53 protein-coding genes and 1 pseudogene (1 of these 54 only partly in view) are annotated in these 57207 nt (G+C 63.2%); 28 read left to right on the forward strand and 26 right to left on the reverse strand.

Translation table 11 applies throughout. From position 1 onward, the window contains the following. Positions 1–409 precede the first annotated feature (409 nt). Positions 410–1186, reverse strand: coding sequence for an enoyl-CoA hydratase (locus AWB83_RS31070; protein ID WP_087049459.1), 777 nt, complete (start codon positions 1184–1186; stop codon positions 410–412). 137 nt (positions 1187–1323) lie between these two features. On the opposite strand from AWB83_RS31070, the gene paaN reads away from it, so the two are divergent. The 4 genes from paaN (at position 1324) to paaK (ending at position 5812) form a co-directional block, all read left to right on the forward strand. Further along, positions 1324–3033 (forward strand): phenylacetic acid degradation protein PaaN, encoded by a 1710-nt coding sequence (gene paaN / locus AWB83_RS31075; protein WP_087049460.1) that lies wholly within the window; start codon positions 1324–1326, stop codon positions 3031–3033. A gap of 161 nt (positions 3034–3194) precedes the next feature. Then, complete coding sequence (paaG, locus tag AWB83_RS31080) at positions 3195–3986, forward strand: 2-(1,2-epoxy-1,2-dihydrophenyl)acetyl-CoA isomerase PaaG (RefSeq protein ID WP_087049461.1); 792 nt, start codon at positions 3195–3197, stop codon at positions 3984–3986. Positions 3987–4050: 64 nt separating this feature from the next. Further along, entirely contained in the window at positions 4051–4437 is a 387-nt protein-coding gene (gene paaI, locus AWB83_RS31085; RefSeq protein ID WP_244197949.1) for a hydroxyphenylacetyl-CoA thioesterase PaaI, read from the forward strand. 70 nt (positions 4438–4507) lie between these two features. Next, complete coding sequence (paaK, locus tag AWB83_RS31090; RefSeq protein ID WP_087049463.1) at positions 4508–5812, forward strand: phenylacetate--CoA ligase PaaK; 1305 nt, start codon at positions 4508–4510, stop codon at positions 5810–5812. Positions 5813–5890: 78 nt separating this feature from the next. On the opposite strand, the gene mltA is transcribed toward paaK, so the two are convergent. Continuing rightward, the gene (gene mltA, locus AWB83_RS31095; protein ID WP_087049464.1) at positions 5891–7054 is read right to left on the reverse strand and encodes an MltA domain-containing protein; all 1164 of its coding nucleotides are present in this window, start codon (positions 7052–7054) and stop codon (positions 5891–5893) included. Here mltA and AWB83_RS37900 point away from each other — a divergent pair. Continuing rightward, positions 7053–7202 carry a hypothetical protein gene (locus tag AWB83_RS37900; protein WP_167389184.1) on the forward strand — a complete coding sequence of 50 codons (150 nt, stop codon included), beginning with the start codon at positions 7053–7055 and terminating at the stop codon, positions 7200–7202. The two genes, mltA and AWB83_RS37900, sit on opposite strands and share 2 nt — an antisense overlap. Before the next feature lie 37 nt (positions 7203–7239). Here AWB83_RS37900 and apaG read toward each other — a convergent pair whose 3' ends face one another. Further along, a complete protein-coding gene (gene apaG / locus AWB83_RS31100; RefSeq protein WP_087049465.1) occupies positions 7240–7614 on the reverse strand; it encodes a Co2+/Mg2+ efflux facilitator ApaG/CorD in 375 nt (124 codons plus the stop codon). Between the two features lie 229 nt (positions 7615–7843). On the opposite strand from apaG, the gene rpe reads away from it, so the two are divergent. From rpe to AWB83_RS31140, 8 genes are all read left to right on the forward strand, one after another. Further along, a complete protein-coding gene (rpe, locus tag AWB83_RS31105; RefSeq protein ID WP_087049466.1) occupies positions 7844–8533 on the forward strand; it encodes a ribulose-phosphate 3-epimerase in 690 nt (229 codons plus the stop codon). After that, positions 8530–9270, forward strand: a complete 741-nt coding sequence (locus AWB83_RS31110) for a phosphoglycolate phosphatase (RefSeq protein ID WP_087049467.1) — start codon at positions 8530–8532, stop codon at positions 9268–9270. The genes rpe and AWB83_RS31110 overlap by 4 nt, the downstream gene beginning before the upstream one ends. A 392-nt stretch (positions 9271–9662) precedes the next feature. Further along, positions 9663–11159, forward strand: a complete 1497-nt coding sequence (trpE, locus tag AWB83_RS31115) for an anthranilate synthase component I (RefSeq protein ID WP_087049508.1) — start codon at positions 9663–9665, stop codon at positions 11157–11159. A 12-nt stretch (positions 11160–11171) separates the two neighbouring features. Continuing rightward, entirely contained in the window at positions 11172–11759 is a 588-nt protein-coding gene (locus AWB83_RS31120) for an aminodeoxychorismate/anthranilate synthase component II (RefSeq protein ID WP_087049468.1), read from the forward strand. Between the two features lie 4 nt (positions 11760–11763). Beyond that, entirely contained in the window at positions 11764–12798 is a 1035-nt protein-coding gene (gene trpD, locus AWB83_RS31125) for an anthranilate phosphoribosyltransferase (RefSeq protein WP_087049469.1), read from the forward strand. Positions 12799–12809: 11 nt separating this feature from the next. Beyond that, positions 12810–13595, forward strand: a complete 786-nt coding sequence (gene trpC, locus AWB83_RS31130) for an indole-3-glycerol phosphate synthase TrpC (RefSeq protein ID WP_087049509.1) — start codon at positions 12810–12812, stop codon at positions 13593–13595. A 21-nt stretch (positions 13596–13616) separates the two neighbouring features. Continuing rightward, positions 13617–14264: a CYTH domain-containing protein gene (locus AWB83_RS31135; RefSeq protein ID WP_087049470.1), complete on the forward strand. Its 648-nt coding sequence runs from the start codon at positions 13617–13619 to the stop codon at positions 14262–14264. Between the two features lie 14 nt (positions 14265–14278). Beyond that, the gene (locus tag AWB83_RS31140) at positions 14279–15058 is read left to right on the forward strand and encodes a uracil-DNA glycosylase (protein ID WP_087049510.1); all 780 of its coding nucleotides are present in this window, start codon (positions 14279–14281) and stop codon (positions 15056–15058) included. Positions 15059–15129: 71 nt separating this feature from the next. Here the strand turns inward: AWB83_RS31140 and AWB83_RS31145 are convergent, their stop codons facing one another. The 5 genes from AWB83_RS31145 to AWB83_RS31170 form a co-directional block, all read right to left on the reverse strand. Beyond that, the gene (locus AWB83_RS31145; RefSeq protein WP_087049471.1) at positions 15130–18768 is read right to left on the reverse strand and encodes a DUF8616 domain-containing protein; all 3639 of its coding nucleotides are present in this window, start codon (positions 18766–18768) and stop codon (positions 15130–15132) included. A 455-nt stretch (positions 18769–19223) separates the two neighbouring features. Beyond that, complete coding sequence (locus tag AWB83_RS31155; protein WP_087049511.1) at positions 19224–19820, reverse strand: FMN-dependent NADH-azoreductase; 597 nt, start codon at positions 19818–19820, stop codon at positions 19224–19226. Positions 19821–19965: 145 nt separating this feature from the next. Further along, positions 19966–21765, reverse strand: a complete 1800-nt coding sequence (locus AWB83_RS31160; RefSeq protein ID WP_087049512.1) for a M61 family metallopeptidase — start codon at positions 21763–21765, stop codon at positions 19966–19968. Positions 21766–21961: 196 nt separating this feature from the next. Beyond that, entirely contained in the window at positions 21962–22693 is a 732-nt protein-coding gene (locus tag AWB83_RS31165) for a DsbC family protein (RefSeq protein ID WP_087049473.1), read from the reverse strand. Between the two features lie 65 nt (positions 22694–22758). Continuing rightward, a complete protein-coding gene (locus tag AWB83_RS31170; RefSeq protein WP_087049474.1) occupies positions 22759–23931 on the reverse strand; it encodes a UbiH/UbiF family hydroxylase in 1173 nt (390 codons plus the stop codon). Positions 23932–24143: 212 nt separating this feature from the next. Here AWB83_RS31170 and ychF point away from each other — a divergent pair, with 212 nt between their 5' ends. Both ychF and AWB83_RS31180 read left to right on the forward strand, forming a co-directional pair. Then, the gene (ychF, locus tag AWB83_RS31175) at positions 24144–25238 is read left to right on the forward strand and encodes a redox-regulated ATPase YchF (protein ID WP_087049475.1); all 1095 of its coding nucleotides are present in this window, start codon (positions 24144–24146) and stop codon (positions 25236–25238) included. A gap of 161 nt (positions 25239–25399) precedes the next feature. Continuing rightward, a pseudogene (locus tag AWB83_RS31180) lies at positions 25400–25567 on the forward strand (DUF3761 domain-containing protein); the annotation flags it as partial. 60 nt (positions 25568–25627) lie between these two features. On the opposite strand, the gene AWB83_RS31185 reads toward AWB83_RS31180, so the two are convergent. The 9 genes from AWB83_RS31185 to AWB83_RS31225 all read right to left on the reverse strand — a co-directional run bounded on the left by AWB83_RS31185 (position 25628) and on the right by AWB83_RS31225 (position 34725). After that, positions 25628–26830, reverse strand: a complete 1203-nt coding sequence (locus AWB83_RS31185) for an MFS transporter (protein WP_087049477.1) — start codon at positions 26828–26830, stop codon at positions 25628–25630. Beyond that, positions 26830–28083 carry an ATP-grasp domain-containing protein gene (locus AWB83_RS31190; protein WP_087049478.1) on the reverse strand — a complete coding sequence of 418 codons (1254 nt, stop codon included), beginning with the start codon at positions 28081–28083 and terminating at the stop codon, positions 26830–26832. Before AWB83_RS31190 ends, AWB83_RS31185 begins: the two co-directional genes overlap by 1 nt. A 12-nt stretch (positions 28084–28095) precedes the next feature. Then, on the reverse strand, positions 28096–29448 hold the full coding sequence (locus AWB83_RS31195; protein WP_087049479.1) for an ATP-grasp domain-containing protein: 1353 nt from the start codon (positions 29446–29448) through the stop codon (positions 28096–28098). Beyond that, positions 29445–30839: an ATP-grasp domain-containing protein gene (locus AWB83_RS31200; protein WP_244197947.1), complete on the reverse strand. Its 1395-nt coding sequence runs from the start codon at positions 30837–30839 to the stop codon at positions 29445–29447. The genes AWB83_RS31195 and AWB83_RS31200 overlap by 4 nt, the downstream gene beginning before the upstream one ends. After that, entirely contained in the window at positions 30839–31765 is a 927-nt protein-coding gene (locus AWB83_RS31205) for a hypothetical protein (protein WP_244197948.1), read from the reverse strand. The genes AWB83_RS31200 and AWB83_RS31205 overlap by 1 nt, the downstream gene beginning before the upstream one ends. After that, a complete protein-coding gene (locus AWB83_RS31210) occupies positions 31686–31985 on the reverse strand; it encodes a 2Fe-2S iron-sulfur cluster-binding protein (RefSeq protein WP_087049480.1) in 300 nt (99 codons plus the stop codon). The genes AWB83_RS31205 and AWB83_RS31210 overlap by 80 nt, the downstream gene beginning before the upstream one ends. Positions 31986–32000: 15 nt before the next feature. Then, positions 32001–33215: an aminotransferase class V-fold PLP-dependent enzyme gene (locus tag AWB83_RS31215; protein WP_087049481.1), complete on the reverse strand. Its 1215-nt coding sequence runs from the start codon at positions 33213–33215 to the stop codon at positions 32001–32003. Positions 33216–33223: 8 nt separating this feature from the next. Further along, positions 33224–33694 (reverse strand): RidA family protein, encoded by a 471-nt coding sequence (locus tag AWB83_RS31220; protein WP_087049482.1) that lies wholly within the window; start codon positions 33692–33694, stop codon positions 33224–33226. A gap of 77 nt (positions 33695–33771) precedes the next feature. Further along, complete coding sequence (locus tag AWB83_RS31225; RefSeq protein ID WP_087049483.1) at positions 33772–34725, reverse strand: LysR substrate-binding domain-containing protein; 954 nt, start codon at positions 34723–34725, stop codon at positions 33772–33774. A 290-nt stretch (positions 34726–35015) separates the two neighbouring features. Here AWB83_RS31225 and ettA point away from each other — a divergent pair, with 290 nt between their 5' ends. After that, entirely contained in the window at positions 35016–36683 is a 1668-nt protein-coding gene (gene ettA, locus AWB83_RS31230) for an energy-dependent translational throttle protein EttA (RefSeq protein WP_087049484.1), read from the forward strand. Positions 36684–36839: 156 nt separating this feature from the next. After that, complete coding sequence (locus tag AWB83_RS31235; protein ID WP_087049485.1) at positions 36840–37967, forward strand: DUF748 domain-containing protein; 1128 nt, start codon at positions 36840–36842, stop codon at positions 37965–37967. A gap of 18 nt (positions 37968–37985) precedes the next feature. Here AWB83_RS31235 and AWB83_RS31240 read toward each other — a convergent pair whose 3' ends face one another. The 3 genes from AWB83_RS31240 to AWB83_RS31250 form a co-directional block, all read right to left on the reverse strand. Continuing rightward, on the reverse strand, positions 37986–38609 hold the full coding sequence (locus AWB83_RS31240) for an HAD family hydrolase (protein ID WP_087049486.1): 624 nt from the start codon (positions 38607–38609) through the stop codon (positions 37986–37988). Positions 38610–38628: 19 nt separating this feature from the next. Then, on the reverse strand, positions 38629–40458 hold the full coding sequence (locus AWB83_RS31245; protein ID WP_087049515.1) for an aminopeptidase P family protein: 1830 nt from the start codon (positions 40456–40458) through the stop codon (positions 38629–38631). 84 nt (positions 40459–40542) lie between these two features. Next, the gene (locus tag AWB83_RS31250) at positions 40543–40815 is read right to left on the reverse strand and encodes a hypothetical protein (RefSeq protein ID WP_087049487.1); all 273 of its coding nucleotides are present in this window, start codon (positions 40813–40815) and stop codon (positions 40543–40545) included. Between the two features lie 353 nt (positions 40816–41168). Here AWB83_RS31250 and hemA point away from each other — a divergent pair, with 353 nt between their 5' ends. The 6 genes from hemA (at position 41169) to AWB83_RS31280 (ending at position 46386) form a co-directional block, all read left to right on the forward strand. Next, on the forward strand, positions 41169–42464 hold the full coding sequence (gene hemA, locus AWB83_RS31255; protein ID WP_087049488.1) for a glutamyl-tRNA reductase: 1296 nt from the start codon (positions 41169–41171) through the stop codon (positions 42462–42464). A gap of 98 nt (positions 42465–42562) precedes the next feature. Next, positions 42563–43645 carry a peptide chain release factor 1 gene (gene prfA, locus AWB83_RS31260; protein WP_087049489.1) on the forward strand — a complete coding sequence of 361 codons (1083 nt, stop codon included), beginning with the start codon at positions 42563–42565 and terminating at the stop codon, positions 43643–43645. Then, on the forward strand, positions 43642–44478 hold the full coding sequence (gene prmC / locus AWB83_RS31265) for a peptide chain release factor N(5)-glutamine methyltransferase (RefSeq protein ID WP_087049490.1): 837 nt from the start codon (positions 43642–43644) through the stop codon (positions 44476–44478). The genes prfA and prmC overlap by 4 nt, the downstream gene beginning before the upstream one ends. Positions 44479–44567: 89 nt before the next feature. Further along, entirely contained in the window at positions 44568–44879 is a 312-nt protein-coding gene (grxD, locus tag AWB83_RS31270; RefSeq protein WP_087049491.1) for a Grx4 family monothiol glutaredoxin, read from the forward strand. A 12-nt stretch (positions 44880–44891) separates the two neighbouring features. Beyond that, a complete protein-coding gene (locus AWB83_RS31275; protein WP_087049492.1) occupies positions 44892–45491 on the forward strand; it encodes a UbiX family flavin prenyltransferase in 600 nt (199 codons plus the stop codon). A 109-nt stretch (positions 45492–45600) separates the two neighbouring features. Next, positions 45601–46386 carry a DODA-type extradiol aromatic ring-opening family dioxygenase gene (locus AWB83_RS31280; RefSeq protein WP_087049493.1) on the forward strand — a complete coding sequence of 262 codons (786 nt, stop codon included), beginning with the start codon at positions 45601–45603 and terminating at the stop codon, positions 46384–46386. An 84-nt stretch (positions 46387–46470) separates the two neighbouring features. On the opposite strand, the gene AWB83_RS31285 is transcribed toward AWB83_RS31280, so the two are convergent. Beyond that, positions 46471–48063 carry an APC family permease gene (locus AWB83_RS31285; RefSeq protein WP_087049494.1) on the reverse strand — a complete coding sequence of 531 codons (1593 nt, stop codon included), beginning with the start codon at positions 48061–48063 and terminating at the stop codon, positions 46471–46473. A gap of 453 nt (positions 48064–48516) precedes the next feature. On the opposite strand from AWB83_RS31285, the gene AWB83_RS31290 reads away from it, so the two are divergent. Beyond that, on the forward strand, positions 48517–48720 hold the full coding sequence (locus AWB83_RS31290) for a cold-shock protein (protein WP_007000074.1): 204 nt from the start codon (positions 48517–48519) through the stop codon (positions 48718–48720). Between the two features lie 80 nt (positions 48721–48800). Here AWB83_RS31290 and AWB83_RS31295 read toward each other — a convergent pair whose 3' ends face one another. Continuing rightward, on the reverse strand, positions 48801–50051 hold the full coding sequence (locus AWB83_RS31295; RefSeq protein ID WP_087049495.1) for an Hsp70 family protein: 1251 nt from the start codon (positions 50049–50051) through the stop codon (positions 48801–48803). A 213-nt stretch (positions 50052–50264) separates the two neighbouring features. Between AWB83_RS31295 and AWB83_RS31300 the strand changes: the two genes are divergently transcribed. Continuing rightward, complete coding sequence (locus AWB83_RS31300; protein ID WP_087049496.1) at positions 50265–51752, forward strand: MFS transporter; 1488 nt, start codon at positions 50265–50267, stop codon at positions 51750–51752. A gap of 14 nt (positions 51753–51766) precedes the next feature. Here AWB83_RS31300 and AWB83_RS31305 read toward each other — a convergent pair whose 3' ends face one another. Beyond that, positions 51767–52363, reverse strand: coding sequence for a nitroreductase family protein (locus tag AWB83_RS31305; RefSeq protein WP_087049497.1), 597 nt, complete (start codon positions 52361–52363; stop codon positions 51767–51769). Between the two features lie 147 nt (positions 52364–52510). Further along, the gene (locus AWB83_RS31310; RefSeq protein ID WP_087049498.1) at positions 52511–53794 is read right to left on the reverse strand and encodes an MFS transporter; all 1284 of its coding nucleotides are present in this window, start codon (positions 53792–53794) and stop codon (positions 52511–52513) included. Positions 53795–53887: 93 nt separating this feature from the next. Here AWB83_RS31310 and AWB83_RS31315 point away from each other — a divergent pair, with 93 nt between their 5' ends. Together AWB83_RS31315 and AWB83_RS31320 are read left to right on the forward strand one after the other, a co-directional pair. Then, the gene (locus AWB83_RS31315) at positions 53888–54571 is read left to right on the forward strand and encodes a TetR/AcrR family transcriptional regulator (protein WP_087049499.1); all 684 of its coding nucleotides are present in this window, start codon (positions 53888–53890) and stop codon (positions 54569–54571) included. Beyond that, complete coding sequence (locus tag AWB83_RS31320; RefSeq protein WP_087049500.1) at positions 54568–55122, forward strand: DUF1415 domain-containing protein; 555 nt, start codon at positions 54568–54570, stop codon at positions 55120–55122. The genes AWB83_RS31315 and AWB83_RS31320 overlap by 4 nt, the downstream gene beginning before the upstream one ends. Here AWB83_RS31320 and AWB83_RS31325 read toward each other — a convergent pair whose 3' ends face one another. Next, complete coding sequence (locus AWB83_RS31325; RefSeq protein WP_087049501.1) at positions 55123–55998, reverse strand: class I SAM-dependent methyltransferase; 876 nt, start codon at positions 55996–55998, stop codon at positions 55123–55125. Between the two features lie 379 nt (positions 55999–56377). On the opposite strand from AWB83_RS31325, the gene AWB83_RS31330 reads away from it, so the two are divergent. Then, positions 56378–56698: a DNA-binding protein gene (locus tag AWB83_RS31330; RefSeq protein WP_087049502.1), complete on the forward strand. Its 321-nt coding sequence runs from the start codon at positions 56378–56380 to the stop codon at positions 56696–56698. Positions 56699–56746: 48 nt separating this feature from the next. Here AWB83_RS31330 and AWB83_RS31335 read toward each other — a convergent pair whose 3' ends face one another. Continuing rightward, on the reverse strand, positions 56747–57207 hold the 3' portion of the coding sequence (locus AWB83_RS31335) for a FadR/GntR family transcriptional regulator (RefSeq protein WP_087049503.1). 238 nt of this gene lie beyond the right edge of the window; 461 of the gene's 699 nt are visible here — the last part of the coding sequence; its start codon lies off the right edge, out of view; it ends in the stop codon at positions 56747–56749.

The raw sequence follows: 57207 nt of genomic DNA on the forward strand, positions 1-57207 counted from the left end.
TCCGTCTTTCGACAGATAAACCTTCCTCTGATACTTCGTGTGAGACTCTTGATTACTTTTGCCATTGCCTCAGCCCCGAAAGACCGAAACCGCACTCGCCATCAAGCGCCCACACTTATCGGCTGTTAGTTTTTAAAGAGCACATCGCAAGACCGCTACCACCTTACCGCCGTCTTGCGTCGCTGCATCAGCAGCAGAGAAACGAGATTATGAAGAACGTTTCGGCTCGTGTCAACAAGAATTTCGAACTTTCTTTCTCGCTGACCGCGCTCAGAGCCCTCAATCATCCGCTCCAAGCGCCCCGCCCAAAACCCACCTTCTCCCGCTTCCTTCGCGTTCATCGAATCGCGAAGGAACGGAATTCTAGTGATCGCGATCGAGAAGCGCAAGCGTTTTCTCGGGCAACGCATCAACGATGCTTGAACACCGGTTTGCGCTTCTCGACAAACGCCGCCATACCTTCCTTCTGGTCCTCGGTGGCGAACAGCGAATGGAACAGGCGCCTCTCGAAATGCACGCCTTCCGAGAGCGTCGTTTCGTAGGCGCGATTGACCGCTTCCTTGGCCATCATCACAGCAGGCAAGGAGAAGCCGGCAATGATCGTCGCGGCCTCGATTGCCTCATCGAGAAGACGATCAGCTCCGACGACGCGCGATACCAGTCCCGCGCGCTCGGCCTCGCTCGCATCCATCATGCGCGCGGTGAGGCACATGTCCATCGCCTTGGCCTTCGACACGGCACGCGGCAGACGCTGTGTGCCGCCGGCGCCCGGGATCACGCCAAGCTTGATCTCCGGCTGACCGAACTTGGCGGTATCCGCGGCGATGATGATGTCGCACGTCATGGCGAGCTCACAGCCGCCGCCGAGCGCGAAACCGGCCACAGCCGCAATGATCGGCTTGCGGATCGACCGAATGGTTTCCCAATTGCGCGTGATGTAGTCGCCCTTGTACACGTCCATATAGGAATAGCCAGCCATCATGCCGATGTCCGCCCCCGCGGCGAACGCCTTTTCGCTGCCGGTCAGCACGATGGCGCCGACGTCCTCGTCGGCGTCGAACGACTTCAGCGCGGCGCCAAGCTCGTCCATCAGCGCGTCGTTCAGCGCGTTGAGCGCCTTCGGACGATGCAGCGTAATCATTCCGACGCGACCGCGCGTTTCGACCAGCAGATTCTCGTAAGCCATTCGCTCCTCCTTGCGATCCTCAGGTAAGCCCTAATGAAAACAGTTCGTCACAGCATCCCGATAATGCTACCATTACCAACCAACCGGTCGGTTAATTATTTAACCCGGCGCCCTCTCACGTTTCTCTTCTTGCAACCATGACACATCCGCTATTCACGAAGCACGAAGCGACGCTCGACAAAGCGCTCGCGGCCATCGAAACGCGCGGCTACTGGAGCCCGTTCGCCGAAATGCCGAGCCCCAAAGTGTACGGGGAAACGGCCAACGCCGACGGGGAGGCCGCGTTCAAAGCTCATCTAGGCAAGACGTTCGGCCTCGATCAACCCTCGACGGGCGAAACCGTCGGGAAAGAACGCTCGCCGTTCGGCATCGCGCTCGATATCCGCTACCCGAAGGCCGATCCCGACGCGCTCATCCAGGCCGCTTCCAAGGCGCAAGCCGGCTGGCGCGCCGCCGGACCGCGAGCTTGGGTCGGCGTGAGCCTCGAAATCCTGTCGCGGCTGAATCGCGCCAGCTTCGAGATCGCTTATAGCGTGATGCATACGACCGGGCAGGCCTTCATGATGGCCTTCCAGGCCGGCGGCCCGCACGCGCAGGACCGCGCGCTCGAAGCCGTCGTCTATGCGTGGGACCAGTTGCGCCGCATTCCGGCCGAAGCGCACTGGGAAAAGCCGCAAGGCAAGAATCCGCCGCTGGCCATGCAAAAGCGCTTCGCCATCGTCCCGCGCGGCACGGGCCTCGTGCTCGGCTGCTGCACTTTCCCGACCTGGAACGGCTATCCCGGCATGTTTGCCGATCTCGCGACCGGCAATACCGTCATCGTCAAACCGCATCCCGGCGCCATTCTGCCGCTTGCGATCACCGTACGCATCGCCCGCGAAGTGCTTCGTGAAGCGGGCTTCGATCCGAACGTCGTCACCCTGCTCGCCACCGATCCCAACGACGGCGCACTCGTCCAGGAACTGGCGGTGCGTCCGGAAATCAAGCTGATCGATTTCACCGGCAGCACGCAAAACGGCACCTGGCTCGAGCGCAACGCACGTCAGGCACAGGTCTACACGGAGAAGGCGGGCGTGAATCAGATCGTCATCGATTCCGTCGACGACCTGAAGGCCGCCGCGCGCAACATCGCCTTTTCGCTCGCCCTCTACTCGGGCCAGATGTGTACGGCGCCTCAGAACATCTACGTGCCGCGCGACGGAATCCGTACCGCCGATGGCCAACTGAGCTTCGACGATGTTGCGAAGGCGCTTGCTGGCGCCGTCGAGAAGGTGGCCTCCGATCCGGCGCGCGCCGTCGAACTCACGGGAGCGATCCAGAACGAGGGAGTCGTGGAACGCGTCGCCGAGGCGCGCAAGCTCGGTGACGTCCTGCTCGACAGCCAATCGCTCACTCACCCGGCGTTTCCCGAAGCTCGCGTACATACCCCGCTCATGCTCAGGCTCGACGCGCGCACCGACGAAGCCAAATTCACCCAGGAATGGTTCGGCCCGATTTCGTTCGTCGTCGCCACCGACTCGACCGCGCAATCGCTCGAACTCGCCGGCTCCATTGCGAACAAACACGGCGCGTTGACGCTCTCCCTCTACAGCACCGACGACAAAGTGATCGAAGCAGCGCACGAGGCAGCCATTCGCGGCGGCGTCGCGCTTTCGATCAATCTAACGGGTGGCGTGTTCGTCAACCAGACCGCGGCGTTCTCGGACTTCCACGGCACGGGCGCGAATCCGGCGGCCAATGCTGCGCTCTCGGACGCAGCCTTCGTCGCGAACCGCTTCCGCGTGGTCCAAAGCCGAGTCCATGTTGCTCCGAAGGCCGCGTCCGCGGAAGCTGGCCAGACGGCATAAGCCGATCCACACAAGAAGTGCGAAGGCCGAATCGCCGTGCAAACGGCTTATGCCATTCGGCCTAATGGAAAGCAGCGTGCCGCGCGGCTAGTATCGGGAATGTAAGGAAACCCGGTCAGCGACAGCCGCCGCGGCCCGGATTCCGCTACCCAGGAGATGCCATGCCCGAGAAGTCCGTGTTTTTTCATGTCGACGGCGAAACGCGCGTCGCGACATTGACGCTCAATCGCCCCGACAAGCTAAACAGCTTCACACGCGAGATGCACCGCGAGCTGGATCAGGCGCTCACCGAGATCGAGGCGAGCGGTGCGCGAGCGCTCGTCATCACGGGCGCCGGCCGCGGATTCTGCGCGGGCCAGGATCTGGCCGATCTCGATTTCACGCCCGGTTCGATGTCCGATCTCGGCGATCTGATCGACGCCCATTTCAACCCGCTGGTGCGCCGGCTTCAGGCATCGCAACTGCCGATCATCGCCGCCGTGAACGGCACGGCGGCGGGGGCCGGGGCCAATCTGGCGATGGCGTGCGATCTCGTCGTCGCGGCGCGCTCGGCGAGCTTCATCCAGGCATTCGTCAAGATCGGCCTCGTGCCGGATTCGGGCGGTACATGGCTGCTGCCGCGCCGCGTCGGCGAAGCGCGCGCGCTCGGCCTCGCGCTGACCGGCGAAAAACTCGGCGCCGAGAAAGCGGAAGCCTGGGGCATCGTATGGCGCGTGGTCGAAGACAGTGAACTGCTGCAAGCGGCAACGCAATTGGCCGCGCAGCTCGCGCAGCAGCCGGCGCGCGCCGTGGCCGCGATCAAGCAGGCGATCCGCGCGAGCGCCAACAAGACGTTCGACCAGCAACTCGACCTCGAACGCGATCTCCAGCGCGAGCTGGGAGTGTCGCCCGATTACATCGAGGGCGTCGCCGCGTTCAAGGAAAAGCGCGCGCCTCGCTTCGAAGGCCTGTGACTACAGAATCACTCGGGAGAGACCTGTGACGCCTCAAGAACTCGCGGAAGCGACTGCCAAGGCCATGTACGAAGCGGACGCGTGCACGCGCGCGCTCGGCATCGAGCTGATCGAAGTGCGGCCAGGCTATGCACGGCTGCAAATGGACGTGCGCCCGGACTTCCTCAACGGCCATGCGATCTGCCACGGCGGCCTGATGTTCACGCTGGCGGATTCGGCGTTCGCCTTCGCGTGCAATTCGTACAACATCAGCACGGTCGCGGCGGGCTGCTCGATTGAATTCCTGCGCTCCGTAAAAGGCGGCGATCGCCTGACCGCCGAGGCAATCGAGCAGACGTTGAGCGGCCGCACGGGCATCTACGACATCCGCGTGACGAATCGCGAGGGCGAGCCGGTGGCGATGTTCCGGGGCAAGTCGGCACAGATCAGAGGCACCGTGATTCCCGTCTGACGGAACGCGTTCATGAAGCGGACGCGGCATGCAAAGGCCGCGCCGCACAGTCAGCATCAAGGAGACAGCAATGACCACACCGCTGCCGCTCGAGCCGATCGAAAAGGCGAGCCGCGACGAACTCGTCGCGCTGCAGCTCGAGCGCCTCAAATGGACGCTCAAACACGCCTACGAGAATTCGCCGGTGTACCGCCGCAAGTTCGACGAAGCCGGCGCCCATCCGGATGAGCTCACTTCGCTCGCCGACCTCGCGCGCTTTCCCTTCACGACCAAGAAGGATCTACGCGACAACTATCCGTTCGGCATGTTCGCGGTGCCGCAGGAGCGGATCTCGCGCATCCACGCATCGTCCGGCACGACGGGCAAGCCGACCGTCGTCGGTTACACGACTCAGGATCTCGACAACTGGGCAAACCTCGTCGCGCGTTCGATCCGCGCGGCAGGCGCGCGGCGGGGCGACAAGGTCCACGTGAGCTACGGCTACGGGCTCTTCACGGGCGGCCTCGGCGCGCATTATGGCGCGGAGCGCGCGGGCCTCACGGTCATTCCTTTCGGCGGCGGCCAGACCGAGAAGCAGGTGCAACTGATTCAGGATTTCCGGCCCGACATCATCATGGTCACGCCAAGCTACATGCTGTCGATCGCGGACGAACTCGAGCGCCAGGGCGTCAATCCCGCGGACTGCTCGCTGCGCATCGGCATCTTCGGCGCGGAACCGTGGACGAACGACATGCGCCGCGCGATCGAGGCGCGCATGGGTATCGACGCCGTCGACATCTACGGACTGTCGGAAGTGATGGGCCCCGGCGTTGCGTCGGAATGCGCGGAGACGAAGGATGGGCCGACGATCTGGGAAGACCACTTCTATCCCGAGATCATCGATCCCGAAACGGGCGAAGTCCTGCCCGACGGCGAATTCGGCGAGCTCGTCTTCACTTCGCTCACGAAGGAGGCGTTGCCGATCATCCGTTATCGCACCCGCGATCTGACGCGCCTCCTGCCCGGCACCGCGCGCACGATGCGCCGCATGGAAAAGATCACCGGCCGCTCGGACGACATGATGATCGTTCGAGGCGTCAACGTCTTCCCGACGCAAATCGAAGAATTGCTCCTCAAGCGCCCCGTGCTCGCGCCGCACTATCAGATCGTGCTCACGAAGGAAGGCCCGCTCGACGTTCTCACCCTGAACGTCGAGCCGTGCCCGGAGTCCGCGCCCGATATTGCCGCGCTCGACAGCGCAAAGGCCGCGCTCGCGTATGACATCAAGGCGCTGATCGGCGTGAGCGCCGTGGTGAACGTCCTTGCGGTGAACGGCATCGAACGTTCGGTCGGCAAGGCGCGGCGCGTGATCGACCGGCGCAACATGACGTCCTGAACGAGACCGGCGCTTCAAAGGAAAAAGCTCGCGGACCGTATCGGCCGCGAGCTTTTCATAGTCGGGAGAGCTCGAGAATCAGGAATTCGGCAACAGCAACCACATCCGGCCGCCCTGCTTCATACGCCCTGCAAGGTCGCCCGCATCGTCGCCGAGACCCCAGAAGTAATCGGCGCGCACGCCGCCCTTGATCGCCGTGCCCGTATCTTGCGCGAAGACGAGGCGGTTCATCGGCTGATTGCTGAGCGGACGTGTCGTCTGCAGGAATACCGGTGTACCGAGCGGAATCGCCGACGGATCGACCGCGATCGAGCGTTCAGGCGTCAACGGCACTCCGAGCGCACCGACCGGCCCGTCACCGAGGCTCGCGATCGCCGGGTCGTTCGCAGGCATCTCGCGGAAGAAGACAAAGCGCGGATTCACGTCGAGCAGCGCGTCGACCCGCGCCGGATTCGCCTTCGCCCAAGCCTTGATGCCTTGCATGGTCGCCTGCGCGGGCGTGAGTTCGCCGCGATCGAGTAGTTCCTTGCCGATCGATCGATACGGCTGGTTGTTCGTGCCGCCGAAGCCGACGCGCATCACGCTGCCGTCCTCCATGATGACGCGTCCCGACCCCTGCACTTGCAGGAAGAACGCCTCGATCGGATCGTCGACCCATACGAGCTCGTTGCCGTTCAATACGCCCGAACGTTCGAGCTGCGCACGCGCGGGCAACGCCGATCCGGGCTTGTAGCGATACGGCCAGCGGTACAGCGCGTATTGATACGGCCCGTGGCGCGTACGCGAGCCGCGCAGAAGCGGCTCGTAATAGCCGGTCACGAGACCGTCGAGCGTGCCATCTGTGTTGGCGAGCTGAAACGGCGTGAAATAGGTTTCGAAGAAACTGCGCGCCGCCGACATGTCGAGGTCATCGAGACGCTGCGCTGCCGCGCATGCTCGCTGCCAATTGGCCTGCCGCGCGAGCCGGCTGCAGTTCTGGCGCAGTGCCGCCGCCGCGCCGATGAGCGAGTCGTCCTGCCATCCCGGCACCTGCTGCCAGCTCACCGCCGTCAGGCGCGACGCGGCGCGCTGTCCGGTGATGATCGGCGTGCCGGTGGGCGCGCTCGCGCCCGGTTTCGTATAACTGCCGCCGCCGCACGAGGCGAGCAGGACGGCGGTTGCAATCGATGCGGCCCAGGCCGCTGCCCGTGCGGCTGGCCGCACGAAACGCATACAATGCTCGTTCTTGATGGGAACCGCCATGTCTGATCTGTTCGACGAATATCCAATGCTTATTTTTGCGCTCGAGTCGCTCGTGGCGCTCGCGTTGCTGATCTTCATCGTCGTATGGACGGCATCGGGCAAGAAGAAGAACCAGAACCGCGCGAACGACCCGGCGAAACGGCGCTGACCGCCGCCGACTGCCACAAATTGCCGCGGGCTTCCGCTCAGTGGAGCGTGCGCGGCATATGCAACGCGAATTCCGCTATGGGCGCCTCGAAACGCTCGCCATCCTCGGCCACGCAGAAGTACTCGCCACGCATCGTCCCGACCGGCGTCGCAATCACCGCCCAGCTCGTGTATTCGAACTGTTCGCCCGGAGGCAAAAGCGGCTGGTGCCCGACGACGCCGAGCCCCTTCACTTCCTGCACGCGATTATTGCTGTCGGTGATGATCCAGTGGCGCGAAATCAGTTGCGCCGCGACCTGGCCGGTGTTGCGAATCGTCAGCGTGTACGCAAAAGCGTACTGGCGGCTATCCGGGTCGGATTGTTCCGGCAAATAGCGCGTTTCCACGGATACGCTGAATTCGTACTGGGCCATCGTAGTTCCAATTACAGATCGATTGGTCGCTGCGCCGCCGCCGGACACCGGCAAGGGCGCGCGTGCGGGCCGCTATTGGTCTGGCATTCTGCTTGATGCGCGCCGCGCCCGCAACACGATTGGCGCCCCGATGCCACATTCGCACGCGATGCCTAGGCCGTTCGAACGAAGGACTCGAACGAAAACGCGGGTTAAAATCACGGCTTTAGGCCGCTACCAGCATACGTCCATGGCGCAATTCCACATCGCTCCCAGCATCCTGTCCGCCGACTTCTCCCGCCTGGGCGAGGAAGTCCGCAACGTCGTCGCCGCTGGCGCCGACTGGATCCACTTCGACGTCATGGACAACCACTACGTGCCAAACCTGACGATCGGCCCGATGGTGTGCGAAGCCATCCGCCCGCACGTGAGCGTGCCGATCGACGTGCATCTGATGGTGCGCCCGGTCGACCGCATCGTGCCCGATTTTGCGAAAGCCGGCGCGAATGTGATCAGCTTCCACCCGGAAGGTTCGGATCACATCGACCGCACGCTCTCGCTGATCCGCGATCATGGCTGCAAGGCGGGCCTGGTGTTCAATCCGGCGACACCGCTCAATTACCTCGACTACGTGATGGACAAGCTCGATCTCGTGCTCATCATGTCGGTCAATCCTGGTTTCGGCGGTCAGTCGTTCATTCCCGAGGCTCTCGTCAAGCTGCGTGACGCGCGTGCGCGCATCGATGCATACCGCGAGCGCACGGGCCGCACGATCCATCTGGAAATCGACGGCGGCGTGAAGGTCGACAACATCGCGGAAATCGCGGCGGCCGGCGCGGACACATTCGTCGCGGGCTCGGCCATCTTCGGCAAGCACGACTACAAGCAGGTGATCGACGCGATGCGCGCGGAGCTGGCCAAATCGGGAGCGCAGGCATGAGCGAGATCGCGGCGGCTCAGCCGCCTTTCGTCAACCGCCCGATTCGCGCGGCCATCATCGATCTCGACGGCACGATGGTCGATACCGCGGACGATTTTGTCGCCGCGCTGAGCGCGATGCTCGCGCGCATCGGCCAGGAACAACCCGTCACGCGCGACGAAGTCACGGACTATGTCGGCAAGGGCTCTGAAAATCTGATTCGCAGCGTGCTCGCGGTGCGCCTGTCGCATTCGCAAGCCGTCGCGCAATTCGACGATGCCCTCGCGATCTATCAAAGCGAGTACGCGAAGATCAACGGCAAGCATTCGACGCTCTTCCCCGAAGTGAAGGAAGGCCTCGAAGCGATGCGCGAGCTCGGCATTCCGCTCGCCTGCGTGACCAACAAGCCGCATCGCTTCGCGGTCGAGCTGCTCGCGCACTTCGGCATCGCGGACTACTTCAAGGTGATTCTCGGCGGCGATTCGCTGCCCGCGAAAAAGCCCGATCCGCTGCCGATGCTCACGGCCTGCGAACGCCTGGACGTTTTGCCGCGCGAAGCCGTGGCGGTCGGCGATTCGGAGAACGATGCGCTCGCGGGCCGCGCCGCCGGCCTGGCGACGTTGACCGTTCCGTACGGCTACAACCACGGTAAACCTGTGCAATCGGTGAAATCCGATGGTATAGTTTCCTCGCTGCGCACCGCGGCCTTGGCGATCGCCGCAACGCTGGCGCCGCCCGATATCACCCTGACTGAATAAGTCCATCCATTCATGTTTCTCAACAGAAAACGGAGTCTGAGCAGCATCGACCGGGGAGCCTGGCCCTGGCGTCGCTGGTCGCGCTAACCTCGCCCGAGGTACGCTGGAGCCATGTCGCGTCGTGCTTCATCCGCTTCAGCATCCGTTTTTTGTTTCGCTGCGCATTCCTGCGCCGTTTCCGTCGAATCGTCGTACACCGAGCCTCGCTTAGGCACGCGTCGCATTGCTTCGCGCACGCCGCATGAGTGGGCTTCGAGCCGCCAGACCCGCTTCGCCATCGCGAAGCGGCCAGGCCGCCGTATGCGATCATCATGGGATACGACCATCCGCAGCGCCCCGCTTTTCCCGATGTCGCGCCACTCGAACGCGCGCGACACGCCAAGGATCGCAACATGACCGAACTCGAATTCCAATCGCTGGCGAACGAAGGCTATAACCGCATTCCGCTCATCGCCGAAGCCCTCGCCGACCTCGAAACGCCGCTCTCGCTCTATCTCAAGCTCGCGCAGACCGAGCGCAACGGCGCGAACTCGTTCCTGCTCGAATCCGTCGTGGGCGGCGAGCGCTTCGGGCGCTACTCGTTCATCGGCTTGCCGGCCCGCACGACCGTGACCGTGCGGAACGGCAAGTCGAATGTCCTGACCGATGGCAACGTCGTCGAAACGGACGAAGGCGATCCGCTCGCGTTCATCGAGAAATTTCAGAAGCGCTTCAAGGTCGCGATGCGTCCGGGCTTGCCGCGTTTCTGCGGCGGCCTTGCCGGGTACTTCGGCTATGACGCGGTGCGCTACATCGAAAAGAAGCTCGCGCACACCGCGCCGCCCGACGATCTCAACCTCCCCGACATCCAGTTGCTGCTGACGGAAGAAGTCGCGGTCATCGACAATCTCGCGGGCAAGCTCTATCTGATCGTCTACGCCGATCCGACCAGGCCCGAAGCGTATGCAAAGGCGAAACACCGGCTGCGCGAACTGCGCGCGCGTCTGCGCGTCACGGTCCAGCCGCCTGTCACGTCCGCCAGCGTGCGCACCGAGACGTTCCGCGAGTTCAAGAAGGATGATTATCTGAACGCCGTGCGCAAAGCGAAGGAGTACATCGCGGCCGGCGAGCTGATGCAGGTGCAGGTCGGCCAGCGCCTCATCAAGCCGTTCCGCGACAACCCGCTTTCGCTGTATCGCGCGCTGCGCTCGCTGAATCCGTCGCCGTACATGTACTACTACAACTTCGGCGGCGAAATGCACGTGGTCGGCGCATCGCCGGAAATTCTCGTGCGTCAGGAAAAGCGCGCGGAGGATCGCATCGTGACGATTCGCCCGCTCGCCGGCACCCGCCCGCGCGGCAACACGCCCGAGCGCGACGCGGAACTCGCCACCGAACTGCTGAACGATCCGAAGGAAATCGCCGAGCATGTGATGCTGATCGATCTCGCGCGCAACGACGTCGGCCGCATTGCCCAGACGGGCTCGGTTGCGGTGACGGACAAGATGATCATCGAGAAGTACTCGCACGTGCAGCACATCGTGAGCTCGGTCGAGGGCAAGCTCAAGGAAGGCATGAGCAACTTCGACGTGCTGCGCGCGACGTTCCCCGCCGGCACGCTGTCCGGCGCGCCCAAGGTTCGCGCGATGGAACTCATCGACGAGCTGGAACCGGTCAAGCGCGGCCTGTACGGCGGCGCGGTCGGTTATCTCTCGTTCAGCGGCGAGATGGATCTGGCCATCGCGATCCGCACCGGCCTCATCCACAAGGGCAATCTCTACGTTCAGGCAGCGGCGGGCGTCGTCGCCGATTCGGTGCCGGAATCCGAATGGCAAGAGACGGAGAACAAGGCGCGCGCCGTGCTGCGCGCCGCCGAGCAAGTGCAAGACGGCCTCGACAGCGACTTCTGAGGAGACAAGACCATGCTGCTGATGATCGACAACTACGATTCGTTCACCTATAACCTGGTCCAGTACTTCGGCGAGCTCGGCGAGGACGTGCACACGTATCGCAACGACGAAATCACGCTCGACGAGATCGCGAAGCTCAACCCGGAGCGCATCTGCCTCTCGCCGGGACCGAGCAATCCGCAACACGCCGGCATCACGCTCGACGTGCTGCGCGAATTCTCCGGCAAGCTGCCGATTCTCGGCGTGTGCCTCGGCCATCAGGCCATCGGCGAGGCGTTCGGCGGGCGTGTCGTGCGCGCGCAGACCATCATGCACGGCAAGGTGAGCCAGATCGAAACCGACTGTAAAGGCGTGTTTGCCGACCTGCCGAAACACTTCAACGTGACGCGCTATCACTCGCTCGCAATCGAACGCGAGTCTTTGCCCGACTGTCTCGAAGTGTCCGCGTGGACGCCGGACGGTGAAATCATGGGCGTGCGCCACAAGGAACTCGAAGTGGAAGGCGTGCAGTTCCATCCGGAATCGATTCTTTCCGAGCACGGCCACGCGCTGCTCGAAAACTTCGTGAAGCACACCTCGACGACCGGCAAGCGGGCCTGACAACATGACCATCACTGCACAAGAAGCGCTGCAGCGCACGATCGAGCACCGCGAAATCTTCCACGACGAAATGCTGCACCTGATGCGCCAGATCATGCGCGGCGAGATGTCGCCCGTCATGGCCGCCGCGATCATCACCGGCTTGCGCGTGAAGAAGGAAACCATCGGCGAGATCGCCGCCGCCGCGACCGTGATGCGCGAGTTCGCGAACCACGTCGAAGTCGAGGACAACTCGAATTTCGTCGATATCGTCGGCACGGGCGGCGACGGCTCGCACACTTTCAACATCTCCACCGCGTCTATGTTCGTGTCGGCGGCGGCGGGCGCCAAGGTCGCGAAGCACGGCAATCGCGGCGTGTCGAGCAAATCGGGCAGCGCGGACGTGCTCGAGGCGCTCGGCGTGAACATCGACCTGACACCGGAACAAGTGGCCGCCTCGATTGCCGAAACCGGCATGGGCTTCATGTTCGCGCCGAATCATCATCCGGCGATGAAGAACATTGCGCCCGTGCGCCGCGAGCTCGGCGTGCGGACCATCTTCAACATCCTCGGGCCGCTGACGAATCCGGCCGGTGCGCCGAATCAGCTTCAGGGTGTGTTCCATGAAGACCTCGTCGGCATTCAGGTTCGCGTGATGCAGCGTCTCGGCGCGAAGCACGTGCTCGTCGTGTACGGCAAGGATGGCATGGACGAAGTGTCGCTCGGCGCCGCGACCAAGGTCGGTGAGCTGAAGCACGGCGAAGTGACCGAGTACGAAATTCATCCCGAGGACTTCGGCCTCCAAATGGTGTCGAACCGTTCGCTGAAAGTTCAGGACGCGCAGGAATCGAAGGCGATGCTGCTCGGCGCGCTGAACAACAAATCGGGCGTCGCGCGCGAGATCGTCATAATGAATGCCGGCACCGCGCTCTATGCTGCGGATGTCGTCGATTCGATCGCCGCCGGCATGGAAGCCGCGCGCGAAGCGATCGAGAGCGGCGCGGCGCGCGAAAAGGTCGAAGCGCTCGTGAAGTTTACGCAGCAGTTTTCGAAGCAATGACGGAAGCCAACATGAGTGACATTCTGGATCGCATCATCGCGGTCAAGCGAGAGGAAATCCGCGCGGCCGAACAAAGCGCGCCGCTGGAAGAGCTCAGGCTTGAAGCGAGCTCGCGCGACCTGCGCGATTTCGTCGGCGCATTGCGCGCGAAGCACGCGGCGAATCAGGCGGCGGTCATCGCCGAAGTGAAGAAAGCGAGCCCGTCCAAGGGCGTGCTGCGCGAGCACTTCGTGCCCGCCGACATCGCCCGTTCGTACGAGCAAGGCGGCGCCGCGTGTCTTTCCGTGCTCACCGACGTGCAATTCTTCAAGGGCAGCGTCGCCTATCTGGAGGAAGCGCGGGCCGCGTGCAGCCTGCCTGTGCTGCGCAAGGACTTCATCATCGATCCGTATCAGATCATGGAAGCGCGCGCGATGGGCGCGGACTGCATCCTGCTGATCGCCGCCGCGCTCGAGCTCTCGCAGATGCAGGATCTCGAAGCGTACGCGCATTCGCTCGGGCTCGCGGTGCTGGTCGAAGTGCACGACGCCGACGAGCTGCGCGACGCGCTCACGCTCAAGACGCCGCTCATCGGCATCAACAACCGCAATCTGCGCACGTTCCAGACGACGATCGACACGACCATCGGCATGCTGGAAGCGGTGCCGGACGACCGCATCGTCGTGACGGAGTCCGGCATTCTGTCGCGCCTCGACGTCGACCGGCTGCGCGCGATGCGCGTGCACACCTTCCTCGTCGGCGAAGCGTTCATGCGCGCCGACGATCCCGGCGCGGAGCTGGCGCGCATGTTCTTTTAATTTCATCGACGGGACCGCACCTTGGGCATCGAACGTGAACTCAAGCTCGCGCTCGCGCCGTCGCAGCACGACGACGTGACGCGCTTCTTCGACGAACGCACCGGCGCGGGCAAGCCGATCGAGCTTGCCAACGTCTATTTCGATACGCCGGACTGCGCGCTCGCGAAGGCGAAGTCGGCGCTGCGCCTGCGCCGCACGCCGGCGCAATGGCTGCAGACTTACAAGACGCTCGGCAAATCGATAGCGGGTCTGAGCAACCGGCACGAGTGGGAATTGCCGGTCGCGGGCGAAGCGCTCGAAATCGGCGCGCTGCTCGCCGCCTGCGACAACGAAGCCGCGCGCGAAGCGCTGGAACGCGCCGCGCCGGATCTGATCGCGCTGTTCAAGACCGATGTCAGGCGCACCGTGTGGGACATCGAGCGCGAAGGCTCACAGATCGAAGTGGCGCTGGATCTCGGCGAAATCACCGCCGAAGTCGACGGCAAGACGCGTCGCGCCGAAATCAGCGAACTCGAACTGGAACTGAAGTCCGGCGAAGAAAGCGCGCTTTCGATGCTCGCCGCGGAGTTGCGCGGCGCGTTTCCCGAACTCGTTCCCGAGGACCTCAGCAAGGCTCAGCGCGGCTATCTCCTGCGCGAGCAGCCCGAAGGCAAGAACCGCGACGCCTGACCGCGAGCATGAGCATGAACCGACAGCCTTCCCTCTTCGCGGAGAACGAACCCGCGCCCGCCCCGGACTTCACGACGCTCGAGAGCCAGTTCGACGCGCTGCCCGCCGACTGGCGCAAGCACCTGAAGCCGTTCATCGACGGTAAGCACTATGCGGCGCTGTGCGCGTTCGTCGACGCCGAGCGCGCCGCCGGCAAGACGGTCTATCCCGCCGACGTATTCCGCGCGCTGCGTCTCACGAGCCCCGGCGACGTGAAGGTCGTGATTCTCGGCCAGGACCCGTATCACGGCGAGGACAAGGGCGCGCCGCAAGCGCACGGTCTCGCGTTCTCGGTGCCCGCGCCGGTGCGTCCGCCGCCGTCACTGCGCAACATCTTCAAGGAAATTCACGCGAGCCTCGGTTTCCCCGCGCCCGCGCATGGCTGTCTCGATTCTTGGGCGAAGCAAGGCGTGCTGCTGCTCAACACGTCGCTGACGGTCGAGCGCGACCGCGCCGGCAGTCACGCCAAACGCGGCTGGGAGCAATGCACCGATACGCTGATCCACGAAATGGCGCAGCGTCACGATGGGCTCGTGTTCATGCTGTGGGGCGCGCATGCGCAGGCGAAGCGCGGCCTGATCGAAGGCACGGGCAAGTCGCATTGCGTGCTGGAGGCGGCGCATCCTTCGCCGTTGTCGGCGTATCGCGGTTTTTTCGGCTGCGGACATTTCGCGCTGGCGAACGAATATCTGACGAAGCACGGGCGCGAGCCGATCGACTGGCGCCTGCCCGCCGAGCCCGGCCGCCCCGCCTGAAAAGCGCTGCACGCGAGGGGGCTCGCCGAGGGAAGAGTGAGGCGACCGCCTGCCCAGGGATGATCCCGATCTCAGATCCGCGGTCTGAAGTTGATCCAGCAACCAGTGACGGCGAGCGTGCTGCTGCGTAACGACGCCCAAATGGTTCCGTTAGTGCCCACCACATTCGTATTGAGGCTATTAGCCAACTGCTGAGCGAAGCAGTTCTGTCCCCTCCCGGTTTCACAGGCCAGCAATTGGACCGTCATGCCCGGCTGGTACCTCGGGTGCTGCTGTATCCGTTGTGCAAGGTCCGCAGCGGACAGCATCTGGCCGTTCGGTGCCATCATTCCCTGACAGTTTCCATGGCCGGCGACCGAGAATACGTTCGGATCGGTTGGAATACGACCGGCGGTAGCCCTGTCAATACCCGGCGGAAAGCAGTTCAAATCGACGCCCTGAAGACCCAACGGGTCAATCCATGCATTCGGGTTCGGCGCATAACGATAAAGATTGATGCCGCCCGTCATTCCCAACGGATCCTGTGTGGTGAACCTCCCGATGTCCGGATCGTAGTAGCGGTGCTGGTTGTAGTGCAGCCCGGTCTCGGCATCGAAATACTGACCCTGGAAGCGTAGCGGCTGATGGACATTGCGCCTCATTTCCTGGATCCGCGTACTGCCCCAGGCGTTATATGCGGCCTGCCACTGCACGCGCCCCTCGCTATCCGTCAATTCGATCGGCATACCGATCTGATCCGTGTGGTAGTAAAGAATCGTTGCATGCTTCGCGCCGTTCGCGCGTGACTCGATTTGCGCCAGCGGCTCGAAGCTGTTATGCGCGTACACGTAGACCACGGTAAAGTCATCGCGCGTCTCGCCAAGCAGGCGGTTGGCTTCCCACATGAAGAATGTCGTGCCCGAGTCATCCTTCTTCCAGACTCGCCGGCCCAGTGCATCATAGCCATACTCGAAGTGCTGCTCGCCTGTGATGCCGCTGACGCGCGCGCGCTCCATGCGGTGCGAAGGCGAATAATCGAAATGCATGCACCGACTCCTGCCGGCGGATTTTTCCGTGACGTTGCCGTGCGAGTCATAGACGTACCGGATCTCCTCAAATCGTGCGACCCGGTCGTTGCATACTGGAGGCGCAGCAGGCCCGTCGAGCATATTTCCGGCAGGATCGAAGGTAAATCTTTCCCGGCCGGTCCGAGCGAGCCGGCCGAGAGCATCGTATCGATACTCGCGCGTCCCGCCGCGCATATCCGTCAGCCGCAGCAAATTGTTTGCAGCGTCGAATTCATACTCGCGAGAAACGACTCGATACGCATCATCCGCTTGCGTTGTGACCGCGTGCTGCGCGACCAGCCGATTGACGGCGTCGTATCGGTAGTGGCTGACGAGTCGACCCTGCGTGCGACTCGCTTCCCGGTGCAAGGCGTCCCGTTCAATATCCGTGATCAACTCTCCGTCGAGGTTGATCTGGTGCAGATGGCCCGGCCCGTAGTAAAGGTAGTTGAGAATGCGGCCGTCGGGCAGCGTAGTTTGAACATGATTACCGAGTGCGTCGTGGTCATAGGCCAGCGACAGAGTGCGCCCCGCGACGTGAGTGGTCTCACTGATCAGCCGCCCCAAAGCGTCGTACTTGCGTTCGAGTCGGCAGCAATCATTGCACGCCTCGATGAGGCGACCAGCCGCATCATATCTCCACGTACTCCGCTCGGTACGGGCTCCGTCCGCACGCGTAGTGACGATGGCAATGACACGCCCTGCCTGATCGCGCTGATACATCGTGCGCAACGTCTTTGAACCCTCGTCGTCTCGCGGCGCGACAGTTGACCTCGCCTGCGTGACCGGTTCGAGTCGCTCGGTCAGTAGCCCCGACGCGTCGTAGCGGTACGACGTCACGCGACCATCAAAGCCACGTTTCGAAACCAGACGACCGGCTGCATCGTAGCTGAACGAGCACTGCGCCCCGTTCTGGTTGGTCATCCGGCACATACGTCGCGCAGCGTCGTACTCGTAGTGCACGCAATGTCCCTGCGCATCCGTCTGCAACGCGGGCAGTCCATCTGCCGTCAGCTCCCACCGCGTCCGTGCGCCGTTTGCGTCTGTGTGTGCGATGAGACGCCCATGCAGATCGCGGATGAATAGCTCCTTGTTGCCGTCTGCACGTTGAACTGCCGTGACGCGCCCACGCTGATCACATTGGTAATGGGTCGTTTCTCCCGCCGCATTGGTCACGGACTGCAGGTGACCGAAATCATCCCAACCGTATTGCGTGGTCCGTCGCGAACAGTCGGTATGGCTCGTCATCTGTCCGCGGGCGTCGTATTCAAACGTCTGGACACGGCCATGTGCATCGGTGATCCGGCTGACATGCCCGCGATCGTCCCAGCCGTATTCGACGATGTGTCCAAGCGCGTCGGTCCGGCGAATCAGGTTGCCCGTCGCGTCGTACTCGAAACGCGTGGCAGCTCCCGCCGGATCCACCACGAGGGTGGGTCGTCGCCACTTCGGGTGGTACAGGACTTCGATACGTGCGCCCGCAGGATCAGTGGTCGACGTGATGTTGCCCCAGACGTCGTAGGTACTCAGGTGCGTGCGGCCCGCCGCATCGATGTGGCATACAGGATTGCCTGCCGCGTCATAGTCTGTTTTGCTGAAGTTGCCCGCCGGGTCGACATACCCGACTAGCGCGTTGCTCTCGTCGAAGAGGTAATGCGCAGTCTCTCCCAGCGCGTTCACTACTTCCGTCTTGCCCGGCAGATAGCGGAAATGCCAGCTCTCGCCAGTATTCGTTTCGATTCGCAGCACCTTGCCCTGCGGGCTGCACTGATCGTATTCGTAGCGTGACACGAGCGCGCCAGGCTGGCTGTGTTCAATCAGAACATAGTTGCGATACCGGTACTCGCGCACGGCTTGTCCTTCGCCATTTCGCACGCGAATCAGCTCCCCCTCGGGTGAGTAGTCGTAAGTGACGAGTACTTTCCCCGAATGTCCATTGTCCGCCACCAAGCTCGAATCGCTGCAAAGCGTGATCTGCCGGAGCCGGCTGACCTCTCGTCCGTCAGGTAGCCGCCGGGTGACGTACTGCAACGGCAGGACACGGCCGACCGCATCGACTATGCGCGTCGGAAGACCATCGTCGCCATACAGAAAGCGGATATGGGCGCCGAACTGGTCGCCGACGCTGACCAGCGGCAAAAAATCCCCGTGCTCGCCTTGTGGATTCTCCGCGTCAAGCGCCAAAGGCGCGAACCGGTGAAAAGTGCTGTGATCGGCTGAAATCAGGTGGTAACACCCATTGCCTTCGCGGCGGACGTGAAAACCGATGTCGGGAAGCGACTTGGTTTCCCCAGGCGCGAGTTGAGGCAGAGGGATATCGTGACATTGCGAATCGGTTAGCGTAACCGCATCGCCCATGCGCTTCAGGCACATTGAGAATGGCAACTGCCACCCTTGTCCGAGCCACCCGTCGCTCGCCAGATTCGAAAAGTAGCTGCGCTGCCAGTGCAGTGTAATAGGTCCGAACAGCGAGAAATCCAGATCTTCTTCGCCTGTAAGAAACTTGATGCCCGTTATCGGGTTCACGGGATGACCAACGCCGTTGCTGGCTCTATGCGCGAATTGTCGCAGTTCGATGCCCGATCGACTTTCGTCATGCCGCAGCCGGCCGCTGACGGGAAGGTCGAGCTCGTATAACCTTGCCTTCGTCTCTTTGACTTTCATTTACTTTGCACTCCTTTATTTGTCCGGCAATCGTCATAGTGCCTGCCGTTACAGAAAAGGTGTAACAAAGGGTGTTCCCAGCAACCGTGGTATCCGTTCAATCGCTGAGATGGCGCGGGATGGTTATTTATTTGCAGCAGTGCGCCGATGGCGCGCGGCTTGATGGGCAAGCGTGCGCTGGATTGAGATGGCTGGGCCGAGACGCGGCGCGTCGCCGCACAGCCCGATCGCTACGTATGTTTCTTCTTTTGCGCTGCCTGGCATTCGGTCAGCACATCAGGCTCTTTCAGGTTCGCCGCCTCTGCGCGCTGAGGCTCTTTTTCGTGGCGGGGTTCTTCACCGATGCAGGTATCAGGCGCCTCGCCATGCAAAACACCCCAAAGCTCGGACCGTCGGTGTCCGAACCTTGGGGTGCAGCTTGACTTGCGAGCTTTCCTTGCTTGCGCGGAAACCGCTTACAGCGCCGCGATCGCCTCGCGCGCCGACGCCAGCGCCGCACCGGCCGCTTCCGGCCCCATGCTCAGGCCTTCGGCGTAGATGAAGTCCACATCGGTCATGCCGAGGAAGCCGAGGAACGACTTGAGATACGGCGTCTGCGAATCGTGCGGGGTGCCGACGTACTTGCCGCCGCGCGCCGAGACGACGAACACCTTCTTGCCCTTGACCAGGCCTTCCGGACCGTTCGCGGTATAGCTGAACGTGATTCCCGCACGCGCGATCCAGTCGAAGTAGGCTTTCAGTTGCGACGAGATGCCGAAGTTGTACAGCGGCGCCGCGATCACGACGATGTCCGCCGCTTGCAGCTCGGCGATCAGCGCTTCGCTCTTCGCGTTGATGGCGGCTTGTTCCGCGCTGCGCTGTTCGGCGGGCGTGAAGAATGCGCCGAGGGTCGCGTCGTCGAGGTGCGGCAGGCTTTCGGCCAGCAGATTGCGCACGACCACCTTCGCACCCGGGTTGCTTTGTTGCAGTTTCGCGGTCAGTTCGTCGGCGAGCAGCGTCGATTGAGCGCCTTGCGAACGGGCGGCGGAGTTGATTTGCAAAATCGTCGTCATGATGGCTTCCTGTTCCGTATTCGGGTTTCGGGCACCGTCGGCGCCCGGCTTAGGAAGCATTCTTGGTCTTTCGACGCCCGGGAAAAAGCCGTCTGCTCGTGACGGATCGTTGCACCGGTAGAACAATCCGCCCCGATTCCCGGAGTCAGCCTTTCAGCCAGCGCTCGCGCCATTGCTTCGACGGGCCGCGTCCGTCGATGGCCGTCAGCACGTAGCGCGAGACCTCCGGCGCGTCGAGCTTCAGCTCGGTGCGGCGCAGCTCGTCGCGGCGGAACGCGTGCACTTCCACCTTCCCGCCCGGCAGATAGCGCGACAGCAGGCCGTCGAGATTCGAGCCGGTGACGCGCAGCCCGTCGATCGCGACGAGCACGTCGCCCGCCCACAATCCCGCCTTCTGCGCCGCGCTGCCCTCGTGGACGACGGCGAGCGTGCAATCCGCGCCGCCACGCACCCGCGCGCCGAGCGACGGCTTGAGCGCCGCGCCGTTGCCCGGCAGGTCCGGTGCCAGCGCGATGCCGAACGGCTCGAACAGCGCGTCGAGGGGCAGGTCGCGCGTGCCGCGCACGCCGTCGCGGAACAGCGAGCGCAGATCGGCGCCGGTCGCTTCGGCGAAGAGCGCCTCGACGTCTTCCTCGAGAATGCCGCGCGGCTTGCCGTGATAGAAATCGCGGCCGTAACGCTGCCAGAGCAGGCGCATAACGTCGTCGAGCGACTTGCGGTTATCGGTTTGCGCGCGAATCGACAGATCGAACGCCAGCGCGACGAGCGAGCCCTTCTGGTAATAGCTGACGATCGCATTCGGCGCGTTTTCATCGGCGCGGTAGTACTTCACCCAGGCATCGAACGAGCTTTGCGCGACGGATTGCTTGAGACGCCCCGCACCGCGCAGCACGCCGCCGATCGTCTTGCCGAGCAGGTTGAAGTAGTCGCCGACCGTGATGAGGCCGCTCCTCACGAGCATCAGATCGTCGTAATAGGACGTGAAGCCTTCGAAGAGCCACAGCAGCGTCGTGTAATTCTCCTGCGACAGATCGTAGGGCGCGAACGTCGCGGGCTTGATGCGCTTCACGTTCCACGTATGGAAATACTCGTGGCTGCACAGGCCGAGATAGGTGCGATAGCCCTCGGTCATCTCGGGGCGGCCCTGCACCGGCAGATCCGTGCGATTGCAGATCAGCGCCGTCGAGGCGCGATGTTCGAGCCCGCCGTAACCATCGCTGACGGCGACGGTCATGAACACATAGCGATCCACCGGCGCTTTCTTGGTGCGCGGCTCGAAGAGCGCGATCTGCGCTTCGCAGACGCGCTTCAGATCCGCCGCCAGACGATTCATGTCGAGATTGACGACGCGCCCCGAGATCACGATGTCGTGTTTCACGCCGTGCGCGGTGAAGCCGCCGAGCGCGAATTCCCCGAGCGTGACGGGGTGATCGGCGAGTTCGTCATAGTTCGCCGCCTCATACGTGCCGAAGCCGTAGCGCTTCGTGCCGCGCGCCTCCGGAAGGGCGGTGGCGACGCGCCAGCTGCGATACGCCCCGCCCTGCGGCGGCTCGATATCGACGATGCACGGCGCGCCGGACCGCCCTTCAACGGCGAGAAAGACGCTCGTGCCGTTGAAGAAGCCGATGGTGTCGTCGAGATGCGCGGCGCGCACCGACATGTCCCACGCGTAGACCTCGTAGCGCAGCGTGATCGGGCCGTCGACGGGCGCGGCCTGCCACGCGTGCTTGTCGATCTTCTCGATGGCGATCTTGCGGCCCGCGGCGTTGAACGCCTGCAGCGTCACGATATTGCGCGCGAACTCGCGGATCATGTAGCTGCCCGGAATCCAGACCGGCAGCATGAAGCGCTGCCCGGCCGGATCGGGTTCGGTCACGGTCAGCGTCACTTCGAAGAGATGCGCGGCGGGGTTTTTCGGAACGATGCTATAGCGTACGGGCTGCATCGGTTGAACGAGCTGAGTCATCGCGATGTCCTTGTTCTTGTTCTGGGCGCGCATTGCTGCGCCCGGAGCCTTGCTTGCGCGTTTTACCTGCGCGTTTCGCCTGCGAGTATTGCCGGATTACGCGGCGCTTTCGCAAAAGCATGGCCGTAAAAACACGAGAGGCGCATGGCGCGCCTCCCTTCCTTTCGATTCGCGCTCAGTGCGCGGCGGACAGTTCCTTTTCCAGCCGGTCGGCGGGCACGGCGCCCGGCAGACGCCGGCCATCCGCGAGGAACACGGTCGGCGTGCCGGTGACGTTCATCGAGCGGCCGAGCTTCAGGTTCTTGTCGATGGCGGTCGTGTCGCAATTCGCCGTGGTGGCCGGCGCCTTGTGGTCGAGCATCCAGCCCTCCCACGTCATGCCGCGATCTTTCGAGCACCAGATCGACTTCGACTTCGCGGTCGAATCCGGCGAGAGCACCGGATACAGGAAGGTGTAGACCGTCACGTTGTCGATCGACTTGAGCGTCGATTCGAGCTGCTTGCAGTACGGGCAGTTCGGATCGGAGAACACGGCGATCTTGCGGCTGCCGTTGCCCTTCACCACCTTCACCGCGTTTTCGAACGGCAGCTTCGTGAAGTCGATCTTGTTGGTTTCCGAAAGCCGCGCTTCGGTGATGTTCCTGCTGCTGCGCGTATCCACGAGATCGCCGATCAGCACGTAATTGCCGGTCGCGTCGCTATAGACGATCTGCGAGCCGAGATTCACTTCGTAGAGACCCGGAACGGGCGTCTTTTCGATGCTCTTGATGGTCGCGTCGCCCATGCGCGATTCGAGCGTCGCCTTGATCTTGTCGGTCGTCTGGTCGGCCTGCGCCGAACAGCCGATGCCGAGCGTGACGGCAAGCGCCGCGGCCGTCACGAGTGCAAAGCGGAATGTCGTTTTCATGCGGTTTCCTGTGAGTCGCCTGACGTGGCGCGCGTGCCGCGCGGGTGGAATATCAACGGACCGTTTCAACCGAGCGCCGCCGATACCAGCCAGCGCTTGACGAGCGGCTGTGCGCCGACGAACGCCATGCCGGTATTGCGGATGGCACGCGCGAGCGTGCCCGGCACCGAAAAGAGCCGCTGCAGGCCGTCGGTCGCGAACATGAGCTTCTGGATGTCCTCGCGGCGCGCGCGTTCGTAGCGGCGCAGGAGAATCGGGTCGCCGAGATCGCGGAACGACTCCTTGTTCGCGATGACATCCGCGAGCGCAGCCACGTCGCGCAGGCCGAGATTCATGCCCTGCCCCGCGAGCGGATGAATCAGATGCGCGGCGTCGCCGACGAGCGCGACGCGCGGCGCGATCAGCCGGTCGACGGTCTGCAGCCCGAGCGGGAAGCCAAGCGCAGGCGTCACGCAGTCGAGCGTGCCGAGCATGTTTTGCGTCGCCGCTTCGACCTGTGCCGCGAGTTGCGCGGGATCGAGCGCGAGCAGTTCGTCCGCGTGCTCCGTGCGCGCGGACCAGACGAGCGAGACGTGGTCGCCCGGCAGCGGCAGGAGCGCGATGATCTCGGTATCGCGAAACCATTGATAGGCGGTTTCGCCGTGCGGCCGCTCGGCCTTGAAATTGGCGACGACGCCCGTTTGCCGGTAATCGCGGCGATTCATCTTCGCGCCCATTTGCGCGCGCACCCAGGAATGCGCGCCATCGGCGCCGACGATCAGATCGGTTTCGAGCATTTCGCCGCTCGCGAGCGCGACGTGCGCCGCGTCGGCCTCGACCGTCATGCCCTGCGCGCGCGATTCGAACCAGGAGAGGCTCGGCTGGAAGCGCAGCGCGGCATCGAGCGATTGCTCGATCAGCGACGATTCCACGATCCACGCGAGTTGCGGCACCGACGCCTGGAATGCCGAAAAGTGCAGTTCCGCGTGGGCATCGCCGAAAACGCGCATGTCGAACACGGGACCGAGACGCGAGCGGTCGAGCGCCTGCCAGACGCGCAGCCGCTCGAGCAGCGTCTGCGAGCTCGACGACAGCGCGTAGATGCGCGAATCGAACGCGGCGCCCGGCGGCAGGCCCGCCGCGCGCGCCGCGACGAGCGCGGTGCGCAGGCCCGATTGCGCGAGCGCGAGCGCGGCCGTCTTGCCGACGAGCCCGCCGCCGACGACGACAGCGTGGAATTTCAGAGGGTGCGAAGTCATGCGGGCATTATAGCCGCGGGGGTTGAAGGGGTCCGGCGGTGGGGCGCGAGTCGGCCGTGCGACGCTTGGGCGTGTGGCGCGGCGGTACAATAGCGGTTTGCCCGGCCGCACGATGCGGCCGCAGCATGGGCGAGCGATTTCTTCCGCCCTTTGCGCACCATTTTTGACGAAACCCGCGCGGCCCGCGCCGTCTCACCAGTTCGAAGGATTCCATGAGCCTCCAATGCGGCATCGTCGGCTTGCCCAACGTCGGCAAGTCCACACTTTTCAATGCGTTGACCAAGGCGGGCATCGCCGCCGAGAACTATCCGTTCTGCACGATCGAGCCGAACGTCGGCGTGGTCGAAGTGCCGGACGCGCGCCTGCAGGCGCTCGCCGAAATCGTGAAGCCGGAGCGCATCCTGCCGGCGGTGGTCGAGTTCGTCGATATCGCGGGGCTCGTCGCGGGCGCGTCGAAGGGCGAAGGTCTCGGCAACCAGTTCCTCGCGAACATCCGCGAAACGGACGCGATCACGCATGTCGTGCGCTGCTTCGAAGACGAGAACGTGATCCACGTCGCGGGCAAGATCGATCCGATCTCGGACATCGAGGTGATCAACACGGAACTCGCGCTCGCGGATCTGGCAACCGTCGAGAAGGCGCTCGCGCGCTACTCGAAGGCGGCGAAGTCGGGCAACGACAAGGAAGCGATCAAGCTCGTCGCCGTGCTCGACAAGGTGCGCGCGCAGCTCGATCAGGCGAAACCGGTGCGCGGGCTTTCATTGAACGACGAAGAGCAACTGCTCATCAAGCCGCTGTGCCTGATCACGTCGAAGCCGACAATGTACGTCGCGAACGTGAAGGAAGACGGCTTCCAGAACAATCCGTATCTCGACGCGGTGCGCAAGCATGCGGACGCGGAAAACGCGCCGGTGGTCGCCGTGTGCGCGGCGATCGAAGCGGAAATCGCCGATCTCGACGACGCCGACAAGAAGGACTTCCTCGCCGACATGGGCATGGACGAGCCGGGGCTGAATCGCGTGATTCGCGCGGGGTTCAAGCTGCTCGGGCTGCAGACGTATTTCACCGCGGGCGTGAAGGAAGTGCGCGCGTGGACGATTCATATCGGCGATACGGCACCGCAGGCGGCCGGTGCGATTCACACCGATTTCGAACGCGGGTTCATCCGCGCGCAGACCATTTCGTTCGATGACTACATCGCTTACAAGGGCGAGCAAGGCGCGAAGGAAGCCGGGAAGATGCGGGCGGAAGGGAAGGAATACGTCGTGCACGACGGGGACGTGATGAACTTCCTGTTTAACGTCTGAGCGTCAAGAACTGTCAAAGCAGCTTGCCTCGCAAAGCGGAGCGCCCGATAAAGGGACTCCGCTTTTTTCTTGTGCGGACGAGGCAGCGCAGCGATGCACGATCGATAACAACAACGAGAGAACAAGAAGATGAAGAGACAAGCGCCGATGCGCGCCTTTGCGGCCGCGTCGCTCATTCATCGGCGCACTCAGGATCTGGCGCAGTCCCGCAAGGCGCGACCGCCCAGCGCCGCGACGGCACGTACAGCTTCAGCCAGCATCACAGCGGGACGTGTTCGCGGCATGGTGGCATGGCGCAATGGATTTGGGTGCGACGCATCCTCGAATGACTTTGGGCCGGTCACGCCTTTGAGCGCGCCGGCCAGCCGGAGAACCCTTCAGGGCCGGCGTCAACCTACCTCGGGTGTTGCGCGCGAGCGCACGCGCTCCGCGGTTGCGCCGCCCAACAAAGCGGAGACGCCAACCACTGCCATGGCGAAAAAGGCCGCTAGCGGGACCCAGGGTCCAAAGTTCCAGCTTCGCGCGTAAAGCAGAGCGAGCATTGCCAGGATCGGGAAACCGTACGCGTTGCATGACGCGACGATCTGCCCCACCCGGCGCGCAGGCTGCGTCGCGATAAGCTGCTTTCTCAAGCTGACGCGCAACATGCCGAATCCGATGCCACAAAGAAAGAACGCAGCGCAGAGCACGGGAAGCGTATATGAAATCGTCAGCAACGCCAGGAACGGCAACGGCATGAACGCTGCCGCCGTGACGATCACGTACCTTTGCCATCGGGCAGAGAGACGCATCAGTCTCTCGTAAAGAACACCGATGCACGCCATGCCGAGTCCGATAAATGCATCCAGCAGTGCGGCGTGCTCGACGGTGCCATGACCCTGAGTATTGGCGGTCAGCGGCACGGCCATATTGACGAGCGTGAGGCACGGCCAGACGAGCGCGAGCGTGGCGACGGTCGTCCAGGCAGGCGCGTTCGGCGGCTCGTCGAGCACGGTCAGCGGCTGCGAGGCCCCTTTTACCAGGTCGCGTCGCGTCTCATCCGAGTTGCTGCGAAGCGATGGATGAGTGAAGAGCAATAGCGTGACGATGTAAAGCACCGCAGCGGCAAGAAACGGCGCGTCAATTCCGCCGTGTCGAATGAGCAAGCCGACAGGCAAACCGCCAAGCATGAGCCCGGCCTGCGTGGCGGCGCTCTGGCGCGAGTTGAGCGTGTCACCTTGCTTCGATGGCAGACGGTTCGCGGTCGCAGCCAGGAGTGCATCCCATGCGCCTTCGAGCAGAAAGAAGATCGACAGCACGAGGAAGTTGATCGCCAAAACGCCAAAGAGCACGTGAAGTAACGGAATGAACGCCACTGCGCTGGCGCAGAGTCCAGCGATTCCCCACAGCGTGAGTTTGCGCGGATCAACTCTTTCTAGCAGTTGACGAGCAAATGGCGCCGCAACAACGGCAGGCAGGAAACCGCCGATGGCCGACAATGCCAACGGCATCGCTCCGCCATTGCCGGAACGTACGAGATTCCACGCCACAGCCAGGAACAGCAAACCGTTGGCAAAGCGATAGACGAAAGTGGCCAGCAGAAACAGATTCATCAAACCTCCGCGCCGACGCACGGCAAAGTCACGTTGCTATATGAGACGGACTCGAACAGACCTTCCATCCATTCGCGGGTTTTCTCCGCGCGGGTCGTGGCGATGACGCCGGCGAGCGGGACCTCGTGCGCCTGATAAGTAATATTCGCAGCCAATGGTGCGCCGGCGCTCAGTTCATGCCAATGAACGATGGACGGACTTACTCGGAAAACATCGAGTCCGTCGAACCCGCGATGGGTTCGATCTTTTAGATGATGTCCCGGATATACGAACCATCCGTGCCAAAGTCCGGTCGAAGACGTCCGCGCTGACAGGTCTGCGTGTTCATCGATCAGGATCCGCAACTCCTGCGACGGCAGATGCACGCCTGTAGCCAGTTCGAACGTCCTGACAACGTCCGCGCCACCCACTCGGTTCGCCACTTCCAGAAACACCAGATCCAAACCGTGACGGATAGCTTCCAGATGAAAACTTCCGTTTCGGATGCCGGTCGCTTCCAGTGCGCGCTCCACCCAAGCGCGCTCGTCATGGCGGATGGGATAGTGATAGGAGCCGAGCGGCTCTCCGTTCGCGAATGCGAGGCAATTGCCCACGTATTCACTGGCGGTGATCGTCAGCACGGTCCCGTTACGGACCAGCCCATCGAAATGCAGGATTGCTCCACTGATGAATTCCTCGACTTCATACTCGCTCTGATTGCTCTGCGCAGTATCCAGACGAGCAGCGCCGGATCGCCTCGAGGTGATCGCGGAAATTGCAGCTTCCGGACTCTTAAAGACGATGACTTCTTCGCTGGACGCGCCGCTGTGAGGTTTGAGTACGGTGCCTGCCCTCCATGGAACACGTCCGGCCGACGCGATGAATTCCGGCAGGGAAAGGAAATGCGGCACACGAATACCCACTCGCGAGACGGCCTCCTTCATCAAGATCTTGTCACGGGCCAGTCTGACCTGTTCGACGGCAGCCCCTGGGAGAGCAAGCCATTCCCGCAGGTACGCGGCGTCGAGCAATTCGTATTCCGACAGCGAGATGATGCGATCGAAGTGCCGCGGGTTCGTGCTCAGCCATTGCTTCGCTTCTTCGAGTGCCGATGCGCTTCCCGCTCGCTCAATTGCCTGGCAACGCAGCCCGCTCGGCAGCGTAGCGAGCGCATTCTTCGTGCCGAAATAGGTTACCTCGTGCAGTTCGTGATCAATGCCTCGGTGATAGTCGATCTTCGGATAGGGAATCCGATGCAGGATCAGGATTTTCATTGACCTCTCCACTCAGGCGAATCTCCGAACCGGGATATCCGCTTCGCGAATCGATACGTCCGCAGGCATGGCGGACTCCAACGCCTCGGTCCAGCGCTCGCGCAAACTGGACACGATGTCGCCGATACTCACACTCGATTCATGAAGCGACACGCAGGCGCTCGCGACGAAGTCGCTGTTGTCCCGCGCAATCGATGGCACATACCGTCGCTCCTGGCTCAGCCATGAGAACTCGACCGAACGCAATGCGTCATCCGGCAGACCAAATTGTCTTGCGGTCCGCTCGAGCGCGGCCGGAAATATCTCGCTGCCACTCGCTACATCGGACGGTGCGAACCAACGGTCGTGCTTCACGCCGAGCATGACTGTCGCCGCCTGACACCTCGCTTCCAGAGTCGAAGGTCTGAATCCATCGCCCAACACGGAATCGATCCAGAGATGATAGAAATCGATGCCATAGACCAACGCCGCAAGCGACCATATTTTCATTCCCGCGGGGCGGCGATTGGGTTCGACGACAGCGGCAAACATGCCGTCGTCGCTCAATTTGATTTCGTTGTGGAACGGACCGTCACGTTGACCGACGAGCCAGTTCGCACACTCACCGGCGCGACGTATCGTTTCTTGCTCCAACCGCCCGAGTCGGGCGGGAAGAACCTGGGCGACTTCTACGGGATACCGCCCCGAGGCACTCACTTTCTCGGTGATGAACGACAGTCCACCTAGTCCGTCGAACGAATATTCTCTTCGGTATGGGATAACTTGCTCGCAAATCACGCCTGCAGCCAGATAAGGAGTGAGCTCCTCCAGCGCGGAGACCAAGCTGTCTCCGGGTCGCATCATCACGACGCCGCGGTTATTGCCTTCGCACGAAGGCTTGATGACGAACCCCTCGGGATGCGCCTCCGCAAATTGCCGGAGTTCCTCCAGAGACCGGATCAACACGCAGTTCGGCGTCATCACGCGCTGGGACTCGAGCAGGTCGCGACAACGCGCTTCCGCGCGCCGGTATTCGAACTTGCTGAATGCGCCAAGGGCCAATGATGCGGAATCCACCTGCAACCCGATTCGCTCGAGCAATGCGGCGCCGCTTTGGACCGCGTTGTCGGAAAACACGATGCCGCCACGAATGTGATCTCGCCAGGGAGACAGCGCTTCACAGGCCTGTGCGACGAAGTCGGGCAATAACGGATCGACCCCGACGACGTGATCGCACAAACGCGCATCCATCTCGCCCGGGTTGCCGCGCACCAGCAAGGTGTCGACGTTGTAGCGACAACGAGCGTAGTCACGCATATGCGCGACATCTGCAACGCGCGACAGGTTGTAGTCGACGATCAGGAGTTTTTCGCGGCGGCCGTTCATAGCGTTCTCTCGAAGGCTTCACTGTTTGATGCGGCCTCTAATCGACCCTCCACCGCGTAGCGCACTTCGACGGCTTCAGCAGATACACGCATGAGATGCGGCACTTGAGTCTTGCCTCGATTTCGCGGCAGGCTCCATAGCAACTGACCGAGGAATACCTCCCTGGAAACTTGTTCGATGTCGTCTCCCGCCTTTAGAAACAACTGGCTCGCGATCGGCGCAGGTTCGACATTGCGCAGACCGACGAACTCGAGGCGTCCCGGTCTGGCGAAATACGCCCGGAAGAAAGTTTCGTGGTCGCACAAGGGCACGCCGTCGCTCCGATAGGAAAGCGCCCCGAGCTTCCGATTGAACTTCTCAACCTTCGCGGCATCCCTGCTTGCGGACTCGATCAGAAGATCGAGCCACATTTCCAGCATGCTGGCCACGCCATTCAACGCCTTCACGCTCGGTGAAATCAGGCATCCCCCCACGCGCGGGTTGATCTCGATCAGATCCCATCGGGAGCCGTCGTATCGGGCTTCGAGATGAAAACATCCCCATCGAAGGCCCAACGCTTCGAACTGTTGCGTTATCCATTTCATTCCGGCTGCGCATGCATCGCTGTCGATGGAGATCGGCGGACTTACGCAGCAGTCTTCGAGGACCGTGCCCGACGTTTCGGTGACTTCGCATTTTTCGTGGATCGCGACGGTATGCAAACGCCCGTCGACGGCGAGCAATTCGAAGCTGAATTCGCGTCCCGGCACATAGTCTTCAGCCATGAAAGTCAAAGCGTCACCGAATGCGGAGCGATAGGTTTCGTCCCGTCGCGCTTCACGCGAAATCCGCTCGAGATCGCTCCATTCGGACTCGCTCCGCAAGGTGAAGGCCCCGTATGACGCGATTCCACAAACCGGCTTCACGAAATGGCGCCTTCCATCTGATTTCAGTGCTTCGAAGTTGTCGCGAGTCAGTTCAACCGCGCGCGTCCTCGAGAGACCAGCGTCGGCTAGCCTGTTTCGCAAGCCAAGTTTGTCGCGCAGCATGCGTACCTCGACGGGAGACAGGTCGGCGACGCCGAGTTCCGCGTTCGCCTGCGCCATCAAGTCGCGGTAGCCTTCCCAGACGGAGATGCAAGCCAGAACGCGCTCGCCTTTCTCGCGCAACTCGTCCAGCGCTGCCCTTACATCTTCCCAAGTCAACTCGCTTGACTCCGTCGCGATGAGTCGCGCAGTCATGCGGGACAACTCGTCGAGCCGCTTTACCCGATGCCTGGACAGCGGCGATGACGACAGCACGAAGCTGCGCAGGCCGCGTGCATCGAGCGCGGCAACAAGATCCTCCATGAAGGAATAGCCGCAATGGCTGAGAAGCAACACGCCGTCATGTGTCATCGCCGCGTTCTCCATCAGGCCGCCTTGAGCTGCTGGTTCAGAATCTTGTCGTCGTGGAGTTCCTTGAAGTACATCGCCAGCACCGCCTGATGCTCGGCGAGGTAACGCTTCAAATTCTGAATATCGTCGTCGCTACGAATCAGGTGGCGAATGGCCTGCCACACCTCACCGGGATGGTCGTCGTTGATGTCGGTATGAGAATGCGACACCTGTCCCGCGATGTTGGCTTCGCCCACGGAGTCTTTCAGCGCCTGGAGCTTTTTCGGCTCCAGTTTGACGTTCACGTATTCGACGAGATAGGAGTAGGCGACGACGCCAAGCGGCCCTTCGTGATCGAGGAGATAGGAAAAGAAGCCGGTCAGCAGCTTGGTCGATAGATACGGTTCGGTGGCCAGGAATTGCTCCCGCGAGACACCCGCGCGTGCAAGATCCTGAATGAACAACTCGTCGTGCAGCATTTCCTCGCGTTCGTAGTTCGCCCAGACTTGCGCTGCTTCAGGGCTACGCTTCGCAATCTCCGCGAGCGCCTTCGATTCCGACACCCTCAGAAGACGGATTCGCCATGCGGTCTCGATAAGATGCCGCCGGTAGTACTCGGAGTTCACTGTCTTGCCTTCAAGGTGCGCCGCATAAGGCACGGTCTCGTACCAGTGGTCGATCTGGCGATCGATGAGCGAATCAATCTCTGCGCGCAACTTTTCCGATGCCGCCGCATGCAAAAACGGCACCCTGTGTTCCAGCCCAACATGCTTGACGCGATTTACCACTTCTGCCTCCAGGAAGATCGATGAAAAGCCGGTCGATGCGCCGGGCTTCATCCATCGAGATGAATCAATCCTTTGTTCGTTGCCTTCTGTTCTCTTATCGGGGTGCGGCGACTGCCGACACGACAGCGTTGCCCGCAAGCCGACACTGACAGGCCAGCCGGAATTGCTCGCCATCGAATCCCAGGCTCGCCAGAAAATTCCGCTCGCATGGGGCGCGAGCACCGAGCGCCTCTGCGCCGCTCATGACCTCGATCACACACGCGCCGCACGCGCCAGAGCGGCAACCGAATGAAATCGACTCCTGACCATGCAATTCGAATTCGAGCTCGGTCAACGAACTATTGGCGGGAAGGTGAACCTCAAGGTTTTGAGGCATCAGGGTCAACTTGAACATCACAACATCGCCTCTTCAATGAAACGACCGGTTCTTCGTCAGCTCGGTGACCGCTTCCACGAGTGCATCGACTTCATCAGGGATGTTCAGATAGCTGACCGAAGCCCTGACGATCTCGGTGAGATCACGCGCTCGCATATCGAACGGCGTGTACGTAACGCCGATCGCGCCGACGTTTATTCCTCGGCTCCCGAGTTCGGTCTTGACCGTTGACGCCGGGATTCCCTCGACCGTGAACGACACGAGTGCAGAATGAACGCTACCGATATCCCGAACGACGACGCCGGGAATCTCGGCCAGTTTTCCTCGAATGCTTTGCGCGAGAGCCCTGACCCGACTCTCGATTCGAGCGATTCCTATGTCGAGCGCTTCATTGAGCGCATTCGATAAGCCGCATAGCAGCGCAACTGGCATCTCGCTGGTTTCGAAGCGCCGCGCATCGTCACGCAACACGGCTGTCATTCCGTCGAGCGGTGCGGAGAGCACGTCGACGTACGGCGGTTCGAAGCGAGACAGCGCCGCCTGCTTCACATAGAGCAGTGCCGTGCCCCGTGGCCCACGCAGAAACTTGCGCGCAGCGCCTTTCAGGACATCGCAATTGAGCGCGCGTACGTCCACGTTCATTTGCCCGAGCGCCTGACCCGCGTCGATGAAATACGGGATGCCATGGCGCCGCGCAACCTGACCGATCGCCTCCGCGGGATTGATGAGGCCGCCGTTGGCGGGTGCCCAAGTGAGCGCGATCAGCCGCACACGCGAATCGATCAGTTCTTCGAGTGCTCGAACGGACACGCTTCCATCTTCCTCGCAGGGAATCACGTCGACGCGTGCGCCGGACGCGCCAGCGATCCGATACATCGTCGCAAGATTGCCCCCCCACTCCTGCCGGCCTACCAGAATGCGGTCACCCGGATGCCAACGTCCCAATGCCGCGAATGCCATGCCCCAGCCCGCCGATCCGCTGCCGGTGAAGGCGATTTCCTCCGGCGTTGCGTTGAGCAGCGCAGACGCACTCCTGCGCGCCGCCTCGACCGCAACGGCAGCACGCGCTCCAGCCTCCATCGGCCCCAGTCGGGCCTCCAGATGAAGGTGGGATGTAATGGCATCCAGCGTTGACGTCGACGGCAACGACGCGCCAGCATGATTGAAGTGGGCGACTTGCGCGCAACCAGGCGTTCGTGCACGGAGCGCAAGAATGTCGTCCGGGGAAAGGCAGTGACCGTGTTCCATCTCAGGTCTCAGCCGCGTAACTGAACGATGGCGTCGACCTCGACCGCGACGCCCGACGGCAACGAGGCCACCCCTACCGCCGTTCGTGCATGCCGGCCTTTGTCCCCGAGCACATTGACGAACAGGTTCGACGCGTGGTCAGCAACTACACTCTGCCGCTCGAAACCGGCGACACATGAAATGAACACGCCGACTCGCGTGACCCTTTCGATCCGTTCAAGCTTGTCGCCGGTTGCATCGGCGAGTTGAGCAAGCACGCCCAGCGCGGCAAGTTCCGCCGCCTGCATTCCATCTTCGACCGTCAAAGCGTCGCCGATCGTTCCCACGAACGCAGGCCTGCCCTCCTTCAGTGGTACCTGCCCCGATATGAACAAGAGGTCGCCGACCCGCACATGCGCAAGATAGTTGGCTACCGGGCGACTCGCGACCGGAAGATGTGCACCGAGCGCGATGACTCGTGACGAGATGCTAGTCGGCATGATTGCCCCATGAAAGGAGCAGTAATCCTAACTAAACATAACGTATACCGACAAATCAAATGTTTGAATCCGATGCATCAAATCTGCTCATCGATGCCATCGCCGGACGAAGCCAGCACGTGAGCAGCGCCTGCCTTCTGAATCCAATCGGCGAATCTTCCCGCGCTCTGATCGAGCGGACCATCGGGCGATACGAGCCAATAACCGATCGAGCCCTCATAAGTTGAATTGGGAATTGCTTCGACAAGGGTTTTCGTGATCAACCGTCGCTCGACCAATCGATGCCTACCCATCGCGATACCCTGCCCAGCAGCAGCAGCCTCTAGAACAATGTTGTAGTCATGCAGCATGATCTTCGGGATGCGCGACAAGTCGCATCTATTAAGGGCGCTCCACGCATCCCATTCGAAGTGCCGATGTGCATAGGACATGAGTAGCGGTCCGTCGCGCAAATCGGCAGCGCTGGCGAAAGGACCGTGCCGCGCCAGATATTCCGCGCTGCACACCGGCGACAGGCGCTCGCGCATCAGCAGCGAAGACCTGACATTGGGCCATTCGCCCTCTCCGTATCGAATGGCGAGGTCGGCTGCGCCCGCGCCCACATTGGCCAGCTCGATCGATGGCATCAGTTGCAGTTGAATGTCGGGATTCGCGACGCTGAATTCCGCAAGCCGCAACACCAGCCAGTGTGTTGCGAACGACGACAGCAGACTTACCTTCAAAGACGTGATTCGCGCCTTGCTGCCGCGAATCTCCCTCGTTCCCTCGGCGATGCACTCGAGCGCGCGCCGCACTTTCCCGTAGTACACGCCGCCTTCCGGCGTCAGTTCGATGCTCCGGGTGCGACGCACGAACAGCGATACGCCCAGATGTTGCTCGAGCTTCTGTATCTGATGGCTGACCGCGCTTTGTGTGACGGCAAGTTCTTCGGCTGCCCGAACGAAGCTCAGGCGGCGCGCGACTGCTTCGAAAACGCGCAAGGTCAGAAGCGGCGGCAGATCATGAGTCAAGGGTGCGTCGAGACGATGCATAGGCGGCGGGCTGCAAAAGCGATAACAGTCATTTCGGGCGACAGCATGAACCGGACGCCGATATCATGCTATATCGCCATGCGCGTGAGAACCACCCTGCTTGCAGATCGAACCATCGCTGCGGCGGAGCGCGGACTGATCGACCGCGCGGACGTACAATGGCGAATCTGATCCCGCCCCCGCTGATTCTCCGCGGCGCCGGGAGCACATCAGCGCATCGAATGCTCTCGTTCCCGCCGCGATCTGGCGCGCAGCGTCCATCTTCCACACAACGTATTCAATCGAATTCCATGGCCCAATACGTCTTCACCATGAACCGCGTCGGCAAGATCGTCCCGCCGAAGCGTCAGATCCTGAAAGACATCTCCCTCTCGTTCTTCCCCGGCGCGAAGATCGGCCTGCTCGGCCTGAACGGCTCCGGCAAGTCCACGCTGATCAGAATCATGGCGGGCGTCGACAAGGACATCGAAGGCGAAGCCACGCCGATGCCGAACCTGAACATCGGCTATCTGCCGCAGGAGCCGCAACTCGATCCGCAGCAGACCGTGCGTCAGGCCGTCGAGGAAGGTCTCGGCGATGTCTTCGAAGCGCAGAAGAAGCTCGACGAAATCTACGCCGCCTACGCCGAACCCGACGCCGACTTCGACAAGCTCGCCGCCGAACAGGCGAAGTACGAAGCCATCCTCGCGACGAGCGACGGCGGCAGCCCCGAGCAGCAGCTCGAAGTCGCCGCCGACGCGCTGCGCCTGCCCGCATGGGACGCGAAGATCGAGCATCTCTCCGGCGGCGAAAAGCGCCGCGTCGCGCTGTGCAAGCTGCTGCTGCAAAAGCCCGACATGCTGCTGCTCGACGAGCCGACCAACCACCTCGACGCCGAATCCGTCGAATGGCTCGAGCAGTTCCTCACGCGCTATCCGGGCACCGTCGTCGCCGTGACGCACGATCGCTACTTCCTCGACAACGCCGCCGAGTGGATTCTCGAACTCGACCGCGGCCACGGCATTCCATGGAAGGGCAACTACTCCAGCTGGCTCGACCAGAAGGAAGAACGCCTGAAGCAGGAAGAAGCGAGCGAATCCGCGCGCCAGAAGGCCATCAAGAAAGAACTCGAATGGGTCCGCCAGAACCCGAAGGGCCGTCAGGCGAAATCGAAGGCGCGTATCGCGCGCTTCGAGGAGCTCAATAGCCAGGAATACCAGAAGCGCAACGAAACGCAGGAAATCTTCATTCCGGTCGGCGATCGTCTCGGCAATGAAGTGATCGAGTTCAAGAACGTCAGCAAGGCGTATGGCGACCGTCTCCTGATCGACGATCTGAGCATGAAGATTCCGGCGGGCGCGATCGTCGGCATCATCGGGCCGAACGGCGCCGGCAAGTCCACGCTCTTTCGCATGCTGACCGGCAAGGAGCAGCCGGATTCGGGCGAGATCATCAAGGGGCCGACCGTCAATCTCGCCTACGTCGATCAGAGCCGCGACGCGCTCGCCGGCGACAAGACCGTCTTCGAGGAAATCTCGGGCGGCGCCGACGTGCTCACTGTCGGCAAGTACGAAACGCCGTCGCGGGCGTATATCGGCCGCTTCAACTTCAAGGGCAGCGATCAGCAGAAGCTCGTCGGCAATCTGTCGGGCGGCGAGCGCGGGCGTCTGCATCTCGCGAAGACGCTCATCGCGGGCGGCAACGTGCTCTTGCTCGACGAGCCCTCGAACGACCTCGACGTCGAAACGCTGCGCGCGCTCGAAGACGCGCTGCTCGAATTCGCCGGCTCGGTGATGGTGATCTCGCACGATCGCTGGTTCCTCGACCGCATCGCGACGCACATCCTCGCGTTCGAAGGCGATTCGCACGTCGAGTTCTTCGACGGCAACTATCAGGAATACGAGGCCGACAAGCGCAAGCGTCTCGGCGAAGAAGCCGCGAAGCCGAAGCGTCTGCGTTACAAGCCGATCACGCGCTGATCCTCGCGCAAACGTCTGGAGAAAGATCGCGCGCCTGTGCGGGCGCGCGCACCGACATCAGGCATGAAAGTGGCGACTGTGTACGATGCGGTCGCCACTTCGTTTTCTGGCGGCACTTTCATTACGCCGACGGCTTTGCACGGGAGATACACGCAGATGGCGGGATCGAGCGCGCGGCGGCGAGCGCTTTGGGCAATCGGTATCGTCGTGGCGCTCGCCGTCGTGGCGATCGGCGGATGGTTGTTCGTCGTGCATCAGATGAAAGAGCGCATCATCGAGACGCTCGGTCCGGACGGCTCGGTGGAGGATATCGACGTCGGATTCGGTCACGTGACGCTCTCGCGCGTGCGGCTGCGCGGCCCTAAGGACTGGCCCGCCAGCGACGCGATGCGCGCCGAGCGCATCGTGCTCGACGTCGACATGCGCTCGCTCGTGTCCCGGCCAATCCATCTGCGCAGCGTGAGCGTCGACAACTACTATCTGTCGATCGTGCGCTCAGCCGATGGCCGCGTGCGCATTCTGCCCGGCCTCAGGGAAACCGCGAGTGCAGCGGACGCCAGGCCTGACAGCCGCGCGCGCGACGAGCACGCTCGCGAGGAAAAGCTCATCGATCGCGTGTCGTTCGAGCGCGGCTCGATGGAGTTCTACGACGGCTCGGTGCAGAACCCGCCGTATCGCGTGCTGATCAGCGATGCGCGCGCCACGGTCGATCATATTCATCTGCCCGCGCTGACCGAGCGCACCAACCTCTCGATGACCGGCTCGATCAAGGGCCCATCGCACACCGGCAATGTGTCGTGGGGCGGCTGGATGGTGATCGCGAACAAGGATTCGCAGACGCGCGTGACGCTGCGCAACGTCGATGTCGCGACGCTCGATCCTTATCTGCTGAAGAAAGCCGGCGCCAAAGCGGCGGTGACGGGCGGCACCATCGACATGACCGTCGATTCGACCGTGAAGGACTACCGCATCCACGCGCCCGGCACGCTCACGCTGAATCACCTGCAGATCAGCGACAGCGGCAATCCGCTCGACACGTTCCTCTCGATTCCGACCAAGGCCGCGATCGCCGCGCTGAAGGACCGCAAGGAGCAGATCAAGCTCGATTTCGTGCTCGACGGCGATCTGCGCGATCCGAAGTTCTCCCTGAGCGAGAGTCTTTCGAAGAAGCTCGCGGCCGGCTTCGCGAAGGCGCTCGGCGTGAGCGCGGAAGGCGTCGCGCGGGGCGCGGGCGACACGGTGCGGGGAATCGGCAACGCGCTGAAGAATCTCCTCGGGCAATAGCGCACTGCCCCTAAGCCTTCAGACCGGCAGATTCAGCGCGCGCAGCTTCGTCTCGGTTTCCAGCGCGCCGGTGTAGTGGATGCCGTGCCAGCCGAGCGCGGTGGCGGTTTGCGCGTTCTTCAGGCTGTCGTCGATGAACACGAGCTCGTTCGGCTGAATGCCGGGCAGATGCCTTTCGATCTCCGCGCGCATCAGCGCGAAGATTTGCGGATCGGGTTTCACGAGCCCGACGCGCCCCGACACGACGATCTCGCGAAACTTCCGCAGCACGTCGAAACGCTCCCAAGCGTAGGGGAACGTCTCCGCCGACCAGTTGGTGAGGCCGAAGAGCGGCACGCCCGCGGCATCCAGCCGATCGACCAGCGCGACGCCCTCCTCCAGCACGCCCGCCACCATCTCCGGCCAGCGCGCATAGAAGGCGCGAATCAGCGCTTCGTGCTCGGGATGGCGCGCGACCAGCTCGGCGGTGCCTTCCTCGATCGTCTGCCCGCCGTCCTGCTGCACGACCCATTCCATCTTGCAGACGTTGTCGAGGAACCAGCGGCGCTCGGTTTCGTCCGGAATCAGCTGCTTGTAGAGATATTCCCGATTCCAGTCGATCAGCACGCCGCCGAAATCGAATACGACTGCCTTGATGGTCATCGCTCGCCGCTCCTGTCGGTCAAATCGCCTTCGTCCGTTCTTCGAGCCACGCCAGCGCCTTCCCCCACACATGCGGCGACACGCGAGCCCGCACCGTCTCGTGATACGCGTTCAGCCAGGCGCGCTCGTCCTCGCGCAACAGCGACAGGTCGATGCAGCGCGTATCGATCGGGCACAGCGTCAGCGTCTCGAACTCGAGGAAATCGCCGAACTCGGTCTTGCCCGCCGCCTTATTCATCACGAGATTTTCGATACGGATGCCCCACTTGCCCGGCCGATAGATTCCCGGCTCGATCGACGTGATCATGCCTTCTTCCATCGCCGTCCACGGCTCGGCGGGCGCGTAGTGCGAGATCACCTGCGGGCCTTCGTGCACGTTCAGGAAGTAGCCGACGCCGTGGCCCGTGCCGTGACCATAATCCACGCCCGCTTCCCAGATCGGCGCGCGCGCGATCGAATCGAGCATCGGCGAGCGGATGCCGCGCGGAAAACGCGCGCGGGAAAGCGCCATCGTGCCTTTCAGCACGATGGTGAAATCGCGCTTGTGCTCCGCCGTGATCTCGCCGACCGGCACGACGCGCGTGATGTCGGTCGTGCCGCTCAGGTATTGGCCACCCGAATCGATCAGCAGCAAGCCGTTGCCCTCGATCACCGCATGCGACGCCTCGGTCGCGCGGTAATGCGGCATCGCGCCATTGGCGTTGAAGCCCGCGATCGTGCCAAAGGAGAGCGTGACGAACCCCGGCCGACGCGCCCGCGCGGCGGTGAGCTTCTCGTCGATGGTCAGCTCCGTGATGCGCTCGCGGCCGAGCGCGTCCTCGAACCACGCGAAGAATTCGGCGAGCGCGGCGCCGTCCTGCTCCATCGTCGCGCGGATGTGCTCCGCTTCCGCCGTGGTCTTGCGCGACTTCGCGAACGTCGACGGATTCACCGCTTCGACGATCGCAACCGAAGACGGCACTTTCTCCAGCAAGCCGTGCGTGATGCGGCGCGGGTCGATCAGCAGTGTAGAGCCGGCGGGCAGCGACGCGAGCGCGTCCGGCGCGCCCGCGTACGGCGCGATCCGCACGTCGTCGCGCGCGAGCGATTCCGCCAGCGCCACGGGAACCTTGCCGTCGGCGACGAAGAGCGTGGCGTCGTCGAGACCGATGAGCGCATGCGCGACGAAAACCGGGTTGTAGCTCACGTCGCCGCCGCGCAGATTGAAGATCCACGCGAGATCGTCCAGCGTGGACACGAAGTGCCACTGCGCGCCCTTCGCGCGCATCGTCTCGCGCACCTGCGCGAGCTTGTCCGCGCGCGCGACGCTCGCGTGCGGCGCGACGTGCTCGTAGACCGGCGCATCCGGCAAACCGGGACGCGCGGGCCACACGGAATCCAGCAAATCGAGATCCGTGCGCAGGACGATGCCGCGTGCGGTGAGCGCGTCGGAAAGCGCGCGCGCGGCCGCGACGCCGAGCACCGTGCCGTCGACCGCGACGACCGCTCCCGACGGCACGTTTTCCGCGAGCCAGTCGACGTGCGGCGCGGTCTGCTGGCCGCCCATCATCTTCATCAGCGCGATGCCGGTGCCGGCGAGCTGCGCTTCGGCCTGCGTCCAGTAGCGGCTGTCCACCCAGACGCCCGCGAAATCCGCGGTCACGACGAGCGTGCCGACCGAGCCGGTGAAGCCCGAGAGCCATTGACGCCCTTGCCAGCGTTCCGGCAGATATTCGGAAAGATGCGGATCGGCGGACGGAATGAGCACGGCGGCGAGCTTTTCGAGCGCCATCTGGCCGCGCAGCGACGCGATGCGCCGCGCGAAGGTGGCCGGCTCTGGAATGGCTGAATTTGCGATGCGATCGTTCATGAAGTCACCTGCCTGAATGCCCGCGTAGGGCGCGAAGAGCACGGCCGGCGGCGAGGATCGCCCGCCGCGGGCCAGATTGAGAGATCAGCGGCGCGCCGCCAGCCCGACCGTCGTCGTCACGACCAGCAGCGCGAATACCGCGCACGCCAGCCATTCGAGCGTATCGCCATCGTGATACACGTCGACGATGTTGCCGAGCATGCGCGCGACGACCGTCGCCAGTATGCCAGCCGCGATGGCCGTCCAGATGCGCCCTGCCGGACCACGGCCGACGCGCCCCGCGCGCCGCAGCGGATGCAGCCACCAGCTCGCGGCGCCGATGACCGCGCCCAGGAAAATCAGTCCGATCCAGCCCATCAGCGGCGGTGCTCCGTCGGAATCGAGGGTCTGCGAAGCGGAGCGTTTCGGGTGACGAGCATGCGTGAACCGGCTTTTCGGACGATGGAAGGCTGAGTTTAGGGGCCGGATTCGGCGATGGCAAGGCTGCGAAATCCTGCCGACGCCCGCGACGAAAGCGCGCCGGTGCGGCGATCGGCCGCGCCGGGGAGCGACTGCCAAAAAGCCGCATTCCCGCGCAGGACGGCGCTGACAGGCTGGCGCGCGGCTCCCGGGCCCCAAATAGCACCTATAAATGAAGAAATGCGCGAAACGCTATAATATTGGGCTATCTGAAAGGCCATCGGCTTAGGCCGAAAGCATCGTCCATAACAATGCAGCTCCTCACGATCGGAATCAACCACCACACTGCGCCAGTCGCCCTGCGCGAACGCGTGGCGTTTCCGCTCGAACAGCTCAAGCCCGCGCTGGGCGCGTTGAAGGACATCTGGCTGGGGCCGCTCGCGAAAGCGTCGCCCGAAGCGGCGATCCTCTCGACCTGCAACCGCACCGAACTCTACTGCGCCACGGATGACAGCGCCGCCCGCGAGGCCGCCATCCAGTGGCTCTCGAAGTACCACAGCATTCCCGTTCCCGAGCTCGCGCCGCACGTCTATGCGCTCCCGCAGTCGGAAGCCGTGCGCCATGCGTTCCGCGTCGCATCCGGTCTCGACTCGATGGTGCTCGGCGAGACGCAAATCGTCGGACAAATGAAGGATGCGGTGCGCACCGCGTCCGAAGCCGGCGCGCTCGGCACGTATCTGAACCAGTTGTTCCAGCGCACCTTCGCCGTCGCGAAGGAAGTGCGCTCGACGACCGAAATCGGCGCGCAGTCCGTGTCGATGGCCGCCGCCGCCGTGCGCCTCGCGCAGCGCATCTTCGAGAATATTTCCAGCCAGCGCGTGCTCTTCATCGGCGCGGGCGAAATGATTGAACTGTGCGCGGCGCATTTTGCCGCGCAGAATCCGCGAGAACTCGTCGTCGCGAACCGCACGGCCGAGCGCGGCGAGAAGCTCGCCGGCCGCTTCAACGGCCATGCGATCCCGCTCTCCGAACTGCCCGCGCGCATGCACGAGTTCGACATCATCGTGTCGTGCACGGCCTCCACCTTGCCGATCATCGGTCTCGGCGCGGTCGAGCGTGCGGTCCGCGCGCGCCGCCATCGGCCGATCTTCATGGTCGATTTGGCCGTGCCGCGCGACATCGAGCCGGAAGTCGGCAACCTGCACGACGTGTTCCTCTACACCGTCGACGATCTCGGCGCGATCGTGCGCGAAGGCAACGCGTCGCGCCAGGCCGCGGTCGCGCAGGCGGAATCCATCATCGAAACGCGTGTCGCGAACTTCATGCAGTGGCTGGATGCGCGCAGCATCGTGCCGGTGATCCGCCACATGCACACGCAGGCCGACACCCTGCGCCGCGCCGAACTCGAGCGCGCCCGCAAGATGCTCGCGCGCGGCGACGATCCCGCCGCCGTGCTCGAAGCGCTGTCGCAATCGCTCACTAACAAGCTGATCCACGGCCCGACGCACGCGCTCAACCGCGCGAGCCGCGAGGAACGCGACCAGCTCATCGACCTGATGAGCGGCTTCTACCGCCACGGCGCGCCGTCCGATTCGTCGGATCGTTAGCGGCCTTCTCTTTGCTATTCTCAAATGCTCCGCGCGACTAGCGCGGCGGCTCCCCCGATCGCAGTCATTCCTGGCGCCCACCGCGCCATCTCCGCCCGATGAAAACGAGCATGCAAAGCAAGCTCGACCAGCTTGCAAAAAGGCAGGTCGATCTCAACGAACTGTTGAGCCGCGAAGACGTGACGTCCGATATGGATCAATATCGCAAGCTCACGCGCGAGCACGCGGAAATCAGTCCGATCGTCGATCAATATGCGCTCTGGCGACAGGCGCTCACCGACGAGGCGACCGCGCAGGAACTGCTTTCCGATCCGTCGATGCGCGATTTCGCCGAAGAGGAAATCGGCGAGGCGCGCGAGCGCATGGCGAAGATCGAAAGCGACTTGCAGATGATGCTGCTGCCGAAGGATCCCAACGACGAGCGCAACATCTTCATCGAAATCCGCGCGGGCACGGGCGGCGACGAATCGGCGCTCTTCGCGGGCGATCTGCTGCGCATGTATCTGCGCTATGCGGAACGCAATCGCTGGAGCGTCGAGACGATGTCGGAAAGCCTGTCCGATCTCGGCGGCTACAAGGAAGTGATCGTGCGCATCGCGGGCCAGGGCGCGTATTCGCGGCTCAAGTTCGAATCGGGCGGCCACCGCGTGCAGCGCGTGCCGGCGACCGAAACGCAAGGACGCATCCACACGTCCGCGTGCACGGTCGCGGTGATGCCCGAAGCCGACGAAATCAGCGAAGTCGTGATCAATCCGGCGGATCTGCGCATCGACACGTTCCGCGCGTCGGGCGCGGGCGGTCAGCATATCAACAAGACGGATTCGGCCGTGCGCGTCACGCACTTGCCGACGGGCATCGTCGTCGAATGTCAGGACGACCGCTCGCAGCACAAGAACAAGGATCGCGCGCTGAAAGTGCTCGCCGCGCGCATCAAGGACAAGCAGTATCACGAGCAGCACGCGAAGGAAGCCGCGACGCGCAAGAGCCTGATCGGCTCGGGCGACCGCTCGGAGCGCATCCGCACGTACAACTTCCCGCAGGGACGCATGACGGATCACCGCATCAACCTGACGCTCTACAAGCTCGAATACATCATGGACGGCGATCTCGACGAACTGATCGGCGCCCTCGTCTCCGAGCATCAGGCGGAGCAGTTGGCGGCGCTCGGGGAAGCGGCGTGAGCACCGCGGCCGAGTTGCTGCGGGCTTCCGGACTGCCGCGACTCGAAGCGCGCGTTCTGCTGATGCACGTGCTCGGCTGGCGGCGCACGGAGTTGATTACGCGCGATCGTGAACCGCTTTCGGAAGATGCCGTCGCGAGCTTCGAAGCGCTGTCGGCGCGGCGTCTGGCTGGCGAACCGATCGCGCAACTGACTGGCGGGCGCGAATTCTTCGGCCTCGATTTCGACGTCACGCCGGACGTGCTGATTCCGCGCCCGGAAACCGAATTGCTCGTGGAGACCGCGCTCGAAGCGATCGCCGATACGCCGAACGCGCGCGTGCTCGATCTCGGCACGGGAACCGGCGCGATCGCGGTCTCGGTCGCACACGCGCGGCCCGATGCGCGCGTGTGGGCCGTGGATCGTTCGCCGGCGGCGCTCGACGTCGCGCGCGGCAATGCGGATCGTCTTCTGGATCCGGCGCGCGCGGGCGGCACGCTCACCTTCGTGCAAAGCGACTGGACCGCGAATCTCGACGCGTCGCTGCTGTTCGAGACGATCGTCAGCAATCCGCCGTATATCGCGAGCGGCGATCCGCATCTCGAACAAGGCGACCTGCGCTTCGAGCCGCGCGGCGCGCTCACCGACGAAGCCGATGGACTTTCGGCGATCCGCACGATCGTCGAGACAGCGCCGTTTCTGCTCGCCAGTAACGGCGCGCTGTGGCTCGAGCACGGCTATGATCAGGCAGACGCCGTGCGTCAGCTGCTCAAGGCGCGCGGCTTCACCGAAGTTCGCTCGATGCGTGATCTCGCCGGCATCGAGCGCTGCTCAGGCGGCCGCTTCACCGCCTGAGTGCCCGGCCGCCGCCGTCAGCCCGGGAAAGCGAAATCCGCTATCATTTCAACCATCAGTCCCCTCCGACATTCACGCGCAGGAACGCCATGGATACGCAAGAACGCATCAAGCAAATCGTCGATTCGAACCCCGTCGTCCTCTTCATGAAGGGCACGGCGCAATTCCCGATGTGCGGCTTCTCGGGCCGCGCGATCCAGGTGCTCAAGGCATGCGGCGTCGATCAGATCACGACCGTCAACGTGCTCGAAGACGACGAGATCCGCCAGGGCATCAAGGAATTCTCCAACTGGCCGACCATTCCGCAGCTCTATGTGAACGGCGAGTTCATCGGCGGCTCGGACATCATGATGGAGATGTATCAATCCGGCGAGCTGCAACAGCTCTTCGCCGCGGCTTAAGTCATATCGACTGTGAATGCGCCCATTGCCGTGAAGCGACGGCTCATCGTCGCGATTACCGGGGCAACGGGCGCCATCTACGGCGTGCGTCTGCTCGAGACGCTGCGCCGGCTGGGCGGCGTCGAGACGCATCTGCTCGTCTCCAGCGCCGGCTGGCTCAATATCCAGCACGAACTCGATCTCGACCGCGCCACCGTTCACGCGCTGGCGGACGTCGTCCACAGCGCGCGCGATGTCGGCGCGAGCATCGCTTCGGGATCCTTCGCGACCGACGGCATGATCGTCGCGCCCTGCTCGATGCGCACGCTCGCGAGCATCGCGCACGGCCTCTCCGACAACCTCATCACCCGCGCCGCCGACGTCGTGCTCAAGGAGCGCCGCCGCCTCGTGCTGCTCGTGCGCGAAACGCCGTTCAATCTCGCGCATCTGCGCAACATGACGGCGGTCACCGAAATGGGCGGGGTGATCTTTCCGCCGCTGCCGGCGTTCTACCAGAAGCCCGCGACCATCGACGAAATGGTCGATCACACGGTCGCGCGCGTCATCGATCTGTTCGGGTTCGCGCAACCGGTCGCGTCCGCCTGGCAAGGCCTGCGCGGCGAAACCGACTGAGCAGCGGCGCATTAGCAACAGCGGCGACATAATGCGTTGCCGTGCGAGCCGTTTATCAACGCGGCTCGCGGCCCTACATTGATGGCAGACCCCACAGGATTTTGCCGCCATGAGCCGACTGCCTACCGTTTTCATTTCCCACGGCGCGCCGACGCTGCCGATCGACCCGTCGATGCCCTCCGCCGAATTCGCCTCGCTTGCGGCGACGCTGCCGCGCCCGCGCGCCATTCTGATGCTGTCGGCCCATTGGGGCACGGCGCAGCCGGTGGCGAGCACGGCCGAGCGCCCCGAGACGATCCACGACTTCTACGGCTTTCCGCGCGCGCTCTATGAACTGCGCTACCCGGCGCCCGGCGCGCCCGATCTGGCGAAGCACGCCGCCGCGCTGCTCGGCGAGCAAGGCATTCCCGCCGCGACGACCGATCACGGCCTCGATCACGGCGCGTGGGTGCCGCTCCTTCTGATGTTCCCCGACGCCGACGTGCCGGTCGCCCAGCTCTCGATTCAGCCGCGCCTCGACGCCGCGCATCATTTCCGCGTCGGCCGCGCGCTGCGCGATTTGCGCGATGACGGCGTGATGATCGTCGGTTCCGGGCAGATCACGCACAACCTGCGCATGGCCGATTTCAGTGCGCGCCCGGAAGATGCCGATCCGCGCGTGACCGAGTTCACCGACTGGTTCGAGCAACGCATGGCCGAACGCGACATCGACGCCCTGCTCGACTATCGCGCCCGCGCGCCGCACGCCACGCTGATGCATCCGACCGATGAGCATCTGCTGCCCGTCTTCAGCGCGCTCGGCGCGGCGGCGGACGACTATCGCCTCGGCGTTCAGTCGCTCGGCACGTTCCAGCGCGCGCTCGCGATGACGAACTACGTTTTCGTGGACGATTGAGCGCGTCGATTCGTCCAAGTAAAAAGCCCGCCTGATCGCTCGGGCGGGCTCGTCGGTTAAACCTTCGCTATCGAATGGAAGTGCTCAGGCACCGATTTCGTGAAGAATGTCCTCGCGGCTTTCGCGCTCGTCGAGATATTTCGTCCGATAGCCGGTGTGCACGCCCCAGTAGTAGAACACCAGCGCGAGCACGGTAACCGCGGCCATGTCCCATCCGTACGGCAGCATTCCGTTGCCGCCGAAGTCCTTGCTGCCGATCAGCGACATCACGGCCATCGACGGCAGGTAAGTCACGAGCCACCATGCCGCCTTGAGATCGCGGCCCCAGCCCGCGAAACCCGTCTTGCGCTGATAGTAGAAGTACACCGGGAGCGCCACGACCATCAGCAGAATGATCTCGCCGGTGAGCGGCCACTTCGCCCAGAACAGCACGAGCGACGCGCATACGAACGCGAACGGCGCGATCACGCCCATCAGCGGCAGCTTGAGCGGGCGGTCGAGATCGGTCGCCGAGCGGCGCAGCGCCATCAGGCTCACCGGACCGGTGAGGTACGAAATGACGGTCGCGACCGAAATCACGGCTGCGAGCGAGCTCCAGCCGCGGAAGAAGAACAGGAAGATGAACGCGACGAACAGGTTGAACCACATCGCCTGGCGCGGCACGCCGTAGAACGGATGCACGTTGCCGAAGATCTTCGGCATCGTGCCGTTGCGCTCCATCGCGTAGATCATGCGGGTGGTCGTCGCCATGTAGGTCGTGCCGGTGCCGCTCGGGCTGACGAAAGCGTCGACATACAGCAGGATCGCGAGCCAGTTCAGATTGAGCGCGAGCGCCAGTTCCGCAAACGGCGACGCGAAGTTGAAGTGCGACCAGCCCTTCATCACGTCGCCCGGATTCACCGCGCCGATATACGCGACCTGCAGCAGCACGTAGATCACGAGCGCGAGCAGAATCGAGCCGATCACCGCGAACGGCACGCTGCGCGCCGGATGACGCGCCTCGCCGGCCAGGTTCACCGGGCTCTGGAAACCGTTGAAGCTGAACACGATGCCGCTCGTCGCCACGGCCGTGAGCACCGCCGGCCAGCCATACGGCGCGAAGTCCGACGTCGTGCCGAAATTCTCCGCGTGGAATCCGGTGAAGACGAGGCCCGCGATGGTCGCGCCCGGAATCAGGAACTTGAAGATCGTGATCGCGGAGTTCGCGCGCGCGAACACCTTCACGCCCCAGTAGTTCAGCATGAAGTAGACGATCACCAGCAGCGCCGACAGCGCGAGGCCCATCGGCGTAAGCGACTCGTGGACGAACAGCGCATGCGCCCAGTCATACGGCCAGGTGCTCATATACTGAATGGACGCTTCGGCTTCGATCGGAATGACCGAAACGATCGCGATCCAGTTCGCCCACGCGCTGATGAAACCGACCAGCGCCCCATGCGAGTAACGCGCATAGCGCACCATGCCGCCGGACTCCGGGAACATCGCGCCGAGCTCGGCGTAGGTCAGTGCGATGGCCAGAATGACGATCGCGCCGATCACCCACGCGACGATCGCGGCCGGCCCCGCGATCTTGGCGGCCTTCCACGCGCCGAAAAGCCAGCCTGAACCGATGATGGACCCGAGCCCGGTCAGCAATAGCGCCATCGGGCCGATATTTCTCTGTATCGAACTTTGCAACTTCTTCTCCAGTGTCTCGCGCCGCGCGCGCTTCGCATGCGGCCAGCCCTGCCGCGGCCGCCGTGGATGCCTGAATGTTTTCCGACGATCCGGCGATGCCGGTGCAACCGTTTTTAAATCGGCGCGTAGTTTAACGGTTGCACCTTTCGAATGCAGTGCACACTGACGAGAAATCTGCGCCTTTTTAGCGTTTTTTCGCGCAAACTGAAAAGAAAATGTAAGATTTGTAGGAGAACTTTGCCCGTCTCAAAAAAACCCCTTCAGAGTTGTCGGATATTATTTGACCGGGAAATCGTTTCGCCGTATAAAGCTTCTTGCAGGATTTCAAGTGGCGAGTGAATTGGTCTTTCGTAGTTCGCCATCACGGTACTCCGGTTGGTCCCATTGCCCCTTCCTTGATTTTCCGCACCCTTGGGCTTCGGCCTTATTCATCAATTTTTTGGAACAAGTAACATGGAAACCGGTACCGTCAAGTGGTTCAATGACGCAAAGGGCTTTGGCTTCATCACTCCGGATGGCGGCGGCGAAGATCTGTTCGCGCACTTCTCGGAAATCCGCATCGAAGGCTTCAAGACGCTTCAGGAAAACCAAAAGGTTTCCTACGAAGTGAAGACTGGCCCGAAGGGCAAGCAAGCCGCGAACATCAAGCCGGTCTAAGACCTGCGAGAATTCGTATGAAAAAACCCCGCTTCGGCGGGGTTTTTGTTTTTCGTCTCCGGCTCCGGCGCGTATGGGCGTCAGGCAAAGACACGCTGCGCGTAAATGCCGAGCCCCTTCGCCACGCTGGCCAAGCGGTCGCCGAACACCGGCCGCGCGCCGGGAAACGCCGCCGACAATGCTTCCGAAAGGAATCGCAGTCCGGTCGTGCCGCCGGTGAAATACACCGCGCCCACATCCGCGTCCGTCACGCCGGCACGCTGGATCGTCTCCCGCGCCGCATCGACGATCCGCCGCGTCTCCTCGGCGCCTGCCTCGATCAGCTGGGCCTCGTCAAAAGCGACGCGCAGCGCCTCTTCCACCTCTTCCATGTCGATCTCGGTCGTGCCGCCCGCCGAGACGTCGATCTTCGCCTCTTCCGCATGTGCCGTGAGCGCGTGGCCGAGCCGGCGATCGACGACGCGCATCAGACGGTCGTGATGACGCGCCTCGGTGTAGAGATGACGCATCAGTTGCAATTCGCTCACGCGCTTGGGCGTGTACACGGTATTGATCAGATGCCAGGTCGCGAGATCGAAATACACGCGGCTCGGCAGCTCGCGCCCTTGCGGGTCGAGCGACTGATAGCCGAGCTCGCGCAGGATGGTCGCGAGCTCGACGCGGCGGTCGAAGTCCGTTCCGGCGACATGCACGCCGTGATGCGCTAGCACGTCGTTCTTGCGGTCGAGATGGCGCGCGCGCTCGGGACCGACGCGCACGAGCGAGAAGTCCGACGTGCCGCCGCCGATATCCGCGACCAGCACGAGGCCCTCCTCGGTCAGGCTCGCTTCGTAGTCGAAGGCCGCGGCGATCGGCTCATACTGGAAGTGGATTTCGCGCAGCCCGACCGCGTGCGCGCACGCTTCGAGCTGCTTCTGCGCCATGCGGTCCGCGCGCGGATCGTCGTCGACGAAAAATACCGGGCGGCCGAGTACGGCGCGCGTGAGCGGCTCGGCGGCGACCGCCTGCGCCTTCTGCTTCAGATGCTGCAGGAAGAGCGTGATGACGTCGGTGTATTTGATCGCGGAGCCGTCGCCGAGATCGGTGGTGCTGTCCGCGAGCGCCGAGCCGAGAATGCTCTTCATCGAGCGCATCAGACGGCCGTCGAAGCCGTCGATGTACGCCTCCAGCGCCGCGCGGCCGTAAGACTGGTTATCCTCGTCGGTGTTGAAGAAGACTGCGGTGGGCAACGTGGTCGCCTCGCCTTCGACGGGCGCCAGCCGGATCGACAGGCCATCGGGAAGAGCGACGGCGGAATTCGACGTGCCGAAATCGATCGCGCAATAAGTCATGGTGCATGGGCCGCCTCATCGCACGAGGCCGCATTCGGACATGGACGGCGTTTTTAACACGTTCAGAAGCACGCATCAACCGCACTCCCGCTATTTTTAAACTATCGGGTTTATTGGAGAGTCGAGCAGAGCGGAATGCAACTTGCTCGCTCGTTGGCAATTTTTTGACCTTCCCGTGCGCGCCGGCACCTTCGCCCGGCGCATCCAGGACGCATGAGCGAAACCGCCGCATCACAGGAAAACCGTTTGGACGACCAGGCCGCCGAGCAACGCGGAATCATCGAAACCAATCTGCCCGGACGCCTCGACCGTCTGCCGTGGGGACGCTTTCACACGCTGATCGTGCTCGCCCTCGGCATCACCTGGCTGCTCGACGGGCTCGAAGTCACGCTCGCGGGCGCGGTTGCGAGCGCGCTCAAGACGAGTCCGGCGCTGCAGTTCTCCAATGCCGATGTCGGTATCGCCGGCAGCGCGTACATCGCGGGCGCGGTGCTCGGCGCGCTCGGCTTCGGCTGGCTCACGGACCGGCTCGGGCGCCGCAAGCTGTTCTTCATCACGCTCTTTCTCTACGTGGCGGCGACCGCCGCGACCGCGTTCTCGTGGAATCTCGCGACCTTCGTGCTGTTTCGCTTTCTCACGGGCGCCGGCATCGGCGGCGAATACACGGCGATCAATTCGACCATTCAGGAGTTCACGCCCGCCCGCCTGCGCGGCTGGACCGATCTCGCGATCAACGGCACGTTCTGGATCGGCGCGGGCATCGGCGCGGCGGGCTCGCTCGTGCTCCTCGATCCGGGCCTGCTTCCGCCCGATTGGGGCTGGCGCGCGTGCTTTCTGATCGGCGCGGCGCTCGCACTCATGATTCTCTTCATGCGGATGTGGGTGCCGGAAAGCCCGCGCTGGCTCATCACGCATAACCGTGCGGAGGAAGCGAAGCAGATCGTCGAGGAGATCGAGGCGCATTTTCGCCAGCACGGCGTCGAGATTCCCGATACGCCCGCCAAGCCGCTGCGCCTGCATGCGCGCGAGCAGACGCCGATGCGCGAGGTCGTGCATACGCTTTTCGATGCGCATCGCAGTCGCTCGCTCGTCGGGCTCGTGCTGATGACGGCGCAAGCGTTCTTCTACAACGCGATCTTTTTCACCTACGCGCTCGTATTGACGGACTTCTATCACGTGCCCGGCGATCACATCGGCTGGTACGTGCTGCCGTTCGCGGCGGGCAATTTCCTCGGGCCGGTGGTGCTCGGCCGGCTCTTCGACGTGCTCGGCCGGCGCAGGATGATCGCGTTCACGTACGCGATTTCGGGGGTGCTGCTGACCGTGAGCGGCTGGATGTTCATGCACGGCATGCTCAGCGTGATCACCCAGACCATCGCGTGGATGGTGATTTTCTTCTTCGCGTCCGCGGCGGCGAGTTCGGCTTATCTGACGGTCAGCGAAACCTTCCCGCTCGAGATTCGCGCGCTCGCCATCGCCGTGTTCTACGCGTTCGGCACGGCGCTCGGCGGCATCATCGGCCCGACGCTCTTCGGCCAACTGATCGACACCCACGAGCGCGGCGCCGTGTTCGCGGGCTATCTGATCGGTTCGGCGCTGATGATCGCGGCGGCGGCCGTCGCGGGCATCTGGGGCGTCGCGGCGGAGCGCAGGTCACTCGAGGATGTCGCTCGTCCGCTGTCGGCCGCGGACGAGCCTTGAATCGAACGGTGGCGCTATTTGAACGCCTTGTCCCAGGCGCCTTCGAACGCCGTTTCACCGAGCGTCCGACGTGCGCGCGGCGCGGCTTCGCGCTCGCGCAATGCCTCGTCGAGCTGGCTCGCGTCGCCGTGATGACCGATCGCGATCATCGCGATGATCTGCACGTCCTCGGGAATCGAGAACGCCTGACGGAAAGCGTCGCGATCGAAGCCGCCCATCTGATGCGTCGCCAGGCCGAGCGCGTGCGCCTGCAGCACGAGCGTCATCGCGGCCGCGCCCGTGTCGTATGCGGCGGTGCGGTTGGCCTCGCCCTTCGGCGTGAGCGTCGCGGCCGTCACGCAGACGAGCAGCGGCACGCTCACGTTCCATTTCTGGTTCGACGGCGCGAGCGTGTCGAACGCGCGCTTGAACGCCGCTTCGTCGCGATGACGATCGAACACGATAAAGCGCCACGGCTGCAGATTGTTCGACGACGGCGCCCAGCGCGCCGCTTCGAGCAGGCGGTGTAATTGCGCGCGCTCGATGGGCTTGTCGGAAAAGGCGCGCGGGCTCCAGCGGCCGGCGATCAGTTCGTGGATGTCGACATCGGTCGGAGCGGGTTTCGCGGTCATGGCTTGGGTCCTCGTCGGTTTGGAAACGGTTTTGCAAAAACCGGGCGGCGCGCACCGGCCAGGATGCGCACCGCCTGGTTTTCGCCAAACCCGCGACAAGGATAAACAAGGATGCGCGCGCGTGCTGACGCGCCTTTGCGCGATCGTTCAGGTCGCGGCCACGCCGATCGACCGGCCCGCGCGGTTGATGCGCAGCACGGTTACCGCGGCGACGAGGCACAGGCCGCCCGAGATCATCGTTGCGACGGTGTAGCTGCCGAGACTCGAGCGCAGCATGCCGCCGCCGAGCGCCGCGAATGCCGCGCCGAGCTGATGGCCCGCGACGACCCAGCCGAACACGATCGGCGCCGATTCCTTGCCGTAGACATCGGTGGCGAGGCGCACGGTCGGCGGCACGGTGGCGATCCAGTCGAGGCCGTAGAACACGGCGAAGAGCGGCAAGCCGAAGAAGTCGATGCCGAACGCATACGGCAGATAGATCAGCGACAGCCCGCGCAGTCCGTAATACCAGAACAGCAGCACGCGCGAGTTGAAGCGGTCCGACAGCCAGCCGGAGAGCGTCGTGCCGAAAAGGTCGAAAATGCCCATCGCGGCGAGCAGCGTTGCGCCCTGGACCTGCGTCATGCCGTAGTCCGAGCACATCGCGATCAGATGCGTGCCGACGTAACCGTTCGTGCTCGCGCCGCAGACGAAAAAGCTGAAGAAAAGCAGCCAGAAGTCGCGCGTCTTGCTGGCCGAGGCGAGCGTGCCGAACGCAACCTTGATCGGATTCTTCGGCGCGGCAAAGGCGCCCGGCGGCATCTCGGCCGTCTCGCCCACGGGACGCAGCGAGAGATCGGCGGGACGCTCCGGCAGAAGCCACGCGACGAGCGGCAGCACGATCACCGCCGCGCCCGCGACGACGAACACTACCGGCCGCCAGCCGAAATGCTCGGAGAGCGACGCGAGGAACGGCAGGAACACGAGCTGGCCGGTCGCGGAGCTCGCGGTGAGAATGCCCATCGCGAGACCGCGATGCGTGGTGAACCAGCGGTTCACGATCGTCGCGGACAACGTAAGCGCGGCGACGCCCGTCGCGCTGCCGACCATCACGCCCCAGACCAGCACCATTTGCCACGGCTCGGTCATCATGGACGAAAGGCCGACGCCCGCCGCGAGCGTCGCGAGCGCCGCGAGCACCGTGGGGCGCACGCCGAAGCGCTGCATCGCCGCTGCCGCGAACGGGCCGGCGAGGCCGTAGAGCGCGAGATTGATCGAGATCGCCAGCGAAATCGTGCCGCGCGACCAGCCGAACTGCCTTTCGAGCGGCAGCATCATGACGCTCGGCGTCGCGCGCGTGCCCGCCGCGGCGAGCAGCACAAAAAATACGACGCCCACCGCGATCCAGCCGTAATGCATCCGGCCATTCAGCCGTCTCGCCACCCAATTCATCGCCGCTCCGTTCCGTTGATTTTTGTCCCAGGCACGAACTTTCGTTACCGCTCTGTCACATCAGAGTTGCGAGCTTAGTTACCGATCGGTAACATGTCAAGCACGCAGCAGCGTTTCGAGGAGCCGACTTTGACACGATCACCCGCTGACCAGCCGAAAGCCCCCAACCGGCGCAGTGTCCGCACCGACGGCGCGACGGCTCAGGAACAATTGCTCGACGCCGCGCAGGAGTTGTTCTACCGCGACGGCATCCGCGCGATCGGCGTCGATGCCGTCGTGGAGCGCGCGGGCGTCAACAAGATGAGTCTGTACCGGCGCTTCGCGTCGAAGGACGAGCTCGTGGTGGCCTATCTGGACCGCATGGACGAAGGTTTCCGGCGGCGCTTCGAGGCGAGCGTCGCGAAGCATCCGGAAGAGCCGGCCAAGCAGATGATCCAGGCGCTCGAGGATCTCGTGAAGCGCGCGTCCGCGCCGGATTACCGCGGCTGCCCGTTCGTGAACATCGCGTGCGAATTCGGCGATCCCGCGCATCCGGCCCGGCAATCGGTCGAGCGCAACAAAACTTATCTGATGACGCGCCTCGTCGAAATTGCCACGGCCGCGGGAGCGGATAATCCGGTTGAACTGGCGGAATCGCTCGCGTTGCTGGTCGACGGCATCTACGCGACGAGCCAGACCTACGGCCCCGGCTCGGGCCCGCTGCTCGCGGCGCCGCGCATCGCGCGCACGTTGATCGACGTGGCGTGCGCCGGGCATCGCAAACAGGAAAATCCATGACTGACGGCAGCACCCGCGATGAAGTGATCGCGGCGACCCAGCACTGGCTCACCCGCGCGGTGATCGGTCTCAACCTGTGTCCGTTCGCGAAGAGCGTGCATGTCAAAAAGCAGATTCGCTATGTGGTAAGCGAGGCGCGCGGCGTCGAGGATCTGGTCGTCGAGCTGGCGGAAGAACTTCGTCTGCTGAAAGAGACCGATCCGGAAACAGTGGACACCACGCTCTTCGTCACGCCGCGCGCGTTCGCCGATTTCGCCGACTACAACGACGCCCTCTTCTTCGCCGAGCGTCTGCTCGACCAAATGGGGCTCGGGGGCGAACTGCAGATCGCGAGTTTCCATCCGCAGTATCGGTTCGAAGGCACCGAGCCCGACGATATCGACAACTATACGAATCGCGCGCCGTATCCGATTTTTCATCTGTTGCGCGAAGCAAGCATCGATCGCGCGGTCGACGCCTTCCCCGATGCGTCGGATATCTACGAGCGCAATATCGACACGCTGCGCCGTCTCGGGCACGACGGCTTCAAGGCCTGGATGAGCAAATCGTGATCAGTGCGCGGGCGTGAAGAAACGCTCGCGCAATTCTTCCAGTCCGAGCGTCTCGAGCACGTCCGAGAGCCGTTGCGCAGGCCGGCCGCGCGGCAGGTCCTTGTATTGCGCGATGATCAGCTCGTTCTTCATCGAGTGTTCCCAGCCGACGAGTTCCGTCACGCTCACCTGATAGCCATGCGATTCGAGTTGCAGGCAACGCAGCACGTTCGTGATCTGGGTCCCAAATTCGCGCGTGTGCAGCGGATGCCGCCACATTTCGGTCAGCACGTTCTTCGAGAGCGAATGTCCCTTGTTCTTGCGCAGCACGCCGGCGACTTCCGCTTGGCAGCACGGCACCACGACGATGTACTTCGCATTCTTCTGCAGAGCGAAGTGGATGGCGTCGTCGGTTGCGGTGTTGCACGCGTGCAGCGCCGTGACGATATCGACCGACTCCGGCAGGCGATCCGATCCGATTGATTCGGCCACCGACAGATTCAGGAACGACATCCCGGTAAACCCGAGGCGCGTCGCCAATTCCTGGGATTTGTTCACGAGCTCCTCACGCGTCTCGATTCCAAAGATGTGTGACCGATCGCGCAGAGCCTTAAAGAAGAGATCGTAGAGAATGAACCCAAGGTAGGACTTGCCCGCGCCATGATCCACAAGCGATACGGCTCCCTGGCGCGCGTGCACTTCGGCAAGCAGCGGTTCGATGAACTGATAGAGGTGATAGACCTGTTTCAGTTTGCGGCGGCTGTCCTGGTTCATCTTGCCGTCGCGCGTGAGGATGTGAAGTTCCTTCAGCAGTTCGATCGACTGGCCTGGACGAATCTCGTGTTTGGTGGAGGGGTCGGGTGTGCCCGGAGCCGACGCGGAGGACTTCCTGGTCATGATGAAGGTGTGGTGAATAAAAAGCGGAGCATGTTCGCGCCGAATGTGCGCTAACCGCTGGTTCTGCCGTCTCAAAAGGGGAAGTTTACCCAAAAGCGCAAAGACGCTCCTTGTTCCGGCCACCGGCTCATCGGCCAATGCGTGGCAGCAGAACGCATGGAACAGTTCGTGCATCGTCCGACAATGAGGCCATTGGAAGAGACGACACAGCGCAGCTTCGAGCCGCGTACCGATGCAGCAAGCAGGAGCAACAAGCTGGTAACAAGCCGCGCCTCGACACGCAGAGCGTCGTCACCCGCGCCTGGCCTTGTTACGTAACACCTAAACGCACAGCGCGGCGAATGCGACTCGCCCGCGCCATGAACATGAGAGGACGGTGATGGATGCGATCCCGGACAAGAAAGCAGAAAAACAGTTTCAGGAGATGCTTGCGGCACTGACCGCAATGCCCGCGTGGAGTGAAAAGCAGCAGCTCGAACTGGAAATGGCCCGAGAGATTTCCGTGGAAATGTTGCGCCTCGCCGAATCGATGCGCGACGGCTCCACCGACATCGAAACCTGCCTGACGATGCTGAAGTACGCCAAGGTCATGGACTTCGTCCTCACGACGCTCGCGTCGCGCCGGGAAATCGCGCCGCAGACGCTGCGCGTCATCTTCAAGCTGGCTGGTTTGAAGATCGATGAAGCCTACCCAGGCTGACGCGGTCATCTTCTCGAAGCCGGTGCGTGTTTCGGGCACGCGCCGGTATCAGCTTTTGCGCCTCGTCATCAGGCGCGCCGCGGACTGACGCATGTGCCGCTGCATGGCTGCCTGAGCCTGTATCGCATCGCGCGCTTCCAGCGCCTCCAGAATCTCGCGATGCTCGCCCAGCGCGGCCGCCCAGGTTTCCTCCCCTTCGAAGTGCCCACGCAGCGTCGACGACAGCGGACTGTGCCGCTCGTCGTACAGGCTGCCGACGGTTCGCGCCAGCACGTCGTTGCCCGTCATCTGCGCGATCGCGATGTGGAACGCGCGGTCGGCGGCCATCGGGACCTGGCCGTTCGCGACTTCGCGGGCCATCGTTTCATATACCGCGCGCAACGCCTTCAACGCCTTCGGCTTCGCGAACGGCGCGACGCTCGCCGCGATCGCCCCTTCGATCACGCTGCGCGCGTTCATGATCTCGATCGGGCTCTCGCCCAGCTCCGCTTCGGTGGCCGCCGGCTTGG

This window comes from Caballeronia ptereochthonis, assembly GCF_001545075.1.
GTDB lineage: Bacteria > Pseudomonadota > Gammaproteobacteria > Burkholderiales > Burkholderiaceae > Caballeronia > Caballeronia ptereochthonis.

Coding starts and splice junctions, on each gene's coding strand:
- AWB83_RS31320 (WP_087049500.1), top strand. CDS start 54,568: ATGACTGACGGCAGCACCCGCGATGAAGTGATCGCGGCGACCCAGCAC.
- AWB83_RS37900 (WP_167389184.1), top strand. CDS start 7,053: ATGTCTGATCTGTTCGACGAATATCCAATGCTTATTTTTGCGCTCGAG.
- trpD (WP_087049469.1), top strand. CDS start 11,764: ATGACCATCACTGCACAAGAAGCGCTGCAGCGCACGATCGAGCACCGC.
- paaK (WP_087049463.1), top strand. CDS start 4,508: ATGACCACACCGCTGCCGCTCGAGCCGATCGAAAAGGCGAGCCGCGAC.
- AWB83_RS31315 (WP_087049499.1), top strand. CDS start 53,888: ATGTCAAGCACGCAGCAGCGTTTCGAGGAGCCGACTTTGACACGATCA.
- AWB83_RS31310 (WP_087049498.1), bottom strand. CDS start 53,794: ATGAATTGGGTGGCGAGACGGCTGAATGGCCGGATGCATTACGGCTGG.
- ychF (WP_087049475.1), top strand. CDS start 24,144: ATGAGCCTCCAATGCGGCATCGTCGGCTTGCCCAACGTCGGCAAGTCC.
- AWB83_RS31145 (WP_087049471.1), bottom strand. CDS start 18,768: ATGAAAGTCAAAGAGACGAAGGCAAGGTTATACGAGCTCGACCTTCCC.
- AWB83_RS31330 (WP_087049502.1), top strand. CDS start 56,378: ATGGATGCGATCCCGGACAAGAAAGCAGAAAAACAGTTTCAGGAGATG.
- AWB83_RS31140 (WP_087049510.1), top strand. CDS start 14,279: ATGAACCGACAGCCTTCCCTCTTCGCGGAGAACGAACCCGCGCCCGCC.
- AWB83_RS31155 (WP_087049511.1), bottom strand. CDS start 19,820: ATGACGACGATTTTGCAAATCAACTCCGCCGCCCGTTCGCAAGGCGCT.
- apaG (WP_087049465.1), bottom strand. CDS start 7,614: ATGGCCCAGTACGAATTCAGCGTATCCGTGGAAACGCGCTATTTGCCG.
- AWB83_RS31325 (WP_087049501.1), bottom strand. CDS start 55,998: ATGACCAGGAAGTCCTCCGCGTCGGCTCCGGGCACACCCGACCCCTCC.
- AWB83_RS31110 (WP_087049467.1), top strand. CDS start 8,530: ATGAGCGAGATCGCGGCGGCTCAGCCGCCTTTCGTCAACCGCCCGATT.
- AWB83_RS31250 (WP_087049487.1), bottom strand. CDS start 40,815: ATGGGCTGGATCGGACTGATTTTCCTGGGCGCGGTCATCGGCGCCGCG.
- grxD (WP_087049491.1), top strand. CDS start 44,568: ATGGATACGCAAGAACGCATCAAGCAAATCGTCGATTCGAACCCCGTC.
- mltA (WP_087049464.1), bottom strand. CDS start 7,054: ATGGCGGTTCCCATCAAGAACGAGCATTGTATGCGTTTCGTGCGGCCA.
- trpE (WP_087049508.1), top strand. CDS start 9,663: ATGACCGAACTCGAATTCCAATCGCTGGCGAACGAAGGCTATAACCGC.
- prfA (WP_087049489.1), top strand. CDS start 42,563: ATGAAAACGAGCATGCAAAGCAAGCTCGACCAGCTTGCAAAAAGGCAG.
- AWB83_RS31300 (WP_087049496.1), top strand. CDS start 50,265: ATGAGCGAAACCGCCGCATCACAGGAAAACCGTTTGGACGACCAGGCC.
- AWB83_RS31165 (WP_087049473.1), bottom strand. CDS start 22,693: ATGAAAACGACATTCCGCTTTGCACTCGTGACGGCCGCGGCGCTTGCC.
- AWB83_RS31160 (WP_087049512.1), bottom strand. CDS start 21,765: ATGCAGCCCGTACGCTATAGCATCGTTCCGAAAAACCCCGCCGCGCAT.
- AWB83_RS31205 (WP_244197948.1), bottom strand. CDS start 31,765: ATGGCGAGCAATTCCGGCTGGCCTGTCAGTGTCGGCTTGCGGGCAACG.
- AWB83_RS31185 (WP_087049477.1), bottom strand. CDS start 26,830: ATGAATCTGTTTCTGCTGGCCACTTTCGTCTATCGCTTTGCCAACGGT.
- paaG (WP_087049461.1), top strand. CDS start 3,195: ATGCCCGAGAAGTCCGTGTTTTTTCATGTCGACGGCGAAACGCGCGTC.
- paaI (WP_244197949.1), top strand. CDS start 4,051: ATGTACGAAGCGGACGCGTGCACGCGCGCGCTCGGCATCGAGCTGATC.
- hemA (WP_087049488.1), top strand. CDS start 41,169: ATGCAGCTCCTCACGATCGGAATCAACCACCACACTGCGCCAGTCGCC.
- AWB83_RS31120 (WP_087049468.1), top strand. CDS start 11,172: ATGCTGCTGATGATCGACAACTACGATTCGTTCACCTATAACCTGGTC.
- trpC (WP_087049509.1), top strand. CDS start 12,810: ATGAGTGACATTCTGGATCGCATCATCGCGGTCAAGCGAGAGGAAATC.
- AWB83_RS31200 (WP_244197947.1), bottom strand. CDS start 30,839: ATGGAGAACGCGGCGATGACACATGACGGCGTGTTGCTTCTCAGCCAT.
- AWB83_RS31290 (WP_007000074.1), top strand. CDS start 48,517: ATGGAAACCGGTACCGTCAAGTGGTTCAATGACGCAAAGGGCTTTGGC.
- AWB83_RS31280 (WP_087049493.1), top strand. CDS start 45,601: ATGAGCCGACTGCCTACCGTTTTCATTTCCCACGGCGCGCCGACGCTG.
- paaN (WP_087049460.1), top strand. CDS start 1,324: ATGACACATCCGCTATTCACGAAGCACGAAGCGACGCTCGACAAAGCG.
- AWB83_RS31220 (WP_087049482.1), bottom strand. CDS start 33,694: ATGCCGACTAGCATCTCGTCACGAGTCATCGCGCTCGGTGCACATCTT.
- AWB83_RS31295 (WP_087049495.1), bottom strand. CDS start 50,051: ATGACTTATTGCGCGATCGATTTCGGCACGTCGAATTCCGCCGTCGCT.
- AWB83_RS31305 (WP_087049497.1), bottom strand. CDS start 52,363: ATGACCGCGAAACCCGCTCCGACCGATGTCGACATCCACGAACTGATC.
- rpe (WP_087049466.1), top strand. CDS start 7,844: ATGGCGCAATTCCACATCGCTCCCAGCATCCTGTCCGCCGACTTCTCC.
- AWB83_RS31235 (WP_087049485.1), top strand. CDS start 36,840: ATGGCGGGATCGAGCGCGCGGCGGCGAGCGCTTTGGGCAATCGGTATC.
- AWB83_RS31070 (WP_087049459.1), bottom strand. CDS start 1,186: ATGGCTTACGAGAATCTGCTGGTCGAAACGCGCGGTCGCGTCGGAATG.
- AWB83_RS31240 (WP_087049486.1), bottom strand. CDS start 38,609: ATGACCATCAAGGCAGTCGTATTCGATTTCGGCGGCGTGCTGATCGAC.
- AWB83_RS31225 (WP_087049483.1), bottom strand. CDS start 34,725: ATGCATCGTCTCGACGCACCCTTGACTCATGATCTGCCGCCGCTTCTG.
- AWB83_RS31190 (WP_087049478.1), bottom strand. CDS start 28,083: ATGAAAATCCTGATCCTGCATCGGATTCCCTATCCGAAGATCGACTAT.
- AWB83_RS31215 (WP_087049481.1), bottom strand. CDS start 33,215: ATGGAACACGGTCACTGCCTTTCCCCGGACGACATTCTTGCGCTCCGT.
- AWB83_RS31210 (WP_087049480.1), bottom strand. CDS start 31,985: ATGTTCAAGTTGACCCTGATGCCTCAAAACCTTGAGGTTCACCTTCCC.
- AWB83_RS31170 (WP_087049474.1), bottom strand. CDS start 23,931: ATGACTTCGCACCCTCTGAAATTCCACGCTGTCGTCGTCGGCGGCGGG.
- AWB83_RS31245 (WP_087049515.1), bottom strand. CDS start 40,458: ATGAACGATCGCATCGCAAATTCAGCCATTCCAGAGCCGGCCACCTTC.
- AWB83_RS31195 (WP_087049479.1), bottom strand. CDS start 29,448: ATGAACGGCCGCCGCGAAAAACTCCTGATCGTCGACTACAACCTGTCG.
- ettA (WP_087049484.1), top strand. CDS start 35,016: ATGGCCCAATACGTCTTCACCATGAACCGCGTCGGCAAGATCGTCCCG.